This window comes from Ruegeria arenilitoris, from assembly GCF_013035425.1.
GTDB classification, from domain to species: domain Bacteria; phylum Pseudomonadota; class Alphaproteobacteria; order Rhodobacterales; family Rhodobacteraceae; genus Ruegeria; species Ruegeria arenilitoris_A.
Genome location: NZ_WQHX01000001.1, coordinates 229,082 through 286,752, shown reverse-complemented (window position 1 = coordinate 286,752; position 57,671 = coordinate 229,082). Strand labels below are relative to the sequence as shown.

The window sequence follows — 57,671 nt, the reverse complement described above, 5'->3', positions numbered from 1 at the left end:
AAACAATGAAAGGCACAGCGTTTTGTCCTCGAAAAGGATGTTGTGCAAAATTCTGCGAAGGCCCAAATAAATATCAAAAAACACTTTAGTTTTGGATCGTTTGGGCGGCATTCGGCTGTTACACAACCCAAGCTGTTAACTACCCTTGCCGATAAAAAAGAGAGTTATTGCTAACCAAGGTGGGTAACTGGGCCAACGTTTGCGTATCTTGATAAGTTAGGGTGTTTTTTGTCGAACCATCACTTCGCCCGTAGTTTGATACATTCGGCTGTGACTAATTTCGAGAGGGTACAGTCGAGTTTTGCAAAAAATTCTGTTATTCTCCATACCGGAGGTGCGACATGGAGCGAAGGATTGCAGCTATTCTCGCCGCCGATATGGTTGGTTATTCGCGCCTAATGGAGGCCGACGAGACTGGTACGCTTGAACGGCAAAAGCGACACCGGATTGAACTAATCGATCCCAAAATTGACGCACACCACGGCCATATCATCAAACTGACAGGCGATGGGATGATCGCCGAATTCCCTAGTGTAGTGGAAGCGGTGCATTGTGCGGTTTCTATCCAGGAAGCTATGGAAGCACGCGAGGAAGATGTCTCCGATGATCGAAAGATCCGATATCGGGTTGCGGTCAACCTCGGCGACGTGATCTTTGACGAAGGCGATATTTACGGGGATGGAGTTAACATCGCCGCACGACTGGAAGAACTTGCGCCTGCGGGTGGTGTGGTCGTGTCTGGCACTGCCTATGATCACCTGAAAGCAAACGTGGAAGTTGGTTATGAGGATCTGGGCGAAAAGAGAGTAAAAAACATCTCAACCCCCGTCAGGGTCTATCGAGTAGTTCCGGGTGGGCAGCCTATGGTTTCCAGCGCCAGAACGTTTCCGTTTAAAGCCGGGATATCGGTAGCGGCGATTGTTCTGTTGGCGGCATTATTGATTTGGCGACCATGGGAACCCGAGTTTGCTCCTGCCTCGGTAGATCAAATGTCCCATCCTTTGCCCGACAAGCCATCACTCGTTGTTCTACCATTCGAGGATTTTAGCCACAATCCTGAACATGCCTTCTTTGCTGATGGCATCACCGAAGATCTGATTACGGATTTAAGCAAGTTGTCGGGCATATTCGTGATTTCACGAAACTCCAGCTGGACATACAAAGACAGAGCCGTCAAATCTCAGGAGGTCGCCGAAGAACTGGGTGTGCAATACATCCTCGAAGGAAGTCTGCGTCGGGCAGGTGATCAGGTTCGCGTGAATGCTCAGTTGATAGACGCTCTAAGCGGTCACCACATTTGGGCCGACCGCTATGATAGTAGCGTTCAGCAGGTCTTTGAACTTCAAGATCAAGTTTTGCAGGAAATAACGTCCGCTCTTGCGGTTCAACTAACGGCTAAAGAAAGGCAAGGGCTTGGCGCGACAGAAACCGAACATCCTGAAGCTTATGACGCGGTATTGTACGGCCTCGAACTCTTGCGCAGCGGCAACTCGGATGACACTTTGATTGCTATCTCCAAGTTTGAAGACGCAATCGCAATCGACCCGGATTATCACAGGGCTTATGCGGCCTTGGCTGCCGCACATTGGCGAATTGTGCAAAGTGTATGGTTTCTTGCGATGGGTGGTGGATTTGAACGGTCGTGGAAAGAGGTGGAAAGAAGCCTGGAAAAGGCGATGGAGGCGCCTTCAGCTCTGGCATATTCGGTTCAAGCTGAAATACTTGTAGAACAGGGTCGCCACGCCGAGGCGTACAATGAAATCGACAAGGCGCTCGCTTTATCGCCTAATGACCCAGACATTCACCTCGTAAAAGCCAAGGTTCTGAACGCGACAGGACGCGCGCACGAGGCGGAAGCTGCGGTCAGGTATGCGTTACGTTATGACCCGCTTGAACCAACGCGCTATTTGCGCGAATTGGGCGTGTCTCAGCTTCATCAAAAGAATTACCAAGACGCTGTGAGTACGATGCGCAGGGTGCTCAAGCGCAACTCTGATATCGTAGCAGATATAACGACTTTGACGTCCGCACTTGGCCACCTTGGTCAACTTGACGATGTGCCCGAGCTGATTGAACAGTACGACGCACTTGCAGTTCCGTCGTATTATGATCCCTTTACTGCCGAAGAAAGTCTTATCTGGTGGTATGGTGATATGTACGGATATGATCCGGATTATCGCCGACACCTATATGATGGCGTTGTGAAGGCGGGCGTGCCGGCCAGTGCCGGAAGTGATCTTGATTACGATGAAGTTGCTGACCTGATCAAACGGGACGAAGGCTTATATTACCCTGAGAGTATCCCACGGATTAATACAGAAGAAGCACACGCACTTTGGGAAAAAGGTGAGGCACAGTTTGTAGATGTGCGCGCATTGCTGGATTTTAATGCGGGGCACATACCCAATTCTGTCAATTACTCTCTTATGGTCGAGCTGTCACGAGAAGCCCTGCTGGAAATCGCAAACCTTGATGACACACTGGTATTCAGCTGTCATGGGCCACATTGCCCATATTCAGCATATGCAGCAGTCAAGGCGCAACTTTGGGGGTTCCGGGACGCGCGATATTATTCGGGTGGCTTTCCCGATTGGGTCGAGCAAGGTCTTCCGACGGCCACGATCGAACAGAATTAATCCGGTTTTGCTGGAAACTGCGCTAAAATCGTAGTCGCCGACTCTCTCAACCTAGGCTTAGTCGCTACTCGCAAGTTCTTTTTTGATTTCCTCGTCGAGGTTGGGAACCTCGTCGTCCGATGAGTCACTGACTTCACTGTCGTCATCATCTGCTTCGTCGTCGACGGAATACTCTTGATCCTCTGCCGAGTTGTCGAGCGCTGCTTTAACCGCCTCGTCGTCAGGATTGGAGGTTCGTACGGCGTCAAGGACGTGGTCTTGCTGTTCCGCTGCGACCAAGTCGTCGTCAGAGAAATCGCCTTTATAATGATCTAAAAGGTTTGCTTCTGTTTCGTGCACTGCCTCGGCAGCTGCCAATTGCTCCTCTGTCGGACGATCAATCGTGTTCCCTTCGTCATCTGTAGTGAGGTCATAGGCTTCTTTGACAGATTGCGCGGTCGCCCATTCTGCTGATTCCGTCAATTCAGGATCGGCCAAAATATCCTCTGCTTCTTCCAGAGTCATTGGGGGCGCATCCAAAAGATCAAATGCCGCGGCAATGTCCTTAACGTCTTCAGCGCTCAACGAGTTTTCTTCACCCATGAGGTGATTGAAATTGGCGTCTGCCACAGCAAGGGCTGCTGCAAGGCTTACGGGCCCTTTACCTTTCGCATATTGATCGTTCGCAATATGCGCGAGCTTTGCATTTATGCTGGAGTTGATTGCGCCATTAAGTTTGCCGAGGTTGCTTGGGTGAAGTGTGAAATCGTCGACAAGACTTGCTTTTCTGCTTGGCGGTTTCACAGACTGTTTGACAGAGGTGCTTTTTGTACGAGTTGCGGTAACCTGCGATTTGCTACCTTTGAAAAGACCCTTGATGCCGTTTTTTTGCAGGTTGCGGCCCAAAGTTTGAAAATCTTCTTTGACAGCACGCCCAATTCTGCCTTCTTTTTTGGGCTTACCGCCTCTGCTCGCCGATTTCGTATTTTTTCCATTCAGCTTTTTGTCTGAACCCCAGCCTTTGTTTGCACCTGATTTCCCGGCGTTGTCGCCTTTCCCACCGTTGTTGTTTCCGCCATTTCCACCTTTGCCTCCGCTGTTGCCGTTACCATTTTTCGCGTAGGCGTAATCGGCAGTCAAAACCGTTGCGACAGGGACGGTCACGAAAGCAGACAGAGCAAGCGCGGACACACTTATTTTTAGAAAGTTCAACACGGTAGAAATCCTTTCTACTTCGGGGGTCTCGGGTCATCGCGAATTGAAATATACCGTCATTTATTGTGATGCCTGAATAAGGTCAGATTACGGCAGCTTTCGGGCCATGCGGTGCGCTTGTCTTCCAAAAATTGCTCTCAACCAAACCCGGTCAGTTTGAAAGAAACCAATCAGTCAAGACTTGGTGAGCTTCTGTTTAGAGGCTTTATCCTCGGCTCATAGTGCTTTTTGAAAAAGGCTGTATTGAAACGATTGTTCTAGATCCCAGGGCGTAAGGTGGAGATGAAAACGATGTGTAACTAGTGTGAATCTTTCACCCAAAACTTCGTTCAGGCTTTCGGGGCTATATCTTACGACATCGAGTCCGCTGCACTTTGTTGGTCCATCAGGCGCGAAAGTCGCTATTACGGCATGCCCATCCAGGGCCAAACTGTCGGAGAGCCGATCTATGTAAGCAGCCCTGTCCGCTGGATTGACAAGGAAGTGGAACACTGCGCGATCATGCCAGATGTCAAAGACCCGTGTGGTCTTCCACGTCGTTACATCAGCCACAATCCAATTAACTTTCTTACCACGGTCGCCTAGCCGGCGACGTGCCGACTTGATTGCGCAATCGGAAAGGTCAAGAACCGAGATATCGCAAAGCCCAAGCTCAAGAAGACGATCCACGACACGTGATGTTCCCGCGCCGATGTCGACGACTGCAGACTTTGATGTCAGACCTGCTTGCAACATCAATTCCAGCGAAACAGTCGGATCATCCTGATGCCAGCTCAGGTCTGCTTCGACCTTCGCGCCATATATTCTGTCCCAGTGATCTTTTTTGCTCATGCCAGTTCCCTGAGTATCGCTTTGAAGCATACAAGGAAAAGGAGTTTTTTGCAGCGGCCCAAATTGTCGAATTTGGAGCAACTTAAGCCATTGCTCCAAAGCCGACGAAATCCGGCCGACAACCTAATTTGAGCTTCAGATACCTATGTATTTTTCGGTAATCTCATGTGTCAAACTAGTCATTTTGCCGGACCAAACTGTTCTACCGCGTTCGAGTATTATTGCTCTTTCCGAAATGGCGGAAAGTTCTTTTAGCGACTTGTCGATTAACAAAATTGCGACGCTGGTTTCCTGTTTTAGTTGCCGAATGGCGGCCCAGATCTCTTGCCTGATAATTGGCGCCAGACCTTCTGTCGCCTCATCCAAAATCAGCAGGCGGGGGTTTGTCATCAATGCTCGGCCAATGGCAAGCATTTGTTGTTCGCCCCCGGAAAGTGATCCCGCTCGCTGGCCTTTTCGTTCGTCTAACCTTGGGAACAGTTTGGTTACTTCGTTAAGATCCCATTCTCCGGGACGAGCTGTCGCTATCAGGTTTTCACGCACCGTCAGATCGGAAAAGCAGCGTCTTCCCTCAGGAACAAGGCCGACTCCCTCGCGGGACACCTTGTAGCTGGGAAGATTCTGCAGGTTTAACCCATCCAAAGTGATAGTGCCTTTTGAGCGGATCATTTGGCAAATTGACTTTACGGTGGTCGACTTTCCCATTCCGTTCCGTCCCAGCAACGCGGTAACTTCGCCTTTTGCTACGGTCAAATCAACGCCGAACAAGGCTTGGCTAACTCCGTATGAAGCCGTGAGGTTCCGGACCGTCAGAAAACTCATACAGCATCCCCCAGATAGGCTTCCCGCACTTCCTTTCTGTTTCTTATTTCGTTTGGTGTCCCGGTTGCGATGACTTTGCCGTAGACCATTACGCTGATCCTGTCTGCCAGCGCAAAGACAGCATCCATGTCGTGTTCCACCAACAAAATAGGAGCTTCTTTCCGTAGCCCATCAAGGAAACTTGTCATTTGCTTTGAACCCTCTACGCCTAACCCGGCCATTGGTTCATCCATAATGAATGCGCGGGGCGAAAGTGTAAGCGCAACGGCGACTTCCAATTGGCGACGCTGTCCATGGCTGAGATTGGCACAACGCGTGTAACGCTCTTCGATCAATCCAACGCGCTCTAAAGCTCGCTCTGCCCGTTCGCACAGATCCCTTGTTTTCAAAGCGCTTTTCCAAAAACGCCATACAGCGCCTTCGGCACCCAAACTCCCTAACACAACATTTTCCACTACGGTGTCTTCCCTGCAAAGATCAGACACCTGAAATGTTCGGCCGAGGCCAGCTCGGGCCCGCGCAAATGTGGACAATTTCGAAACATCTTGTCCGTCGAGCGTTACGCGTCCGCTATCCGGTTGCATTTCACCGCAAATCTGTTTGATAAGCGTTGATTTCCCTGCGCCGTTCGGCCCAATGATCGCATGGATTTCTTTGCTATTAAGATCTATTGACACATCTCGTGTTGCGTTCAGCGCTCCAAAACTTTTGGTAAGACCATGGGTCGCGAGTATCGGCCTATACATGCGCGCCCTCCTTGCCGGTGATAAGACCGATAAGACCACCACGTCCGAACAAAACTATACAAAGCAGGATTATTCCAAGAGAAACATGCCAGAAATCAGTTATTTCGCCAAGAAAATGCTCGAGCGCCACGAATACGCATGCCCCAATAACTGGTCCCATCAATCGACCCACACCACCGATGATAATCAGCACGATCAATTCACCAGACAATTGCCAGCTAAACATTGTTGGAGAGACAAAGCGGTTCAAATCTGCAAACAACGCTCCTGCTAACCCGGTAACAGCGCCAGACAAGACAAATGCCAGCAGTTTCACACGAGTGGGGTTAAGGCCGACGGCCGCCACCCTTGATTTACTCTGACGGGCCGCATTCAACGCCAATCCGAACGGCGAAGATTGAAGGCGGGCGAATAGAACGAGAGTTACGCAAAGAAGAACAAAACAGATGCCGAAGAACTCGATCGGAACAAGCGTGTTTAGGCCCGGAAATCCGTTGCGCACGTAGATCGATAGCCCGTCTTCGCCCCCATACTGCGCCCACGAAATTGCGAAATAATAGAACATTTGGCCGAAAGCGAGCGTTATCATGATGAAGTAAACGCCAGACGTTCGTAACGATAGCAGACCAATGACAAAAGCAACGGCGCCCGAAAGAAGCATTGCAACCAGCCAGATGACCGGCATGGAATTTGTCCCGCCTGTCTCAAACAAACCAAGACTCAATGTCGTATAGGTCTGAGCGTGATAAGCAAGTATACCCATAGCGTAGCCACCGATCCCAAAGAAGACGGCGTGACCAAAGCTGACCATCCCCCCAATGCCCAGCGCGAGGTTCAGCCCAACTGCGGCCAAAGCAAGGATCACCGCCCGCGTCGCCAGGGTGATCGTAAAAGGCTCATCCATCGCTTGCGCCCAAATCGGTAGCAAAAGAAGCCCGACCAAAACGAAAAGGTTGAGATAGCGTTCCTCAAACTTCATGCGCGAGCTCCGAACAACCCAGTTGGACGCCAGATCAAAACAAGTCCCATCAGGATGTAAATTCCCATCGATGCGATAGCCGATCCGCTCTTTTGCGCGGCGCCTGAATCCATAAACAGCTTGAACAGTTCGGGTAGAAACACGCCGCCCAGCGTGTCGGTCAGACCAACCAAAAGTGCCCCGATGAAAGCCCCACGGATCGACCCGATACCACCAATGACGATAACGACAAACGCCAGAATAAGGACCGGTTCACCCATACCGACCTGAACCGATTGAATTGCGCCCACAAGCGCACCAGCGAGACCAGCAAGCGCCGCCCCCAAAGCGAAGACCAGTGTGTAAAGTTTAGAGATATCAACGCCTAACGCGGCGATCATCTCTCGATCATTTTCCCCGGCGCGTATCTGAATTCCGATGCGGGTGCGTTCGATTAGCAACCAAAGCCCACCCGCGATCGCTATTCCCATCAAAATAAGGAACAAGCGATAAAGAGGATATTCGATCCCACCTGGCAAGCTCACCGGGCCGGACAGCCCTTGCGGAATGTTAAGAAAAAGTGGGAAAGAACCGAATACCCACCTTGTGCCCTCTGAAAAGATCAGGATCAGGGCAAAGGTGGCCAAGACCTGATCTAAGTGCGGGGCGTCATAAAGCCTCCGTATTATACCGATTTCGATAATCGCGCCTGCCAACGCCGCAGCTGCAAGCGCGGCCACGAGCCCCGCAAAGAATGAGCCCGTTGCCCCCGCGACGGCAGCTGCGGCAAACGCACCGACCATGTACAGCGAGCCGTGGGCGAGGTTGATCAACCCCATCACGCCGAAAATCAGCGTCAGCCCAGCAGCCATCAAAAAGAGCATGACGCCGAATTGCAGCCCGTTAAGGATCTGCTCGAAAATTAAGATCGAAGACATGAAAACTCCGAATGCCTGCCTGCCTAAATTTGAAGGCAGGCAGGATTTGATCACATTTTGCAGTCGGCAGCGTAAGCGTCGGAGTGATTTTCCAGAGCTGGACCGATGATCTTGTTTGTGAATACATCACCTTCTTTGACCACTTCACGAGCGTAGATCGTTTGCACCGGATGGTGGTTCTGCCCGAAAGCAAATTCTCCACGCGTGCTGTCAAAATCAGCCGCACGCAGGGCTTCACGGAATGCATCTGCATCAGATGGATCAGCCTTCTCAAGTGCTGACAGAAGCAGGTTCGCCGTATCGAACCCCTGGCTTGCATAAAGCGACGGCAAGCGGCCGTATTCGGCTTGGAAGCTTTCGACAAAAGCTGCGTTAGTCGGATTGTCGATATCCTTGTTCCACTGCGAAGTGTTCACGACGCCCAGCGCGGCATCGCCAACTGCCTGAAGGATGCCTTGATCAAAGCTGAACGCTGGACCGACAACCGGAAGATCTATACCGCTGTCCGCATATTGCTTTAGGAAAGAAATCCCCATCCCACCAGGAAGGAAGAAAAAAACGCTGTCGGCATCACTTGCCCTGATCTGGGCGATCTCGGCTGCATAATCTGTTTGACCAAGCTCTGTATAGACCTCACCAGCCAAATCACCGCTAAAGAAGCGTTTGTAGCCAGTTAGCGCGTCAGTGCCCGCTGGATAGTTCGGGGCCATTATGAAGGTATTCTTATAGCCGGCGTTATTAGCATAAGCCCCCGCCGCCTCATGCAAGTTGTCGTTCTGCCAGGCAACATTGAAGTAATTTTGGTGACAACCCTGACCCGCAAGCGCAGAAGGTCCAGCGTTTGGTGACAGATAGAAAACATTTTGGTTTACCGCTGCAGGCACGACAGCCATTGCCAGATTTGACCAGATAATGCCCGTCATTACATCAACACGCTCGGACTGAATCATCTTGTCGGAAAGCTGCACAGCGATGTCCGGCTTTCGTTGATCATCCTCAATCACAACCTCAATGTTGTCTCGACCGGATTGCGCGATTGCAAGCATAAATCCATCGCGCACATCAATTCCCAAGCCCGCTCCGCCGCCTGAAAGCGTTGTTATCATCCCTACTTTGACTTCAGCCAAAGCACCCGTTGCGAAAAGCGCCGCTGCTGTCGCAGCCAAAAAACACTTCTTCATTTACTTCTCCCTTATGGTCATTCTTTGTTCATACAAAATTCGAACCCTATGAACACCTAGGTCAGAAAATTTCTTTTTGTTTCAACAGAACCTGTCGATCGCGTGAATCCCAGGCGCAAGTTGCAGTAAAGGAAACTGCTGAACCGTTTATAGACAGGCTGTTGTTGCGCACCTAAGGCTTTAAGCTACTGAACGGTTGTTACTTCTAAAAAGTTCTGATTTCTCAGGGTTCTTCGATCAACATTTCCTCGACTGGCGTACCTGAAAGTTGCGTTCTGTTTTGACATTGGCCTTTTTGTAGATGGATGTGTTCTGCGACTTGATCGCGTCCCCGTTGGTTATTCTCAACTCAGCGAATTCGCCAACAGAAAGCGGCACAGGATGCTGTACTCCACGTTTCGCGAAGGTTTCTCAGTAGGTCGATCCGGAGGAGTTTAGACTAAAGTTGTTTGGATGCATGAACGAAAATCCTCTCTGCGGTAACAACTCCCCTCATACTCGCCCCAGAGTGGCCACTGGTCAGGTGTTTATTTTGCTTCGCAGCCAAAGATCGAAGAAGGATCCTCTGGTATGATCCAGTTTCTTGATCTCAGGAATGAGCTACCACATTTCCGGATATCGGTGTCGAGCGCTTTTCGAAGCAAAATCCCTGCGTCTGGTGCAGGTGAAATGATCGTAATGCCGTCTTACTTGATCCATTTGGTCCATCCGAACCACGGCAAAGACAGCCGGGCTATTGTTGGAACCAGCGCGAGCTTTGGCTGGCCAAGGTCATATCAGGCCGATTAGCCTCTCGGTTTCGGCCTTTAGCGCACCTAATTCTGTCGAAATGTGGCGAATCGGAAAAGACCTAAATGGTTTGCAAGGCAGGTGCTGACATCCTGCAGCACACAAAATCACCCGCAGTTCAGGTTTGGGATTCGACTCGTGATGTATTGCGGCAACAGGTCAAGTTCCAAAGAGCTTGGGCGTGCCACTCGTGGGAAACCTGAACGGTATTCTGGGCGAATATGTGCCGTCGCGAGGCAAGTTTCCGCTGCGTAAATGCGCATGCTCTTTGCGACCTGCCAGAGTTCCTCTATCTCGAGCGGAAAGTTCTGCTAAGGGGCGATGCGAGCAAATGAAACTATCTGCACTGGAGGTCTGCTGTATACTCCTTGCGGCTGCGGTAGCGGCGGCTGGGTTTGTAGGGGCTGCAAGCACATTGCTTTCGGTCATTTGAGGCTGATAATTCAAATTTTGCCAGGTTATTTCCATCCAACCACACTAGGTGCGGATCGAATTTTTCTATTCTATTCAAAACAGTGCCGGGATTCCTGATGTCTCGATTGGGACAAAGGTGTGAGTTGACGGTGTTTGACAACTTTTAGCACCCATACGGTAGCGTGTTGCAATCAGTGAGCGATTAAAAGCTCATGCTGCACGCACATTGCATTCGCCTTAGTATTGCCATGTTTTGGCTTAAGCTGACCATGCGTAAGGCATTTTCAGCTACTACAGTGAGCAACACCAAGATGGGCCCAAACGTCGAGCAGATACCTGTACCCCAGAACCTTGTCGGTACAAATGCGGCAGTTTTTTTCTTGTTGAACAAGATTGAGCAACAAAGAGCGCAAAGTAGGAGTGTCACTCTAAGTTCGAATTCCCGAGTGAAACCTGAAGTTCCGGTAGAACAAAAGGTGGCAAGCACTCAGCCTTTGATCCTCACGGATGAGTTTTTGTTCACATAAAATGATTTCGGTTGGCATTCAGTGACTGTCGCGAACATCGCGTCTCACGAAATGCTATTTCAACGAAATTGAGACCACCTTCTGTTCCCTCGGTAGTTCTCTGGCTCGGTAGACTGCCAAAATCGATCCACTCCAATTATCTTTGAGGCCTCGGTCAACATTGCTGATTGCTTGAAGGCGCTCGAATTAATGACAGCTTTAAGTAATCGAAAGGCTAGTTGGCGATAGAAGGATCATCTCTGAACGAGATTCACTGTCCCAAACCTCAACTAACCCCATCACGGTGGGGTTTTCTTTTGCAGTAAGCAAAACCGACCTCCCGATCAGACTCGCGGCCAGCACTGGAAGGCGGGATATCAAATAAGCCATGATTAAGAAGATAAGTGAACTTGGAAGTCATATCTTTGCCCAAAAGTACCTATTGGCAAAACACAGATGGCTATACCTGCAGGCGCCAAGATGAGGTTGTCAGGCGCCCAGACAGCAAAGGCATCATTGGAGCAGGAAGTCAGAAGTTACCCCTTCACAGTGACATCGCAGGTGTATTTTAACCCGCCAGGTACGTGCGAAACCAAGCGATCATACGCTCTTCCGCCAGTTTTGCCGCCGCTTGGTCGTATCGAGGTGTCGTGTCGTTGTGAAATCCGTGATTCACGCCGGGATAGATGTAAACTTGGTAGCGCTTGTCATTTTCGACAAGTGCTTTTTGAAACTCCGGCCACATCGCATTTATCCGTTGATCCAGCGCAGCAAGCTGTATCATCAGGGGGGCTTCGATAAGACCGACCTTGGCGTTGTCTGGCGCGGCTCCGTAAAATGGAACACCAGCTGCCATTTCTGGGTAGGCCACTGCCAATTTGTTCACGACGCCTCCGCCGTAACAAAATCCGGTTGCTCCCACTTTTCCATTCGTACCGTCCAACGCTTGAAGAAACTCAAAACCTGCAAAAAAGTCGTTTAGGAGAAGTTCGCGATCTAGGCTTCGCTGCATTTCGCGACCTTCATCGTCATTTCCCGGATACCCACCAAGCGATGAAAGCCCGTCTGGACCCATCGCGACAAAACCAGCCTTGGCAACGCGACGCACAACGTCTCGAATGTAAGGATTGAGGCCGCGGTTTTCATGTACAACCAGAACTGCCGCAGGCGGTCGATCGGGGTCAATCTGGGTTGGACGCACGAGATAGGCCGACACATCACCGGTTCCGTCCGGGCTACTATAGGTGATTTCTTCGGCCTGAATCTCCGGGTCGTCTTCTGCGACCTGTTGAGCCAATGCGTAATTGGGTGAAAGGGTGCTTAGTATTGCCGCTGCGGTTAATCCACCTACAGCCCATTTTCCAGCGCGATCGAGGAATTCCCGCTTTGAAATCCTCCCATGCGCATAGTAATCGTACAAATCGAGAAGTTCTTGGTCGAAATCTGCTGCGGTGAGACGTTGGGTTCGGGTTTGATCGTTCATTGAGAGTCCTCCATAGTCTCGATGGAATTATCTGTAGCACAACCTTGCCAGCAGCCTGACTGTCCATTTCGTTTCAGAAAAGCTTTTTCGCCCAGATTGCGGTGACAAGTGGGGCAGAACTGTGCGCTGTGCCTAAGGTTTAGACGACTGGTTTGGTGCAAGACATGAAATCAATCCATCCATTTGCCGTGGCTCAGCCCAGTTTAAGTGCAGAACTCAGGTCATCGATCTCGCTAGCGATCACTATCTTTTTAGGTAAGACAAGCCGCGACAATGGCCTTTGTCTCGTCGGGATTTAAGTCGTAAAAACCCGAGGGATGATAGCCTTCTAGTTAAAGGCACGCAGCTTTTCACTTTGGCCAGCCGCCCAAGCACAACTAAAAGTAAACTATTAGCGGGTCATGTAAAAACCGGACGACCACTAGCGTAAACACAAATAACTTAGGAAATATCAAAGGAAAAAATTATTGCACCTTTCAGCAAAGATCCTGAAATAAATCCGTCTAAAGAAGGAGTTTTATTTCTATTTATACAACAAAAACTAAAACACTTAAATTTATTAGCACTTTAAAAGTGAACAACCTAAAATTGCTTTAAATAATTGCAAACATCTTTATATTGTGTTATTGAGTTGAGATTGCCAAGCTTATTTGATCAGGAGTTTCCCATGGACAAACTTAGTGTGCTCGGCGTTCTCAAAGACAACCTTGCTCCAAATTTGCTAAGAGAAATCGAAGCTTCCCTGCCGGACGACTTCGCCCTATCAGACAATCAGAACCAGAACCAAGGCAGCCTTGAGGAGATTTCGCGCATGAAGCCCGAGATCCTTCGCGAAGTCGGTATTGGGTCGGTGGGCGGTGGCGAAGAAGTCATGGACAACCAAAATCAAAACCAGGGAAAAATGGAAGAATTGTTGGCCATGAAGCCGGCTGCGCTTCAAAACCTGAAGACGGTTCTTATGGGTGGCGGCGAAGAGGTAATGGACAATCAAAATCAGAATCAGGGATCTTCGGACATGCTTGCCGAAGGGTCTTCCAAGCCTCGTCGATTGCGAAAGTAGGCCATTTAGTTCGAATGTTTGCGATCTAAAGGTCGCGAGCATTTGACGAGTGGTCGAATTCACGTTTGGTTTTCTGACTGCCGTCTCTCTGCGGGGAATAAGATTATGGAAAATTTAGATATTCATCTCATTTTTCCACCGCAATGGTCGCCGTTTCAGCCGTTCCTCAGCACGCCAGCGCTCAAAGCCTTTTTGGTAGAAAGGGGGTTCGCAGTAAAGCAATCTGATTGGAATGTGGAGTTTTACGACTACTTCATTTCGCGGCAGCGTTTGCGAGTGGCCATTGACAGGTTGGACCGTTATGTAAAAGACCTTGGTCCAGAACATGACAGCTATCGTAACCAAGCTTTGCTGGCATTGGGTATACTCAGCGATTTTGATCGTAAGTCTCAACAAGCTAAAGGCTTGAAAAGCGAACGCTGCCTGCGGACGATTGACGAATTTTATACTGCTGTGACAGCGTTCAAGCGTTTACTTTTTGCTTTCTCTACCGCTGAACCAGTTGTCGAGGTCGGTACTTCAAGCTTGTCGACTTCAGATGTTCTATCTTCTATTCCCAGCATTGACGAGTTTTGTTCGAACCCTGAGATAAATCCTTTCCTATCCTTCTTTCGAGAAAAGGTCAGGGCGGTCAAAAGTGAGCCACGTTACTTTGGCTTGTCGGTGATTGGTCAGGAACAGATCTTGGCGGGTTTGACACTTTCGCGAGTATTGAAGGAGGTCTTTCCGGATGTACCAATCGTAATAGGTGGCAGTGTCTTCTCGCGTCTTGTCGACAAGACTAATATGATTTCTCATTTTTTCAAAAAATACTTCGATTTCGTTTTAAGGTACGAGGGTGAATCACCGTTGGTTGAGTTGCTCGAATGTTCAGATCCGTTTGCAACTCCAAGCAGTAACCTTTGCCTGTTGAAAAACGGGAAGCTCGTTAAGACCAAACTGGCGCCTCAGGTCACGTTGGAACAGATACCGGTGCCGGATTTTAGCGATTTGGATCTTAACAGCTATTACTCGCCCGAAACAGTTCTTCCAATGCTGACAACACGCGGCTGCTATTGGGACAAGTGTGCGTTCTGCTACCACGGGATGATCTATGGGGATCGATATAGAATGTTGCAGCCCCAAACTTTCGCGGAAACTATTGAGGAATTGAGCGAGAAATACGGTGTGAAACACTTCGCTCTAAATGACGAAGCCATTCCGCCGAAACTATTTACGCATCTTCCAAAAACCGTTGCGCCTTGAAAGTTCTATTTCACCGGGCTTTATAAATTTGAAAAGTACTTTAAGCCTGAACACTACAGGGGCATGTACGACATTGGCTTTCGCTCTTTGTATATCGGCTTGGAGTCGGCAAATGAGCGTATTCAGCGGCACATGAAGAAGGACAATACTCAGGACGTAATGCTGGCGAACCTGCAAGATGCGCATGACGCTGGAATTTGGAACCACACATTCAACTTTTTTGGTTTCCCTACCGAAACGCGCAAAGAAGCCATGGAAACTGCCCAGTTTCTAGTTGATCACGCGGATATCATCCATTCTGAGGGAACTGGAGTATTCAGCTACGAGCATAATGCACCAATCTCCAAGGACCCAAAGAGCTATGGCGTCTCTGAAGTGGTGCAAAAACCTGGGAATGTACTTGAACTGTATTACGACTACGAAGTGACCGATGGGCTATCTCAGGAAGAAGCGGCGGATTTGGTCGACGAATTTGGCCAGATGAAAAAGTCTGCGGGGGTCTATTCGTATGGCGGATGGATTCCACGCGAACATCTGCTTTTGTTGTTGTCTCGCTATAGTCGCGAGGTGTTGCTTCGAAAATTGGAAGTTTTGGACCGAGGTGTACATGAAGGGGTGAGTTGGGCCGAAAATGTGAATTGGTTCACTCTTAACGCATCTGGCCATCAGCCTCGGCATTTCGTCGTCAACACTCAGGCTGGCAAGGTTCTTGAAACGAACCGAGATGCAGTAGTTGTCTTGGAGTTTTTGCCTAAGGACATTCCAACCGAGACTGTTGTGCAACATTTCCCGGTGCTGGAACAAGTGATGGCGAACTGAAGGGATTTGTTAAAATCCTATGTTGAAAGTGTTGATCGACGAAAACTTCGCAGATTAAATGCCGCGTTTTCTGGCGATCAAGATTGAACGCAAACTCATAGGACTGGGGTGATTGGTCCTTTTCTCGCGCAGAATACCTTACTTGGCGTCGGTGCTCCTCTTACGGCCATAAAATTCGGCTTTTAGTTAATTCCGGTCATTTTTTAGTTGCCGAAACCGGTTTCGGAGCGACTAAATGAAAGAATGATGACGAATCCCACTGCGCAAAAAGGCGAATCCCAGCTTCGTGCGGCGTCCGCAACAGGGCGGGTGAAGCTTGATGAGCTGGCTTATCACTTAGGGCTTTCGAAAAGCACCGTGTCGCGCGCGCTGAACGGTTATTCGGATATTTCGGACGCGACGCGAAAAAGGGTTGAGGTCACAGCGCGCAAGATGGGTTATCGCCCGCTCAGCCACGCGCAGGCTATCCGGACAGGTAAGGTCCGGGCAATTGCGATGGTTATTAATGGCGAAGAACCCGACAGGCACAATCCGTTTTTGCAGGATTTTCTTTCCGGAGCTTGTGAAGCAGCCAGTTCGTTTGACTGGACCATGACTATTTCCACGGCGAAGTCAGAAAAGGACATGCTCAAGGTCCTGGGCAGGCTTGTTGAAGAACGCAAGGCCGACGGGTTTATTCTGCCGCGAACGGAAGTTGAAGATGCCCGAGTTGAATACCTAAGGGAGCTGAAGGTACCGTTTATCCTTTATGGGCGGACTGGATACGGTCAAGCCGCAGCAATGGAAAATACCTCTTGGTTCGATATTTCCGGCGAAACGGCGATCAGAAACGCGGTCATTCGTTTGGCCGAATTCGGACACAGCAGCATTGGTTACGTCGGTAGTGATCCGAAGTTCAATTACAGTCACCTGCGCCGCGACGGATATGTTGACGGTCTGAAAGCCGCGGGCTTGGAATTTGATCCTGAATTAATCCGGGATGGCGCGCGCACGCGCGAAGAAGGAGCTTTGGAAGCGCGGGCTTTGATGAACCTGAAAAACCCGCCGACGGCTATCGTTTTTGCGACCGACTTGGCTGCTTTAGGCTGTTATTCTGTTTGTAGGGATTTGGATCTGGAAATCGGACGCGATGTTTCCGTCATTGGGTACGACGGCATCCCGGAGTGCCAATATGTCAGTCCGGGGCTCACGACGTTCAGTGTGGACTCGCATCGGGCAGGGGAGCGGCTTGCAACATTGCTGATCCGCCAGACGCGGGGCGAGCAACCTAAAGACTTACGCGAACTCAGCGAAGCTGTTCTTATAGAACGACAATCCGATGGGCCGCCGCGGCTGAAGTCCGAGGATCTGGCGCTAAAAATTGTAAATCTCAATGATCATAACCGGGGAGGAGACCGACTATGAAACTTACACCCAAGGCATCCAGGCTGATGCTTGGATCATCGCTTGCGTTGATACTGGCAGCGGTATCTGCGCACGCGGACACGATCCGTTTTTGGACGACGGAAGAGCAACCCGAACGGTTGGCAAAGCAGCAGGAAATGGCTGATCAATTCAAGGCTGAAACCGGAACTACTGTCGAAGTCATCCCGGTGACCGAAACCGATCTGGGAACACGTGCCACAGCCGCATTTGCAGCAGGCGATCTGCCGGACGTTGTTTATCATCCGTTGCAGTATGCTCTGCCTTGGGCTGAAGCGGGTATTCTGGACACGGAAGCGGCAACAGAAGTGGTTGAGGAGCTAGGCGCAGATACTTTCGCTCCGGGAGCTCTTGCAATGGCTGCGTTCAACGGCGAAACGGCATCCGTGCCGGTCGACGGCTGGACCCAAATGGTTGTGTACCGCAAAGATTTGTTTGACGAAAAAGGGTTAGACGCGCCGAGTTCTTATGCTGCGGTCGAGGCTGCCTTGGAAGCTCTGCATAGTCCGCCGGACATGTATGGATTCGTTGCAGCCACCAAGGTGGACGAAAACTTCATGAGCCAAGTGTTGGAACATGTTTTCCTGGCAAACGGAGTTAGCCCAGTTGGTCCGGACGGTTTCCAGCCGTTGGACGAGGCCAAAACAACAGAGGTACTGGACTTTTACAAAGCCATTTCCAAAGCTTCGCCTCCGGGGGAACTGTATTGGAAGCAGTCGCGCGAACTTTACTTTGATGGCAAGGCGGCAATGATCATCTGGTCGCCGTTTATTCTGGACGAATTGGCCGGCCTTCGCGACAGCGCTCCGCCCACCATCAACGATGATCCGACCTCTCGCGATTTGGCCAGCAAGACTGGAATTGTCACCAACTTTTCGGGCCCGTCCAATCCGGACGGAGCTGCATGGGGCGATGTTCGGTATTTCGGCATCACCAATGATGCGGATACCGATGCCGCCATGGAATTTGTGAAATACGCAATGGATCAGGGCTATACCCAGACATTGGCTATTGCGCCCGAAGGTAAATTCCCCGTCCGACGTGGAAATGCTGACAACCCAACAGCGTTCTCAGAAGCGTGGGCAGAGTTACCGGTCGGCGTAGATCGCAAGGCACCTTTGGGTGAACTTTACGACCAGGCCATGATCGATGAAATTGTCGGAGGTTTGGATGTCGCTCAGCGTTGGGGAGTCACCGAAGGTCAGCTCTCGCTGGCATCGAAAATGATTAACAGCCAGGCGATCAACCGTATTGTCCGTCAGTATATCGACGATGAGCTCGATGCTGCGGCCGCTGTTGCCGCTATGAACGAAGAACTCGCTAAAGTTCAATAAGTTCCGCTTGTTAATACCGCAGCGACGTTCGCGTCGCTGCACATAACCCATCGAGGTATCCCATGTCTTCGGCTGTCCCTCCGACCGGCACGGGAGCGCTTGCGAAACGCGAGGCGCGTTTGGCATGGGCGCTTCTGGCCCCGACACTGATCAGCGTCTCACTGGTTGTGATCTTGCCTCTGCTGGCCATTATCTGGATCAGTTTCAAACCTTTCACCCTATCTGACCTTCGCCCACCTGCGCCAGTGGTGCGCGAGAGTCTGCGCGGTTCCGGTGAGGACCTGCGGATCGAGTACCGTCTACGCAATTCCAGCCAGGAGATTGCAGTCGCGGGAGTGACGATCAGTGACACTCTCCCTGAGGGCATGACTCCGACATCAGAGATCACTGCTCCATGCCAATTAGAAGGGCGCGATCTATTCTGTGATTTTGGCACACTCGAGGGCGGTCAGCGCGAGCGTATCCGAATTCCGGTCGCAATTGATGGCGAAGCGGAATCTTTCGAAAATTTGGTGGAAGGATCTGTACCAATTTTGACCGGAAGCGGCCCGAATATTCTGACCAATTTTGAGTTCAGCCTTGAAAACTTTGCCAGGGTCTTTGACGGTTCAGAATTTTGGGGCGTTTTGTGGGTGACCCTTTTTTATACTGTTTTCGGTACCATCGGCGCCTTGGTTATGGGCCTTTTCGCGGCCCTTTTGCTGAACAAAAGTTTTCGGGGTCAGGGCTTTATCCGGGGCCTTTACTTGTTCCCTTATGTCGCGCCAGTCATCGCCGTCGCATTTACCTGGGTCACTTTGTTCGACCCATTTTCAGGCTCGGCCAATGCGTTGTTGGTGCAGATGGGCCTTAGTGAGGATCCGATCAACTTTTTTGGTGAACGTCCGCTCGCTTTGATCATGGTTACGGTGTTCGAGATCTGGCGTTATTTCCCTTTGTCTTTCCTGTTCATTCTAGCCCGGATGCAGTCAATCGACTCCAGCATGTACGAGGCCGCAGATATGGATGGTGCCTCTCCGTTTCAGAAGTTTTGGTTGCTGAGTATCCCTCAATTATTGGGCATTCTATCGGTGCTGTTCCTTTTGCGGTTCATTTGGACATTCAACAAGTTCGACGACATCTTTTTGTTGACCGGTGGCAATGCAGGTACGCGCACCCTGACCGTGAATGTCTACGAGCAGGCTTTTGCGATCTCTAACATTGGGGCTGGCGCTGCAGTCGCGGTTGTAATCCTGATGTGTTTACTTGCGTTCAGCTTTGTCTTCTTCCGATTTATCAGCCGAGAGGAGGGCTTGTGATGCGCAATGGATTTGTAACCGGCCCTCTCCTTGGCGCACTTTGGTTGGTCGTTATTGCGACAACCGTAGCGGTGACCATGTCCTTTGCCACTGGTGCTGCATTTCGTCCGCAGGTTCTGTTCAGCGTGATTTGGGGCGCGGTTGCCGGGTTGATCTATGTCCGCTTTCCGGTCCGGCATGCGACTGCACGTTTGGGAGTCGCGTTGTTTTTGGGTTTGTCTTGCCTGACAGGGATCGGACCTGTTCTGATTGGGTCTGGAACCACACTTTTGGCGTTGTTGATCACCGTGGGGTCAATCGCCTTGGTGATGCATTTGTCGATGGCAGAAATCCTAAAGGAACTGCCATTTGGAGAGCTAACTCGTCATGAATACGAAGATGCGGTGATCCGCTTTTGTACCGGTTTCGGATATATATTCTTCACGGCAATCGTTGTCATACCCTTCTACGTGATGGTTATGACGAGTTTGAAGTCGCAACAGGCGCTACTTCAGAACCCCTTGGATTTTTCACTGGATCTTAGTCAAGGTACCGCGCTGTTCCGCAGCTATACCGAACTGTTCCGCGACTTCAATTTCGGTACCTATCTTTGGACGTCATTCTATGTCTCGGTGCTGACGGTGTTCATCACTTTGTTGTTCAGCGTACCAGGTGCCTATGCGGTGGCGCGGTTTCGGTTCAAAGGACAAAAGGCTTTCTCGCGCTCGATCTTGTTGATTTACATGGTGCCGATGATCGTTCTGGCGTTGCCGATCTATATCGCCTTCTCACTAACAGGTCTGCGCAATTCGATACTTGGCATCGTTATGATTTATCCGGTTACAACGATCCCGGTCGCACTTTATATGCTGCAGGGTTATTTCCGCGGCTTACCGACAGAAGTTGAAGAGGCGGGTCTAATGGATGGGCTTTCGCGCATTTCGGTAATCTGGAAAATTACACTTCCGCTTAGCTTACCTGCGCTGGCTTCGGTGTCTCTATACGTCTTTATGATTGCTTGGAACGAATTCCTGTTGGCTTTCATGCTTTTGGATGACCCGTCCAAATTCACACTTACCCGAGGGGTCACAATGTTGAATTCCTCAGAAATTCCACGACAGCACCTGATGGCCGGTGCGGTGATTGCCACCGTTCCGATTATGGCGCTGTTTTTAGGACTCGAACGTTTCATGACCAAGGGCCTGACTGCGGGGTCCGTCAAAGGATGACACTGATGAATCAACATACTAACCCTGATCGCGAGGCGCGAAACATCCTGATTTCAAATGACCGCGGTGGGTACACGATCCCGACCGAGGGTCTCTATCCATATCAATGGAATTGGGACAGCGCGATTGCCGCGCTGGGCTTTGCCCAGTTTGATATTGACCGAGCCTGGATCGAAATCGAGACGTTGTTCACAGGCCAATGGACCGACGGAATGGTTCCTCATATCTTGTTTCATCAACAAGATGACGGATACTTCCCCGGTCCTGATGTGTGGGGGTGCGACGGACCGATACCTTCCTCTGGAATCATTCAACCACCCCTCGCAGCAACGATGGCCCGGAAAATCTGGGAACAAGACGCCGACGCCGGAGAAACGCGCATTCGCGAGCTTTTCCCCAAAATGCTGGCTTGGCATCGGTGGATTATGAAGTGGCGCCTGGATGATCATGGCGCTGTTTGCACGACCCATCCCTGGGAAGCCGGACGTGACAATGCACCCGACTGGGACAAAGCGATGGCGCGCATAGATGCCTCGGATGTCGGTGAATACCAGCGTCGTGACACGAGTCATGTAAACAGCGAGGATCGACCCACCAAATTCGACTATGACCGTTACATAAAACTGGTTCAAATCGGTCGTCAGGCTGGATGGGACCAGCAAGCCCTGTTAACGCAAAATCCGTTTCGTGTTGCAGATCCGACAATGACATTCACGACATTGCGGGCGGCGAGGGACTTGTTGGCCATTAGTGAACAACTGGGATTGGACGCCGAAGGTCTGGGCGCGGATATCGCTGACTTGGAAGTAGGTGCAAGCTCACTTTGGAACGAAGATCTGGGCGTTTTTGACTCGCGTGATGCAAGGACCAAAGAATGGTCAGGCAGCATTTCGAACGCTTCGTACCTTTGTTGGTACGCAGGGATTGAATCAGAAAAAATGTTGGATCGATTGAAGGCGGTATTGGCGTCGGTACCTTTTCCCGTTCCAAGCTATGATACGTCCATGCCGAACTTTGATGCGCGACGATATTGGCGCGGTCCGACATGGGCGTTCATGAACATGATGATCGGGTTCGGTTTGGCGGAAATGGGTCATGAACAACGGGCGGAAGAACTGCGTGTAAAGACTAAAGAATTAATCTCTACATATGGGTTTGCAGAGTATTTCGACCCGATTTCTGGCAGCCCGGCGGGCGGCAATGCGTTCACGTGGACAGCAGCTGTTTGGCTTCACTGGGCAGGGAGGGACTAATGGGTAGCATCGAACTAAAGTCGGTCGAAAAATGGTTTGGTTCCGCGCAGGTTATCAAAGGTGTTGACCTGAAAATCGAAGAAGGGGAATTCATCGTCTTCGTTGGTCCATCTGGCTGTGGCAAGTCGACTTTGCTTCGCATGATAGGTGGGCTCGAAGATATTTCGCGGGGGTCACTATTAATAGATGATAGCGACGTAACAGACCACCCCCCGTCCAAGCGTGGCCTGACAATGGTCTTTCAATCTTATGCTCTGTATCCGCATCTGACAGTTGCAGAAAACATGGGTTTCTCCCTCAAGGTTGCTGGTGTCCAGAAAGCAGAAATAGATAGGCAGGTTAGCAAAGCGGCCGACGTTCTAAAACTTGGTCCATTTCTGGAAAGACGCCCCAAAGACCTTTCCGGAGGGCAGCGACAGCGGGTTGCAATTGGCCGATCCATTGTGCGTGATCCCACAGCATTTTTGTTTGATGAACCACTTTCGAACCTTGATGCGGCTTTGCGGGTCGAAATGCGTTATGAGATCGCCAAACTTCATCAAAATCTCAAACGCACAATGATTTATGTGACGCACGATCAGGTCGAGGCGATGACTCTGGCCGATCGGATTGTCGTTCTAGAATACGGTACAATTGCTCAGGTGGGTTCACCACGCGAACTTTACGAACGTCCGGCAAATCTGTTTGTGGCTCAGTTCATCGGCAGCCCAAAGATGAATATTCTACCATGCAAGACGCGGAACGGTCGTTACGAACTGGAGCAAGGCGGAAGTGGTGAATTCACGCTGTCCGGCGAGGCCATTAAGCTGGGTATCCGACCCGAACACATAAGTGTGGTCGCACCAGGTGATGGGCAAAGTGACGGGGTCATTGAGGTAATTGAATATCTTGGTGCGGACACATTTTTAATTATCGATTGCGGGGCGGAAGAAAAAGTGACTGTTCGGTTAAACGGGGATACAGACCTGAAACCCGGAACGAAGGTTGGCCTGCATTTTCCGCAGGAAAGCCTGCATTTCTTTGATGAAAGCGGTCAGGCTTTGGGAGCAAAATAGCAGAAGTTACTTTGGGCAAGGTGAAAACAGATCAAGGTTATGGTGACCTGCTCCAGAATGTCTCTGGCCAATGCTTTTGACGCTTGGTTGCAATACCTGGTAAGGTAATCGGCCCAATTTGAAGAATCAAAACCCGGTTAGCGCAAAGCTGCCTTAATACATTCAGAAGACGTTTCACCTGATCTGATAGAAAAAAGACAGCTTTCGACTGACGCCCCCTGGTGGCCGTGGAAAAGGTGCTGCGCTGCGCACTTGTTCTTTTGCCGCGCGTTCGACATCAGGCGCACCCGAGCTGTCGACAACGTCTACCCATGCCAAGGTACCGTCAGGGTTAATCTCAAAAAAAACCTGAGCAAACCCGCGGGTTGCAACATAAACGAGCGGTGCGCGGTTCAGATGCACCAACACCTGGCCGGCATAGTTTGTTCTGTCCGAATTCCCAGGACCAAGACCGCCTGATCGGTTTCCGCCGCGATCTTGTCTGAATGTGTCAAGTCCTTCACGGCGATACACGGTGAGAGGCGAGTCAATGGTTTGGTCCGGAAAGCGCAAGTTGTCAAAATTCCTTGATGGGTCCAAAGCGCTTGGTGATGTCTGACGAGGTCTGCGGTCTGGAAGGCGCGGCCTTAATGAAGATACAACTGCCTGCTCGGACTCTGCATCTTCTTCGGATCCTTCGGTGTCTTCGGGTGTTATTGGGGCGATGGGCACGTCCGGTGTTTCAGTAACGACCGTCTGGTTTTCAACAGGAACTGTAAGAGGTTGCGGCGGGGGCAGGGCCGCAAATTCTTCTGGCTCTTTTGCAGTTGGTAACTCAGCAACGGGCTCGGCAACCGGTGCTGCTGCTTCGGTAGCTTCAACCGGCGCTTCTGCTGAAGTATCGGGAGTGACGGGCGCGGACGCGACGGGTTCGGCAGTTTCTGCCTCGTTGTCATCTGCCTGACCCTGCGTATCGGTAACGGGCGATTGGGGAGCCTCCGGTTGAATGATTGTCGAAGTCCCTGTGTCGGGGGACGAGACATCTTGCGGTTCTGGCGAGGCGACAAGTACGTCACTTGTTGGAACTTCGGCTGGTTCTGGTTCTGCTGTGGAGTCAACCGACGGTTCCGGCACCTCCGCCTGTTCTGGTTGAACCTGCTCTGGTGGAGCATCGACGAATTCTTCAAACGCAGTGCTCAATTCAAGGCTATTAGCCCGGCTTTCAATGACTTTTTTTTCTGTAAGTCTAGGCGCGGTTAGGCTCAAACCCAACAGGTGTAACATTAGCGAAAGCGTAATCGCCATTGCAGCGACGAAAACGGAGGTTCTGATCATTCCAGAGCCTGACGTGTTACAAGAAACACAGAAGGTGCGCCCAACCGACGAAGTGCTCCGGTAACTTCGATCAGACGTTGCCCAGACACGTTCTTGTCGGGAACAATTCGGACCGGTCCCGCGCTATTCCGCGACAGATAAGACTCGGGGTCAGTCGGTAGCCCACGAAAACTCAGAGACCCGTCCGAATGCAGGATTATAGCATCAGGTGGATCGCGCCCCTCGAGCTCGGCCGTGTCTATCAGTTCAAGATCGGGGTCCAACGGCGGGGCCAGCGTACCAGCCAATAGGAAATAGATCAGCATCAGGAAAACGACATTGATCAGCGGAATTGTTGAGTCGCGTTTGATGCGTGGGCGTGTTGCACGGATCATGGTTTTATTCCAGTACCGTAACGGTAAGCCCATCTTGTCCGCGCAATCGAACAAGAAGATCTACCAGTCGTTGGGCCGATGTATCGGTGTCCAAACTGACCAGCACTTGCCCGGTTCCGATCTGACTGGCCACTTCATCCAATGTCGTGACAGTGCCGTTCAGAATCAGTCGTTGTGAACCCAGTTGCAGAAAGACCCTGTCGGCGGGTTCGGGCACGTCTGCAACACCTGCTGTCGCGTTGATCAATTCGATCTCGGCGAAGCGGGAAAACGTTGAAGACAACATGAAAAACAGTAAAAGCAAGAAAATAACGTCGATGAGCGGTGTCATCGACATTCGTCGCCGAACAAATGGGGCGGTCCTACGCATGTTCCGGAGCTGCTATCGGCGCGCTCGCCCCGTCCACTGGCTGTATCGACTGACCCGGCACCAATATTGTGCGAAGGGCTTTGTCTGCAAACACTCTTTCTCGCGCTGTACGGCTCTCAAACCATGAAAGTACCATTGAGGTGGGCATTGCTACTGCAAGCCCAACTGCAGTGGTGACCAGCGCAACCCAAATTCCACCCGCCAACAGTGACGGATCGACGGCTGAGCCAGCGCTCTGAAGGCTCTGGAACGCGTTGATCATGCCAAGCACCGTGCCAAAAAGCCCAAGCAGCGGTGCAAGCTGCGCTACAGTATCCAGCAGTCGGAACCCGCGTTCCAGGCGGGCAAGCGCCAACCCTGCTTCGGCGTCAAGTCGATCTTCGATACCGGGCACGTTCCGTGCATCCATCGCTGCACTAACAATGGGTGCCAGGTAACTACTGCTTTCATTCAATCGAGATCGCGCAGCGCCTGGATCCCCTGCATCCCACGCCTGAAGCGCCTTGGACAAAACCCGGTGCCGCCCAACTCCGCAAGCCGCGAACTGCCAGAGTTTGTAAATCGTCACAGCCAGCGTCAGAACAGACATTACAAGCAGGATCGCTACGACTGGGCCGCCCAGGTTAAGGATTTCACGCAAAGCTGCTACCGGGCTCATCCCAAAAGCTCCATTTTAACACGGCTGTTCAGCTTCAGCGCGTTTCGACATATGTCACTTTCCGATCCGCCGACAACACAAGTATTGGCACCATTTATCAGCACTTGCCCCACTGAACTGCAGGCTCTTGTGGGCAGATCGAATTGACGCACTCTGGGTCTATCGGCTGGCAGTTCGCGGAAATCGAACAGAGAAAGGCTGACAACCTGCCCATTTGTGTCAAAAATAACCGTTTCAAATACTGCTTTTTCTATAACGGACTCGGTTTCATTCATTATCAAAAAAGTCAGTCTGCAGGCGTCGGTAACGTCCTGAACGGCATTCAGCTCAACCAGCAACCCTGATTGGGACTTTTCCTTGGGCTGTGCGACGGCGCTGAAAGTAAATGCAGCGGTGAACAGAGCCACGAACGCAAGGCATCGAAACAACATGGACGGGCTCCGAATTGTTTTTTTTTGAACGTGAAGATATGTAGTGCTCTTCGCGTATGATGCCACTCTATCCGAGACGGATATTTGGCGAAAGAGCGACCTGACGCAGCTGTCAGTACGATCCATCAAAACTTTGCAGAATCTTTTTTCGTGCATTTGCTGCGCGACGAATTGGATGGAATTCAAAGGTACTTTCTCGACAGCTAAAAACGGGATTACGCCCTTTATTGGCTTTGTATAGACCGAAACGACAACTTCGGACTTCATCGCCTTGGGGCCGGCGTATCTCGCAATTATCCACAAGTGGCATTTCTAGCTTATCTGTCTCTTTTCAATCCGGAAACGAGGATGTAAGAGTCGCCAGAGCTAAGATGACTGCTCCTTTATGGCGGCACTTTCAAGGCGCGGGCGTGATGGAATGGTAGACATATCGGACTTAAAATCCGAAGGCCTTAGTGCCGTGTGGGTTCGAGTCCCACCGCCCGCACCACAAAGTATCATTAATTGATTGTAAAATAACAATAAAAATTGCTCTTACCCAAGCAAGCCCCCAATCTTCGTTGGCCAAGCCGCCTTTGCTTCGATTGGATTCTCGCGTTTCTATACGAATATTTTGCGCACGTGATTACCCATCATGACTTAAACTCGCAAAGTTTAGACAGTATACGCAGCGAGAAATGGCGGGTAACTCTCAGGTTTACCCGCCGCGCTGTCACGTCATTTGTGGATACGCAGTGACCTTGGTTTACTGCGACTTAGTCATTGCTGTTCGCAACAGCTCCGGACGGTCGGATTGGGACGGCAGGAAAACAGCCTGTGATCCTGCATCCAGTGCGGAAAGGCTCGCATCATACCACTGCATCGCAAGATCACGGCGTTCTTGCACACCGAAACCTTCGCGAAGGTGGTGCCCAATCAGTTCGCCATAAGCAGGCTCGCCCATTGCGACCAGCATCAGCGCAGATCCAATTGCGCTGTCCATGTTGTCCTGGCGGTAACCGATCGCAAGGCAGACCTTGCTTGTTGCCACCAGATCCTCGGGATCAAGCCCCGTATCCAAAGCAAACGTGCGCATCTGAGATTCTGCTTCGGCTTTTGAACTTAAAGAAAGTGCAACGACTTGCGGCTCCAAAGTTTCCCCGAAAGCGCTGCACTGCGCGGCCACTTGGTCAGGCGTCAGCCCTTGGACGTCTTCCATAAGCTCTTCACCGGTCGCCATTGCGTAGCTTCGGGCGAGGCAAAACTGTTCGCTCAATGCGAAATTTGGGTCGGACATATTCGACAGGGTCGTGTAGCCACCATTTGTCGACGTTTGCAGCATAACCGCGCTGCAGCGGTTGGCGAGCGACGGCCCCCCTGTGCCGCCCGAGAATAGGCTTGGTAGGCTCGAATTCGTTTCTTCAGAACTGTCGGTCGCTGAAGCGTCTTCTTGGGGTGCAACAGCTGGTGTAGCCTGTGCTGCGGCCTGAGGGGCGACCGCCAGAGCAGTTTCGCTTTGCAACTGTTGGCGATACGCCATCAGAAGTGGCTGGCCCGAAAGTTGAGTGGCGGCTTGTCCGCCGCTTGTCCCCCAGTAGTATGCCTGCATCAAAAAGTCATACTGATACGGTTGGAAGTCATAGCCATTGACAGGATAGCCCATTGAAGCTTGATAGCGTTCTATGGCTGCCCGGGTTCCACTGCCGACCTGTCCATCAACCCTACCGGCATTGTAGCCGAAATAGTTGAGCGCCGTCTGGGTTTGCGCACCCTGTGTAGTTGATGGAATTCCTGACCGATAGGTCCGAGTTGTTGTCTGAGCCTTTTTCTTTTGCTGGTCCTTACCAATCGCGTAACCCAAAACCCCGCCTACGACAGCGCCGCCAATAAAGTCGCCCGCGTCGGCCCGCGCAATCTGAGGAGCAGCCATCGCGAATGAGAGCGCGATGCCGAGCGTTGATATCAATCGAATAATCATGACTTACCTCCACAACAAAGCGTCTATTTGAAACCAGTATAGCACAACCGGTACCTACCGTGGGTATAGATGCGATCTCGATGCAGAATTCTTGCGCGTATAACGGCCGATAAGCAAAGTTTTCCCGGACTGAGCTTTTATCGCAGGCGGGTTTTTACGCACAATGCGTTAGCGTTGCGCTTTTTTGAAACGGCTAGTTTCCAACTCGAAACAGGCGCAACAATCCAACGGGGATCGTTCAAAGGTCGTTTTTGTATATCGCACCGTTAAGCATGATCAGGTCAATGGTTTCGATCGGCTTCCATTCTTCGGGCGCATCAAACCACTGTTCCTGACCGCCAATTGCCCGGATGTCTTCCAGTGGGTTGCCGTCCACCAGCAGGAGGTCGGCGTACGCGCCTGGCTCGATCACGCCCAGTTTACCTTCTTTGTAAGGGTTGCGTTCGCCGGACATTGCCAGAACCTCTCCAGCGACAGAAGTCATCTGTTTAAGGACCTCAAAGTTAGAGTCGAACGTCTGAGTGCGCCACCAGATTTCGTAACGGCGCGCTCTTTCAGCGTCAGCGTTCACACCGACATAGTCAGAAGCGAATACGACTTTCACCCCATTTTTTACTAGGTTGCGTCCAAAATCAGCGTATTCCTTTCCCAATTCCTGAACCAAAGGAATTTTCGCCGGAGGCATCAAAGGATTCTTGGCAAGATCGGGGGAGATCCCCCACATTTGCGGAACCACATACGCGCCTTCGGCTGCTATCCTCTGCATGGTTTCTTCTGAGATGAAAAAGGTGTGTTCGAACGTTCTGACACCGCAGTCTAGTAATCGATTGACGGCGCGATCAGTGAATACATGAGCCGCAACATAGGTTCCCCAGTCCTTTGTCGTTTCGACAATCGCGCAAGTTTCTTCCTTGGAAAACTGGGTTGTATCGATCGGATCAAATCGCGAAGAGCCGCCGCCGCCCGCCATGATTTTGATTTGAGTGGCACCATTTCGAAGGTTTAATCGAGTAGCTTTTAATGCTTCTGGGACACCATCCGCTACGGTGCCGATCCCCATACGCTCAAAATTCGATAAATCTCCTGCGTCTGCGTAACTAAAGCCAGGGTCGGCCCTGTCGCGGAAGTCGCCGTGGCCCGACGTCTGAGAAATAAATGCGCCCGATGGGTACAATCGCGGCCCGATCAGGAGACCGCTGTTTACTGCCCTGGCCAAACCAAAAGCAGGCCCCCCCATATCACGAACAGAGGTGAAACCGTCCATCAAGAACCGCTCCATAACAATAACGGCGTTGTAAGACAGGTCAGTGATGTCACTATCGCGTTCGATGACACCATAATCATTGTTGATCATAACATGAGCGTGGCCATCGATCAGGCCGGGCATCAGAGTCCGACCATCCCCGTCAATTACAATGGCATTTGGAGCATCAATTTCATCTGTAGACACTTCTTTGATTAGTTTGCCTTCGACAAGAACGCTGGCACCCTGCATCAGCGTCTCGTTGACCCCGTCAAAGATGTTTACGTTGTTTATCAGGGTTTGTTCCGGTTTTTCTGTATGTAGTCGCATGGCGCCTAGCTCACCGGGGGAGTATATGCTTGAGAAGTCTTGATTTTGACCGAGCGCCGGAACTGCAGTTGAGCACGCGAAAGCTAAAGCTACAGGCAAAGAACGAAAACTTTTGATCATGAATTACTCCTCCCGTCGAGTAATCACGATATCTCATTTGTTCAAATATCCAAATGATGGAATATTCAAGTTTGGACTTAAGAAGGAGAGTTGCGGACGACGGTGCCATTCGACGAAATCGATGTTTACGTGTGCGGCGTCTGGCTACTTTCCGCTGCGGGATCCGCCGCGTCCTCTGGTTGAATTTGGCTCAACCCATCTGCCGCTTCGAATTGCTCGCAGGGAATTAAAGTAGCGTAAGCGACGGTCTGACTGACCTAGCAGAATTCCAAACCGTCGGTTTTCTTCTTTCCCCTATACGCGACCGCAAGTGCATGAAGCTGGCGCATGTTCTGATCCGCGATACCAAGTTCATCAAGATGTCGCACCAGAGAGTCCAGGTATTCGAAATTTGGTCCATGCCCGCCTTCGGCGAAAGCAATCATTCTGGCCGCTTCGTCTTCCGGAAGGTTTGGCATGTATCGCCTGTTGCTACGGTCCATCACAAATGTCAGTGCTTCCACCGAACCCTGAGGGGTCGCAATGTCGAAGAATACTGGGCGATAGGATCCCGAAAACATTTCCCGCCGCCACATGAATTGGGTTTCCCTGTCAACTAGTTCCGCCGGTATGCGAAAAACAACCCCATTGCATTGACCGCCTTCATCGAGCGCAGCCATCAATCCCGGCTGATCATGGGTACCGCGCCCGCCTTCGAGCCGCATGCAAAAGCTTCGATGCCAACCCATCAAGTTCCCGTAACGGTATTCTTCCACGTGGACTGCAGGGTCCCAAATTAGCGAGCCATAAGCGAAAACCCACAAGCCGCGATCCAACCGTTCGGAAAGCACGGCGTTTCGGTTGGCTTCTCGCGCGTCGTGCTCCATCCGCCAACCGGGTGGCCATCCTTCAACCTTGGCTTGTGCGTCTAACTCATCGAAGCGATCCAACCCAAACCGCATTTCGGAGACATCCGGCGGTGTGATCCGGTCTCGAAGCGCTGGGGTGTGGCGGAAAACATCGTCAGGAAAAGGCATAGTGTGATCTAAACCATATCCTCAAACATGCGCCAGCAAATAAAAGCGTTTCAGACACTTAAAGCCGCCTTATCCAATGAATTTTCGATGGATGGTCGTTGGTTTTCGTGTGCGCTCGTCCAAACGAAGTCTGGGTTTACTATTTCATCAGATATGATCATGCGCTTGAAAAGTGATTCTCTCAAACGATCGCCGCACACGCTTATCAGTTACCGCAAGAGATGTAATTGGTTGACGGCCTTGGGGTAAACTATCCCGCCCACGCGGGGATTTAGACACCAAAAAGACAGAAAACGTGGGCATGCAGGCATAGCCGGAAGAGCCGACTGTCTGGATGAATTCAAGGACTCATGTGTGGTCATCGCGAGACTTCCTTGGAACGGAGTTTGTGTAGTCATCGCGCTTCGTCGAATGCCCGTACTGAAAAAAACCGAAATCACTTGATCACTGCGGTATCACCTTAGAACGGTAAACAATCACAACGCAGCGAGTATCATTGTGCCGATATTCGTTCAAAATTTTTGGCAAAAGCACTGAAATTTGGGCGATAGCATCCAGTTTAAACGCGAAGTGATAAAATCACCCGGTAGTATGTTGTGAGTCGAAAATGGTTAAACAAAGTAAAAAAGATCTCCTTCCGCCATTGGTTGGCGCTGAAGAAATCAGAAGTACTCCGAATGAAAATGGCTCTGTAAATGCCCTAATGGAAGTTATTAAATTAATTACACCAATCTTTGTTTTTCTACTGGCTTACAGCATTGTAATAGCGTCTGCCGCCAGTTTTGTCTCGGTCCAGATGTGATAATTGTGGGCGGGATGAGCAGGTAGAGCCTACAACTTTTATTGAAACGATCAGTGCTTTCCCAAGGCGCCAAAATCGCTGATTGCTCAAGTCCTGTAAATTACGATCGATTGCGTGAGCCAAGGAAGCAGCTGTTCACAAACTCCATATTGGGCGTTTCTAACACACAAAAACCCGCTTTTAGCCGTACTTTGCACAAACTATCGGGCGAGCTTGACGAAAAGGACATTGCGGCGCGGCTCGCCAAGCTTGAGGCGCTCAAAGTACACCCAAGAGATGAGCAAGAGAACGTCGCTGTCAAAGCTCGATTGGAGCGATGTTATGTGATGGCCTTGGGCGAAGATCGCGCCGAAATATCTTACCTTTTGGCCGAGTTTGAATCGGCCCTGACCAAACAGGATCAGAGTTTTATTGCAATCGTAAGGGCGCGAGTAACGACCATACTGGATGATTTCGAGGCCAACTATGTCCGTTTCTGAGGCTGGTTGGCCCTTTGATGTCTTGGGGCTGCCAGATGGAGTTACTGACAAAAAGACCATACGCCGGGGGTACGCCCGTGTCTTAAAGAGCATCGATCAAGAGAGGGACGCCGAGGCATTTCAGGAGCTGCGCCACGCTTATGAGGCAGCGCTGCAAATGGCCGAGGAATTGAGGTTTCATTTCAATGAGGCGCTTGAACACAACGTCCGATTTGAAGACAACACCACACCAGAAGAAAATGATCTTGCCGCTGCACCGCGCGGCGGTGAGGGCGACACTGGGCAGGCAAACCCGCCGACCAATATCCAAGCTGAGGTATCGGCAACTCTGCCAGAAGACACTGCAGTACAAGAAGAGAATGATCTCCTCCATAAGTCATACAGTGATGCGGACGTCGTGGCGCAGACAAATCCTCCGCACAATATTGAGCCGGAAGTTTTAGAAAAACCGCCTGAAAAATTCGGCCATGAAATTTTTGTTTTCGACACCGATTGGGATCACGTTTCAACATTGTGTGCCGAGATACTCAAACCGGAAATGGGCGAGGCGTCAGAAACGCGATTGCGTCGGCTTTGGGAAGACCCTGTGTTTCTGGACCCGGAAGCAGCCGAGTATTTCGAAGATCAGCTTTATTCGCGCATCCGTGGGAAGCTTACATACAACTCCGGTCTTCCTACGCTCCCTGATGAAGTGTCTATTGAATACCTTGCCTTTCTGGACGAAGCTTTTCACTGGTTTTCAGATAGCGTGCGTTTTCAATCGCGTTTCAGCGGCGCTCATGAGATCGTGCTTGCTGCAAGTCGGCTGGCCGAAGGGCAGGGGGTGTTTGAAACCCCGCCAAGCCCCAAAAGCTGGCGAGATTTCACCCGACAAGGTGGTCTCTCACTTCGGAGTCCTTCAAACATTATTTTGACAATCGCGATTGTAGCACTCGTCGCCTATTTTTATTCTCGCCAACCTGATGCGAACCCGGAATTGGTCGGTTTCATTGCATTATACGGCTTCGTGGCGGTACATCCTCTTCAAATTCCGTTCCTGGCGCTGAGCTATTGGCTTCCCGTCGAAAAGGTCGCGCAGGCGCTAACAATTGTTGGAGAGTACACGTTTACAATGCGCGCATGGTTTATGTGGCTGGCGTGTGCAGTGGCTGTCTATTTCGCGTCCCCCCACATTCCGCCAATCTTGAGCCATATCTTGGTCTACCCAGTGGCAGCTTTTCCACTCGTATCCATTGGAACAGCGATACTGACGATTTCTCTCGCGTTACTTTTGGGTATCGGAAGCTTTTTCCTTTCGCTTAAGCTTGCCATCGACTGTTATGTTCATGGCCTGAGCATTTGGATTATGAGGAAGATATTGCGATACAAACGCAAGTCTGGCTGATTGGCATTCTTCTAGCCCGGCGTATTCATTTCCCGATTCCGCGATTGCATTCAGTGGTCCTCTGCAGGCGCCATGTTACGGCATTGCTCAGTGCTGACGCCTCGCTACGGGATTTCTCCGTCTGTGTGTTTACAGCAATATCAGTCGGTGAGCAGCACAGTCACCAATCATCTCATCTTAGACCAAATAGCGCCTCAATTGCGTCACAAACAGGAAAGAGTACACGCAGAAATTCGGTGAAAAGAAAGACTGGAGATCAACTTTTGCGTGTATCACTAAATTGCGCGGCGATTGTCTCAACCTTGTTGCTCACGGCTTGCACGGCTCCTTCGCTGCCAGTCTCAGGGCCTCCGGTAACGGCAACCCTTTTGAAGGATTCAAATACTACCCCCAATGGCGGCTCCAGCGACCTTCTCGTTCGGACCTTTGTGGGAAACAACGGAACAATGACTGAAGTTGCCGGTGCACGGTGTAAAGTTCAATCAAAACAGTTGCGTGCAACAGTTGTAACGCCGCAGATTGTACGTGTTCCCAAATTTAAACAAACTGGCAGTTTGCCTAATCGTGGCCGACCTGAAAACTTGTTGATTTCATGTAATCTTGATAACAAAAAAGGTAGCACGGATGTGTTTGCATCGCGCCATCCATCCGAAGCCTATGCCATGTATGCAGGTGAATCTAGCAGTGATGCCGACACAGCCGGGCCGAACGGGGGCGTCGCAGTCGAGATTGGCACATTTATTGGAAACGCGATCAATAGACAGCTGTTTTTGGCTTTCGCATGGACCTATCTTTATTCCGGCGGCGACGTAGCCTTGGAGTAGTGGCAGCGTGCTTTTCGTTCAGCAAACCTATTCGGGAACTTTGAAATTCAAGAGGAATTCACTCCTACTCAATCTCCAAAAGAAACTCATCGTACAGCTTTTGGTTGTTAGACTTGTACAGGGTATTAGGTGCATTGTTATGGCGGCTTGTCTATGTCTCTGCGCTTCCGCCGTTGCAAAGGACATTCAACCAAAAAGCGGACTTTGGAAGTATTCATACGAATTGTTGTCTCAAGACGGCTGCCCAGCCGAATACGTGGAATATATATCCATGGGAGGCGAAGTATCACTTTCGTTCACTTTACCTTTCAATGCCAAAGACCGCTTAGAGAATGAATACATAGCGGAACGAGTTGGTGAAAATGAATGGTGGGGGTTCGCTTACGAAATACGTGAAGACGAAACTGGCATTGCCACTCTTTATTCCGATGTTTTCCTGAATGTAGTGTCCGAAACCGAGATCCATGAGCGTGTTACATTCCGAGCAACCGCAACCGGATCACGCAAGCGCGAGATTGGGATAACTGGTGGCGTTTGCGTGGGGCAATGGGAAGTGAGATTGCAAAGGGTCGGTGACTGAAACGCTGAAGTTTACCTTCAAGTGCCGTTGCCAGCGTTTTGCCGCTTACAAAAGTGAATAGATTTGGGTTTTGGTGTTTAAAGCAGATTGCTTGCACCAACAGCAAATTTGGGAAGCAAAGCAATTAGGGCGATCACTCTTCGCGTAGAAATCCCGTTGCGATTGCCGCTGCTGCGACCATCGCAGTCGCGGTACCCAGCATTAACGGCAAACCACCCAACTGGTAAGTCAGCCCAGAAAGCAGTGTTCCCATCAATCGTCCCCCGGCATTGGCCATGTAGTAGAAGCCGACATCCATTGTCACGCGCTCAGCTTGAGTAAAAGCCAGGATAAGATAGGAATGCAGCGCCGAATTGATCGCGAAAATTGCTCCGAACACAAATAACCCTGAGATTAGGATTATCGTTAGCCAGATTTGTGGTTCTTCCGAAACCAAAGCAGCAGCGGTAAGGGCCGCAGGTACCACGGTAAGCAACCAAGCCCATTTCCGAGCAGCCTTGATAAGATCACTTTCGGGTCGCTTCGCCGCGTGCAACAAGCGAGGCGCAGAGGCTTGAACAAATCCGTAAAGGATGATCCATACAGCCATAAAACTGCCGATCATGAAAAAAGCAGCTCTGTTTCCGGCTTCACTTCCATCTGACAGAACGGCATAAAAATAAATTGGAATTCCCACAACAAACCAGACGTCTCGTGCGCCAAACAGAAAAACTCGCGCCACAGAGAGCCAGTTGATGTTGGCCGATTTGGAGAAAACCTCGGAGAATTTCGCTCCTTTCCGGCCTTTGGGTAATCCTGGCGGCATTGCGATTAGGACGGCAACAAGGATTACAGCCAGGATCGCGGCCATACCCAACACAGCTGACGAAAAACCAAATGTTGCCAACAAAGCCGCGCCCAAAAGAAAACCGAACCCCTTTACCGCATTCTTTGATCCTGTAAGCAAAGCCACCCAGCGGAACAGGCCGTTGCCCTCGGACGGAGCGAGCAGTTTGACCGCAGATTTTGAGGACATTTTTGCAAGGTCTTTTGCGATCCCGCTCGCCCCTTGCACTATCATTACATAGACCACGGACAATCCGATCGCCCAATTCGTATCAAGTTGAGCGAGCGCTATAAGCGCCAGAATTTGAATACCAAAGCCTGCATACAGGGTAGATGTAAGTCCAAACCGCGCCGCAATCCAACCGGCGCATAAGTTTGTCACCATTCCTGCGACTTCGTACAGCACGAACAGATAGGCCAATTGAACCGGCGTGAAGCCGAGGGTATGGAAATGCAGCAGCACGAGCATTCGCAATGCGCCATCAGTGAGCATGAATGCCCAATAAGCCGCTGTAACGGCAACATAGGCCGACAACCCCTCGGGCCGCGCAGAGGCATTTGTCACGCCGAGCCTCCGACCATAAATGCCACATCTACCAAGCGGTGGGCATAGCCCATTTCGTTGTCATACCAGGCGTAGATTTTAACTTGGGTGCCGTTGACCACCATCGTCGACAATGCATCCACGATACTGGAACGTTGATCGTTGGTGTAATCGGTTGAAACAAGCGGGCGCTCTTCGTAGCCCAGAATGCCCTTTAGTTCGCTTTGCGATGCGGCTTTGAAAAGCGAGTTGACTTCTTCAACCGTTGTTTCACGCTCAACTTCGAATACGCAGTCCGTGAGCGAGGCATTGAGCAAGGGCACGCGAACGGCATGACCGTTCAATCGTCCTTTGAGTTCAGGGTAGATCAAGGTGATTGCTGTTGCGCTTCCGGTTGTTGTCGGGATCAGCGAGTTCAGGGCCGAACGTGCGCGACGCAGGTCTTTGGCCGGTCGGTCCACTATGGTTTGTGTATTCGTAACATCATGAATTGTTGTCATCGAGCCATGTTTTATGCCTAGATTTTCGTGAATGACTTTCACCACCGGCGCCAGGCAATTTGTAGTACAACTAGCGGCGGTCACAATTCGGTGGCGGTCAGCTTCGAATATTTTGTGGTTTACGCCGTAAACAATATTGGCTGCATCGCCATCCTTAACCGGAGCCGAAACAACCACTTTCTTTACTCCTGCCTCAAAGTACGGTTCGATTTTGGCTTCGGTTTTGAAAACACCTGTGCAGTCAATCACGACGTCGACCTCACCTAAAGGCAAGTCAGCGATATCTGTAACCCCCACAAAAGGCAGGCGCGTGCCATCGATTGTTATGGCATCGGCATCATGCAAAATCTCAGCGTCCCAACGACCGTGCACTGTATCGAATTCCAGCAGATGAGCGTGCATTTGCGGGTCTCCGACTGCGTCGTTGATCCAGGCGATTTTTGCGCCTCGCTCAAGCAGGGGTTTCAGGGCCAGTTTTCCGATCCGTCCAAGACCGTTCAATGCATAGGTAGTCACGCAGAAGCTCCCTCATTCGTCTTTGCTACGTCGTCAACAGCCCTCTGCAGTGCGACGCGATCCGGGCGTCGCCTGCAGAGCAGTCGAAACAGAGCCAATCTTTGTGGATGGTCCAGAGTGGCGAGTCGATCAGTGTTTATTATTTCCATAATTCCGGAAGTATTGAATTAAATACGAAAGTGCAAAGGAAAAGTCTGCCATGTACTATTTATCACTTGGTATTTCCTGCCCACTGGTCCTGTAGTGCCGGAATTCCACCCTTCATTTAGGCGGGCGAGACCGAAAATATGCCGAACTATGAATTCAACGCATCTGATATTTGAAAAAACTGGGCGGGTTTCCCTGATTGCCTTCGACACTTCAGTAAAACGTTCAATTTATGCTATATATGGCATTTATTGTGTAATGATTGGTTGCCTTGCATGTTTTTTGATTTCAGCCGTTTGGTCAAGGTTCTGGGTCTTTCTTTCTTTTGTCTTGCGGCAACGGATACTTTTGCCAGCGAAAAACGAATGGCACTCGTCATTGGAAATTCGGATTATTCTCATGTTTCGGTATTGCCCAACGCGACCAACGACGCGAATGACTTGGCCGACGCTTTAACGCGCATAGGATTCGATGTCACAAATGCAGCCAATCTAAGTTATCGGGAAATGCGTTTGGCAATCCGCGATTTTGCCGATGTTGCATCTGATGCGAACGTGGTGTTGGTGTATTTCGCAGGTCACGGCATAGAAATTGACAATACCAACTACCTAATTCCGGTGAACGCAGCACTTCAAAGCGATCGCGACATAGAGTTCGAGGCGATCCGACTGGATGCGATCGTGAACGCGGTTTCCGTGGCAAATGGGTTAAAAGTGGTTTTAGTCGATGCCTGTCGAAATAATCCGTTTTTGACGAACATGGCGCGGACTTCTGCGACCCGATCCATTGGTCGCGGTCTTGGGCGGGTGGATCCGGGCGGTGTTCTGGTAGGCTATGCGGCGCGTGCGGGGACGCTTGCGTTGGATGGAGATGGCCGGAACAGCCCATACGCCCAAGCCTTGCTGACTCACATAGAAGAACCGGGCCTCGAAATAGGACGGTTGTTTCGCAAAGTCCGAGCCTCGGTTCTTGAATTAACCGGCGGATACCAAGAGCCTTTTACGTACGGTTCATTGCCCGACAGGGAAATCTATTTGGTTCCAGCAGCATTAACAGCCCAGCCTAAAGAAACAGCGGTCTCGGTGCCAACGGAAGTTGACAGCCCGTTGGTCCTGGCATGTGATCGGCTTGCGTCAGATCCTGATGACACGACTAAGCCAGTGCAATACACGGGTGTAAGCGATGATGAGATTGATCTAAACGCAGCATTGCCTGCCTGCACAATCGCCGTTGCTGGCCACCCAAATCATGCGCGCAGTTTGTACAACCTCGCACGGGCAGAAAAGCTTTCGGATGAGATTAATGCCAGTCTGGTCCATTACAGAAAAGCATCGGATCTTGGCCATGCTTTGGCTAAAACAAAGCTTGGTGAACTCCTCCTCCAAAGTGGGAAAGACTCGCTCGTTTCGGAAGGCATTGAGTTGTTTGATGCTGAGGCGCAAGGGGGTAATTCGGTATTTGCCAAAATACTTGGTGACCATTTCAGCGGCACCACGGGTTCTTCTCGACAGAACCTTGAAAAGGCATTGCTGTATTACGAAATCGCCGCCAACGCCGGTGATCCTGATGCGATGTTTCAGGTCGGTCATCGACTGTATTCAAACTCTCAATCTACCAAAGATCAAAAGGCGCAGGGTTTGGAGTTTCTGGAGCGTTCCGCTCAGGCAGGGTACGTCCCCGCCCAAATCCGATTGGCTACTGAGTATCTTGCTGAAAATAGGTCTGAACTTCGGGCTCCAGCGCTTCAACTTTTGGAAGCCGCGGCGACTTCGGGCGACACATATGCACAACGCCGTCTAGTGGAAATATATTATGGGAAAGACGGGTTTGAAAAGGACACCCAACGCTATGCTTTCTGGGTTTTGGCGCTCGCGGATAGCGGCGAAAAAGGTTTCAATGTCGAAGCGGGGTGGAATTACGAGGTTGGCCGAGGCGTCGATAGAAATGCGGAACTTGCAGCAAAGTATTATTATGCCGCGCTCAGCACAGGAGAAGAGCTTCCACTTGAACGCGCCACCAGAGATTGGGACAGCAACACAGCAAAGGAAATGCAAAAACTGCTGAGCTTCTATTGGGAAGCGCGTTATGCCGGGCCGATAGACGGTGTGATCGGAAGAGATACTTTGAAAGCCATGCAGCGGGCATGCGGCTGCAGTCCACAGTCGCGATCGGTAGTCTTTTCAAATCTGTTTGCGCAATAAATGCAGTCACGACTAAAATTTAGCCGTCCTATCAAGTGGACAGATGCGTCGTTCAAACCTTAGCGTGGATGAATATCGATTTCGCGTGCTTGCTCTGCGTCGGGAACCACGACTGACGCCTTTATCAAGTCTAAAGTAACTACTGAAGTTTCTTAGACTGGGAAGTCGAGCCGTCTGATCAGATTCCATATGTCGCGGTTGGCTGCTGACAGCCTATCGACCACTTCCTCGATTTCTTTCATGGCCTGATCATCTACAGTGTCCTCGCGACCCATTTTAATGTCTGTCTTACGATCAGAGATGCGCATCAGAATTGTCTTGGGGTTTCCGCTTTCCGGATCAAACGAATAGATACAGTGGTTGAATTTGTTGCGTATTGACGAAAGGCGCAGCAGGCGTTGGGTGTGCTCTAAAATCGGGTCTCTAACTTCCGGTGCGCGACCGTCCATTTTTGCAAGACGCTCGACCAGATCGATGCGCGCCCGTGTTGTATTGAGGGTCAGGAAAATGATTACCGCCACGTCTTTGCTGGTATCGCTTAACCCCGCGATCAGATGTATCAGCAGGCTTTCAGTGTTGGTCCACATGTAGTTGAGACGCCCGACCAGAAGGATCAAGCGGTCGAACCTGGTTTCAAACTGTTCGGTCAATACGTATGGCGCACGTCCTTGGGTGCGACCTCAAAATAGAAATGTGCAGCGGCTGTTCGGTTGCTGACCCCGATTTTTCCCGACATATTGTGCATATGTAATTTGACAGTGTGTTCGGTAATACCAAGGCTCGCAGCGATAGTTTTGTTGCTTTTCCCTTGGGCTACAAGACGCAAAACTTCCTTCTCGCGCTTCGTTAACTTGGCATACAACGGCATTTTCCCAGACTGCCCGGACGGGGTCGCTGTTTCTTGATGTGCATCCTGAACAACACCAGCGCGTGCCAGGGGCACGCAATCGGCCACGAAACTAGGCAGATGTAGTTCTTCGTGCATAAGAAGCCGCAGGATTGCGCGCCATGCATCCGGAGCTACGTTCATTGGAAGATACCCAATATCTCCATACTTGGCCCGGTCCCAATGTTCGAAAAGAAATCGGGCCGAGCTTTCCTTGCGATAAGCAAAGGCCAGACAACCGACATCCGCAGCTTTAACATAATCGAATGGGCGGGTCAGAAGGTCGTCAAGCAACATCTGATCGACTACAACTATGTGCCCTGCAGGATTTGCGCTTACTGCGCTATCAAGAAAGTGGTTCAGGTTATCATAACGCATCGCCTGAACACCAAATTCGTTATGCACACTTCTTAGTGTTTGGTTTGAAAAAAAAAGTTCTTTTCCAATGAAGATTATTGATAATTCATTTGGATAATTTGTTTCTTCTTGGACATCGCCATTCAATGAGAAGCTCACTGACCTACCCTCACCCACACCTACGCCACCAGTCAAAACGTGATTTAAATTAGTGCTAAATTTGGCAGCGCAATACGATAACAGACTATTTCAAAACTACACCGAAGATAGCTTAAAGTTCATATTTCAGCAACAGACCGTTACTGGCTTAATGGCGCGGTCTAGAACTTTCGATCAGGTTTAAAGACGCTACTTTTCGTTAAAATATTGAAAAGTGGGTGTAAAAAAATCTACTGCCTATTTTTCCACTGAACATCCTAAAAGAGCGCTCAATTGGGCGGCTCCAAAAAAAACTCGTTTCTTCTCATGTCTTTGCCGGAACTAATGCTTTCGGGCAGCTATTCTTCTCAGTCCGCCACTGCGACCATGATCCTGCTTTAATAGTCAAAGCAACCTTGATCCAGACGTGCCACGTCCAGCGCAATTTCGCGAATCTCTGGTGGTTACGTTGTCGGCTTGGCCGAGAAAGGGGGTGTCGGACTGAACAAAACATAACCGCATCGCGCAGGCGGTTGTTTCGCCGTTTGTCGTGAAAAATTCTTGTTTAATCGCACTGATCACCGCTTTGTAGATGAATGGCGGTTGGGTGCTTCAGTATAAGTGGATACTTGTAATGGTAGAACGTAGAATAGCTCCGATTGCTCCCGGTGATGATGGTCCTATTGATGATCTGGACCCTGTTGTAGACGAACCACAATCCGAAGAATTGGTTCTTGATGTTGAAGATTTAAACGCCCAGCAGCAGCAACAGCAGCAAGGCGACGACAGCAACACCAATGGTGGCGACGACAGCAACACCAATGGTGGCGACGACAGCAACACCAATGGTGGCAACGACAGCAACACCAACGGTGGTAACGACAGCAACACCAACGGTGGCGATGATAGCAACTCGCAAAGACAAACTAATGGTGGCAGCGACGACAACACCAACACAAACACGGCCACAGTTGACATCGACTTTGGTGGCGGTGAGTGGATTCCACGCGATGACGACAACGTCGACGTAGATATCACGGATATCGAAGGCGATGTCGGAGATGTCATCACTGCCGGTAATAATCTGGATTACGATCCCGGCGATGACCTGAACCTGGACATTTCGTTGGATGGCGAAGGTAATGACTTCTCGGCGATCAACCACCAGATGGCGAGCCTGGAAGACAACGACACGCTGGAAAACGCATCTGTAACTAATGAAGGTGAATTCTCGCAAAGTGGCGACGCCATGGGTGGCGAAGCGACTGCCGAGGATGGCATCGACGTAAGCTCTGATGGTGGCGATTCTGGAGAAGGCGGCGAAGCCATCGGCGGCAATGCCGACGGCGACACAAGTGGAAGCGCCTCGTTTGCGTTGGGTGGCCACTCCGGTAATGCCGACGCAGCGGCAACGGGTGGCAGTGGCGCATCGTCCGGTAGTGCCAGCAATGGCAGCCTTGGCCTTGGCTTATCCGGTGCGAGCGCTGACGGCGACAGCACTGGTGGAGACGGTGGAGACGCCGACAATGACTCTGGTGCGGTCAACCTTGGTGTAGCGGGTGCAAGCGCTGAGTCGACCGGTGGTGAAGGCGGGAACGCTGGATCAATCGGGTTGGGTCTCGGAGTGGGCTTGTCAGGTTCGAGTGCCGACGGTGACGCAGACGGTGGTGACAATACTTCCGGAGCGCTTGCTGCTGGTCTGGGGCTGGCTGGAAATGATTCCTCGAATGGGGACTCCGACGGTGGCGACGGTAGTGCGGATACCAGCGGTGATGCGGACAACACTAGCGAAGGCACCAACGAAGCAAATGAGTCTTCTAGCGGTGGAAACATCGGCCTAGGTCTTGCAGGTGCAGGCGCGCTAGGTGCGACTGACGGATCCGGTGGCGACGGTAGCGGCGGCCAAGGCGACGGCGGCCAAGGCGATGGCGGTGACGGTTCCGGTGGTTCCGGCGACGGCGGCCAAAGCGACGCCGGTGACGGATCTGGTGGTGACGGCACGGGTGGAAACACCGGCGTGATTGAAGAAGAAACCGTTCCGTTCTTTGCGGTTTCCCCGCTGGTGGTAGAAGAGCCCGATGAAGAAGAGGAAGAAGAGGACGAAGAGGAAGCGGCGGTCGCAGGAATCTCCACAGGTGATGCGAATGGCGTCGGTGGACAAGGCGATGGCGGCGATGGATTCGGCGGCGCTGGCGACGGTGGCGACGGACCTGGCGGTGCCGGCGATGGCGGCGATGGATCCGGTGGTTCTGGTGATGGCGGCGAAGGCAGCGGCACTGCTGAGGCAGACGCCGACGCAAGCGGTGTTGGCGACCAAACTGCCGAAGGCCCAGAAATCGATCAGAGCCCTGGCGATATCGATGGATCATCGACCAATACGCAGACTCCAGACGGATCTGGTGGTGCCGGTGGAACCAGCACGACCAATGGTTCAGCTGACGCCAGCGGTGATGGCGAAGCAACTGCTGAAGGTGCAGGTGGTGCAGGTGGAACTGCCAATCCGACATCTGAGTCAGATGCAAGCGGTGAAGGCGCCGTGGATGCGACTAATGAAGCCGGAAACGGCGGCGCCGCAGACTCATGGGCCGATGCTGCCAATGACGGTTACGCCGAAAGTCTGGCCGAGGCGATTGCCGGATATGGTGGAGACGCCACGTCCGACAACGATGCCACCTCAACAGGCGCTGGCAGCGCGACAGGCACCGCGTATTCAGGTGCAGGCGGAGCAGGTGCAGCCGGAACGGCAACCGGCGGAACCAGCGGCGCAGTTACCGGCTCTTCGACCGGTGGTGAAACCAACGGTTCGATGAACACCGGTGGTGAAGCGTCTGGTGCCTACTCCGGTGCTGGCGGTGCTGGTGGTGACGGCGGTACCTGGGGTTCGGACAACGGTGGCGACGGCATCGTCAACGGCGAGTCCTACGCCTCGGCAGCAGCCGTGGTAGACACGTCTGCCTTCAACCAGTCGATCGTCATGGGCGCCAACGTGCTCGGCAACACGGTCGACACGACCATGGTCGGTGGTTCTATGACTTCGACTTATACGAGCGACGACACCGACGTTTAATATGAGTTTTCGGGGGCCGTATATCGGCCCCCGTTTTAACGAAATTGCCGTGGCCACACGGTGTGGCCACGGCCGATAAGCCAAACCGGAAATTTGTATCGGTGAGGTAGTTAAGGATCATTGACATGTCTTTCGACAGTGTTACCGAAAAGATCGCACACTTTATTGGAACCTTTGACCTTACAATTGAGCAAGCCCGACTAAGGGATCAATATGAAGAGTTCACGGCGTTGCGGCGCAAGTTTGAACTGGAAGAATTGGAAGATCCCACAATCATCACAATTAGGGCCGAACTGAGCCCGGAAGAGGGTGCTTACAAACCCCTTCCTTACAAGTTTTTCACACCCCCTATTGACCCAACGCCGTCTACATACTCTGGCGCTCCATTTGAGGAAACCGTGATCAATGTAGGCCAGCCCTTTGTGGCGGGGCCGCTATTTTCCGAAAATTTGCCGATCGGCTCTACGGAAGTTAAATTCAATGTGGTCCCCGTGCAGCCCGAAATCGAGGCCGAACAACCGATAGGTTCGGCAGTCACCTATACTTTCCAAAGCCTAGTGCTAAGCGACAACGATACGATCGGCGAGGGTGATTTCCGCGATGCCGATGAATTGATTGCTGAGGCAGAAGAAGCGACGCAGGTGGCGACATCGTTGCACGCTGTGTCCGCGCCGTCTTATTCGATTGCCGATTACCTTTCGATAGACTACGTCAAAGCCTTGGCGCAGGAAATGCTGTCGCCGTCAATTTCGAACCTCGAAGGAGTGACGGTACACCAATTCCACGGTGCAGACGCTTTGGGCATCATAGTCAACGGTGAGTATGTTGATGAAGCCCCGGAATGGGACGAACTTCTGCCTTCATTCCACAAGAAAGAGCAAGTTGACGAAGAAACCTCGCCCGATCCGTTTCCTGCGGAGTGGGATCGTGATGACGAAGACGAGTTCAATGATGGACACTCGGTCGTCACTGGCGGAAATCTGGCCATCAATGAGGTATCGGCGACAGTGGCGTGGATCGACGCGCCTTATATTGCCGTTGGCGGCCAGTCGGTTAGTTTGACCATGATTAGTCAGGTGGCTGTTGTCTCTGACATGGATGTTGGAGCACCCGCAAACAAATCCGGCACCAATGTTGTCCAAACTTCGCATATCAGCGTTGAAGAAAACCCGGCCTACTGGATAGATGACAGCGCGGAAAACGAAGGTCAGCCAGAGTGGATCACGATTGACTGGATTAACGGCGACCTAATCGTATCGAATTTCGTTAAACAAGAAACTGACGCAACTGACATTGACCATATCGGGACGGAAATCTCGGCGTCGACCACCCTTTATGCGTTGGGCGACAATGAGATGGTTAATGTAAGTAACATCATACAATTGGGGTCCTACTACGACTTGGTGATGGTCGGCGGAGATATGATCTCAATCGACATACTGATGCAGACGCTGGTCCTGATGGACGACGATGTGGTTTCTGGCGGTATGGCGGGTGTCGAGGATGGCGCCGATGAGAACCTGCTGATGAATATGGCTTCGGTCAACACGACTGGCAGGGATGTTCATGAAGAACTTAACGACGACCTGAGCGCCGCGATGGATTTGACCGAGTCAGACATTGATGCACTACATGATGCATTGTTGAATGACCCAACCTTTGCCGGGATGGAGCAGCTGCGCGTTCTTAACATCGAGGGTAATCTGTTACAGGTTAACGTCTTCGAACAGGTGACCGTGCTTGCAGATCAGGACGATGTGCACTTGCATGGTCCAAATGCACACGCAACAGAAGTCGTTGCAGGTAGCAATGCGATGCTCAACGCAGCAAATATTGTCAAATCTGGTGTTGACTCGACTGTGATGGCCGCCGAGGGTGAATACTCAGACTTGCTATTACATCAGGCAAGCCTGATTGACGTTCCGTCGCACGAAGAGGTCGAGGAAATCGCGAACGAAGCGATTGCGCTGATCATGGACGAAATGAATGTCCCGGGCGATGAAACTGGGATCGGGCCGAAAGGAAATGATCTTACGCCGGGTGAAATGGCCGAAACTACCGATGGCCTTCAGACCTTGCTGGCTTGACTTTTCTGTAAGTTACGAGTGACTAAAAGGTTTATTTATGTCGATCGTTTTTTCGTCGCGTCGCACCCGTTACGCCAGCCCATTGGACCGGCACGGAGGTGGTGCGCCTTTGACCCTGAAACCCAGTGACCGGGTCTTGGGGTCAAAACCGGTTGATCCGGCAGGCTTTGTCTCTCAGCTCCTCCTGACCAAGGACATGCGTGTGGCAGACGTCCAAGCCGGTTCTGCAGTTGCTGGCCCGACAGGGTCTCAGACACCAACTAATGGGCCGCCGCAAGTCGGGCCTGACGAGTCCGACGCCAGCGTCTCAAATCTGAAATTTGTCAATCAACCGGAAGAACAGGCACAGAAAGAGCCTGAGAATTCGCGCGCCGATACTCCCCATCGTCGTGCACAGTCGCAGCCTGAGAAACAGAAAGACCCTGTGGGTTGCGACAATGGGGTGGCCGATTCCAAAAGCCCCGATCGTGAAAAAGCGCGACCCGATAATGCGCGCATGACCCCCTCTGCGCCAACGGGTGACAAAGAGCGCATAGGCACGACGATTGAAGCTAAGGCAAATGAGCCGCTCGTCCGCTCCACTTCAACTGGCGGAGGAGACGGCAAAGGGCCACCCCAAACCTTTCACAAAAGAACCCCGCCCGAAGACTTTCAGAAAACGCTTCGAACTTCGCTGAGAGCGATCTGGCGCAATTTGTCTTTCGTGCTTTTGCTAACTTGCGCGACAAACGTTCTTATTCTTGCTATACCAATCTACTTGTTTCAAATCAGCGATCGCGTTCTGACCAGCCGTTCGATTGACACGTTGATAATGCTTACAGCTATTGTTGCCGGGGCTGTGATATTTCAATCGGCTTTCGACGCAGTCAGGCGATTCATGCTGATGCGAACCGCTGTCGAAGTGGCCGCAAGGCTTGGTGCACCGGTTCTAAGTGCGGCGGCACACGCCTCGTTACATGGTAACGGGCGAGAATATCAAACCTTAGGAGATTTACAGCAAGTGCGTGGATTTCTGGTTTCTGGGACGCTGATCTCATTTCTCGATGTACCCTTCGCACCGCTTTTCATATTGATGATTTTCTTGGTTCATCCGCAACTGGGTATGATCGTGGTCGTGACCGCGCTGCTGTTGATGACGATTGCGCTGATCAACCAGAAAATGACGGCCAAACCCTTTGCAAAGGCCAATCAGGCACAGTCTCTGGCCAACCAGCACCTGGACTCGATGGCGCGAAACAGCCAGATCATCAATGCTCTTGCAATGATCCCAGAGGCAGTGCGCATTTGGGGTCGCGATACAGCCCAGTCATTAACATGGCAGGTGCGAGCGCAGGACCGAAACGTGATATTTGCTGCGATATCGCGCGCGGTTCGCCTGTTGACCCAAATCGGAATTCTAGGCTGGGGCGCTTTCCTTGCGCTGCAGGGCGAAATCACCGGAGGTATGGTTATCGCTGCGTCGATAATCGCTGGTCGTGCTTTTGCGCCGATCGAAGGTTCAATCGAAGGTTGGAATACCTTCCTGCTTACCCGCGGTTCGTTTGGGCGGATCAAGGCGCTCTTGTCAAATTCTGCTTTGCAGTTTGAGAAACTCCGTCTGCCACGTCCAGAAGGACGCGTGGATGTGGAGCGCCTGCTGTACGTGCCTGGTGGCACCAAGCGCGTTGTCCTAAATGGAATCTCTTTCTCGCTGAACCCGGGTGAAACGCTGGCCATCATTGGCAATTCGGGCGCTGGTAAAACCACGCTTGGTAAAACACTTGTCGGGTCGATCCTGCCGACATCGGGCAGCGTCCGACTGGACCTGATGGATATTCGCAACTGGGATCCGCGACAGTTTGGCGAAAGCATTGGCTACCTTCCGCAGGACGTACAGCTTTTCCCCGGAACAATTAAGGATAACATTGGCCGCATGCGCGCGGATGCGACAGACGAACAGATCCACGACGCCGCAGTGCTGGCCGACGTGCACAATATGATTGCGACCCTCCCGCAGGGCTATGAGACAGTTGTTGCGGCAGACGGTTCACCCCTGTCCGGTGGACAGAAACAGCGTATTGCACTCGCGCGCGCATTTTTTGGAAATCCGCGCATGGTTGTATTGGACGAGCCGAACTCTAATCTGGATGTGGCAGGGGATAAAGCACTGGCGCGGGCAATAGGACAAGCCAAGGAAAGCAAGATCACCGTTGTGGTAATCACGCAGAAACCCACACTTTTGAACGTTGTAGACAAAATTATGCTTTTGACAGATGGGCGCGTCGCTTTGTTCGGTCAGCGCGAGCAAGTGCTGGAACAACTTAACGGATCACGTCCAAAACCCGAGTTGCAGGGCAAGGGGGGATAATCGATGAGCGATTTGGTTAAAGTCGAAGAGCCAGCCTATTGGTATTCCGAAGTTCCGCGTTCGATCAACAAACAGATCGTGCTTGGATTGATTATGTTGGTGGTGTGCTTTGGCGGTTTTGGTATTTGGTCGTTTCGGGCGCCTCTTGCAGCAGCTGTAATCGCACAAGGCAGTTTCGTTGCAACGGGACGAAACAAAATCGTTCAGCACCTAGAAGGTGGCATTATCGAAGATATTCTTGTGTCCGAAGGCGAGGCAGTCGAAGCGGGGCAAATCCTGATGACCCTTGACCAGACTTCTGCCGAGGCAAACGAACGTGAATTGTTCATTCGCAAAATCCGACTTCAGGCAATGACCGAAAGGCTATTGGCCGAGCACAGTGAAAGAGAACGCTTAGTCTTTTCCGCCAACCTGATTGAAGCTTCCGATGATGTGGAAGTGATGACCATCCTCGACAGTCAAAAGCTGAGCTTTGATGTTTCGCGCAAGACACTCATGAATGACATTGCATTGCTTGAACGTAATATGGAGGCATTGCGCATCCGGGCTACGGGGTTTGAGGCCCAATTGAGCAGTCTTCAGCGCCGCTCTGATATCCTGAAGGAAGAGTATGATACGAAAGCGTCATTGTTCGAAAAAGGATTGGTGCGCAAGGGTGATCTGAACACGATCCGACGTGTCCAAGCCGAGGCCGAAGGGCAACTGGCCAGGCTTAACGCCGAAACAGCAGAAGTTAACCAGATGCTGCTGAAATACGAAGAGCAGATCTTGAGAACCCGATCAGCATATCGTGAAGCGGCTTTGGACGAACTCGGCGTGATCGAAGCAGACCTTGAAAGCGTTCGGGAAAAAGCAAGGCAGGCACGCAGCATACTGGACCGCGCTGTCGTACGGGCCCCGGTTACGGGAACCGTTGTGCGGCTCCATCACCATACCCCTGGCGGCGTCATTGAAACCGGTGAACCAATTGCCGAAATTCTACCCGCCGATGCGCCACTGATCATCGAGGCCCAGATACCGCGAACCGAGATCGACAGCGTGGCAACCGGCCAGATAGCTTCGGTGCGCCTTGTGGCCCTGAACCAGAGGACGACGCCTGTTTTGTACGGCGAGGTCTTCTATGTCTCGGCTGACTCGTTGCTTGAAGACGCGGCAGGCATCCCGCAAGAAGTTTACCTTGCACGGATTTCACTGACCCCTGACGAAATGGGTCGAGTAAATGGTTTCGTGCCCACTCCGGGTATGCCAGCCGAAATTATGATCCAAACCGAAGAGCGGACATTCGCGGCCTACATTGCCAAACCGGTGACAGATAGTATGTCCCGGGCATTTCGGGAGCATTAAAGTTATGGCTTGCGCGCTGCGCTGGCTACTTCTTCTGAAAATTGCATGCTAGCATCCAGTGGAATTTGCACAGGAGACTTGTACATGCCATTGACGGTCAAAGCCATGATGGAGGCCGCAAATGCCGTGGTCGAGAGGATCGACGCACAGCGCGCCAAAGACTTGATTGAGCAGGGGGCTTTGCTGCTCGACATCAGAGATGCGCCTGAGTTGGAACGGACTGGTCGCGCCGCAGGATCGCATCATATTTCGCGAGGCATGCTGGAATTTCGCGCCGACCCGGATATGCCTTCGCACGATCCGGAATTACAGCTGGATCGACCGATTGTGCTGCACTGCGCGTCAGGTGGCCGCGCGGCCTTGGCGGGCAAGCTGCTAAAGGACATGGGTTACGAACAAGTCTATAACCTGGGCGGGTTCTCAGATTGGGTAAACGGCGGCGGCGCGGTTGCAGACCAAAAATAGTCAGGCGTTCAAAAAGGTTCTGACGGCGGCCTCGAACTCACGGGGCCTGTCGGCATGAAGCCAGTGACCTGCGCCGGGTATTTTCGCAAAACGGACTTTTGGAAATAATGCCCGTATTCCAGAGCGATACTCTGGTAGCACATAATCGGATGCCGCGCCGGTTAAGAACAGAGCGGATCCGCCCCATGAGCTGTCTGTTTTGGGAAAGCTCATGATTTTTGACATTTCGGCACCTAGAACATCCAGATTCAATCGCCAGCGTTTCTGTTCGAGGTCCAGCGACTGCGTAAAAAAACTCTGTAGGGATTTTTCAACCCCAAGTTCTGCCAGTTGCGTTTCAGCGTCTGAACGGCGGGTGATACCCGCCAAATCGATGGCGCGCATCGCCTCGATAAACTGAATCTGGCTGTGGGAATACGTGACCGGCGCGATGTCGGCAACAACCAGTTTGCGAACCAAAGCGCCGTGTTCCAGTGCCAAAACCATCGATGCCTTGCCACCCATGGAGTGTCCAAGCACGTCTGCACGCCCACCAACCGAGTCGATAACTTCGGCTAAATCTTGCGCCAAACTGGGATAGTCATGATGTTCATCCCAAAAACTGTAGGCATGATTGCGCATATCCACCGCCACAACTTGTCTTTCATCTGATAGCCTGCGGGCGATAACGCCCCAGTTTCGCGCTGAACCATAAAGGCCATGGGCAATCAGCAGCGGTGGTTGGTCTGATGGGGCACCGTGGAGGATCGTGTTAAGCATAAAGTCGTGATACCCGCCACTGCGGGGAACAACCACCCCCATTGTCGCTGGTTTCGAGGGGCGTTACATTACTGCGCAGGAGGAACCGATGTCGCATGAAGCAAACATTCAGTCTCAGATCGCTGAAACGGTTCTGTTGCTGCAAAAAAAACTAGGTTTGCGCGACAAGACTTTGTCTGAGTCTGTAAAGCGCGCCAAGCGGCGGTTGCCGCGTCGGGTTTACAAACAGGCGTTAGTTTTGGCGAATGCTGAAAAATTGGCCGAACACCCAAGGTTGAGGTTGATCCTAGACACACCCGCGCTTGAAAAAGCGTCGGAGGAGGTTCAGGAGCATCTGAATGCGATCAATTTGGCTGATCGCCGCTGGGGTTGGTTTCTTAGCTACCTAGGTTCTGTTGCTTTGGGTTTCTTAGTACTGTCAGTTGCAGTTTTGGTGGTTCTCAACTGGCGTGGGTTTATTTAACCGTTTCGGAGTTGCCGTGAGACCCAAAAAAACGGCGCCAACTTAAGGCGCCGTTTCCCTGTAAAGCCTTACTTACAGGTTGGGATAGATCGGGAAGCGGGCGCAAAGTTCAGTAACTTCTGCTTTGACTTTTGATTCGATCTCACCATTTCCATCCTCGCCGTTGGCGGCCAAACCATCGACCACCTCGATGATCCAGTCCGCTATTTGGCGGAACTCAGTTTCGCCAAAACCACGCGTCGTTCCCGCGGGTGAGCCCAAACGGATGCCACTGGTAATAGTCGGTTTTTCCGGATCAAATGGCACACCGTTTTTGTTACAGGTGATATGTGCCCGACCCAAAGCGTTCTCGGTGGCGTTGCCTTTGACACCTTTGGGGCGCAGGTCGACTAACACAACATGTGTGTCGGTACCGTGAGTGACAGTATCCAAACCGCCCTTGATTAGTTGATCCGAAAGCGCCTGTGCGTTCACCACAACCTGCCTGATATAGTCTTTGAAAGCTGGCTGAAGGGCCTCGCCTAAGGCAACGGCTTTACCTGCAATCACGTGCATAAGCGGGCCGCCTTGAATACCGGGAAAGATCGCGGAATTCACTTTCTTGGCGATTTCTTCGTCATTGGTCAGGATCATGCCGCCACGCGGACCACGCAGTGTCTTGTGCGTTGTTGTTGTGGCCACGTGGGCGTGAGGAAACGGCGAGGGGTGTTCGCCCGCCGCCACCAGACCAGCGAAATGCGCCATGTCTACATGCAGATAGGCGCCGACCATATCGGCGATTTCGCGCATGCGGGCAAAGTCGATTTGGCGTGGAATCGCAGATCCTCCTGCGATGATCAACTTCGGCTGGTGCTCCTTCGCCAACGCTTCTACCTGGTCATAGTCCAACATGTTGTCTTGCTTGCGTACACCGTATTGCACGGCATTGAACCATTTGCCGGATTGGTTCGGGCGGGCACCATGGGTTAAGTGGCCGCCAGCATCCAGACTCATTCCTAAGATAGTGTCGCCAGGTTTGATCAAAGCCTGAAAAACACCTTGGTTCGCCTGTGAACCAGAGTTCGGCTGAACGTTTGCGAATTGACATCCAAACAACTGCTTGGCGCGGTCTATTGCCAGGTTTTCAGCAATGTCGACGAATTGGCATCCGCCGTAATACCGGCGTCCAGGATACCCTTCGGCATATTTGTTGGTCATGACCGAACCCTGCGCCTCCATCACAGCTGCAGAGACGATGTTTTCGCTGGCGATCAGCTCGATCTCGTCGCGCTGACGGCCCAACTCGGATTTGATCGAACCGAACAGCTCTGGGTCGCGGTCGGCGAGGGACTGGGTGAAAAAACCGGTGTCACGAAGATTGGCGTTCATGGAGGCTCCACATGGCTGGGGGAAACTTGCGGATTTCCTATCGGAAACACTCCTCGTGCAAAAGACATAAAGCGACGATTCAGCCCGCTGCGGCGTCAAGTCTGGTCTATCTTGGAAAGGTATGTTTGTTTCGGAACCAAATGTGCAATACCGGAAACCGGATCAGATGACTAAAAGAATCGCCTTTCTCGCCAGCGACGTCGATGTTGCCCAGTCCGCTAGGGAAGCATTGGTGGCTCGTTATGGCAATGTGTCCCCCCGCGACGCAGACGTCGTGGTCGCGCTGGGCGGCGACGGATTTATGTTACGGACCCTCCACAGCACCCAGCACTTGGACAAGCCGGTCTATGGCATGAATCGCGGGACCATCGGATTTCTGATGAACGAATATGGCGAAACCGATCTTTTGTCCCGGCTGTCTGAAGCTGAGGAAGAAGTCATCAATCCGCTTTTTATGAAGGCTATGGACCAGTCCGGCGCAATGCATGAGGCGCTGGCAATAAACGAGGTGTCCCTATTGCGTGCGGGCCCCCAGGCGGCGCGTCTAAAGATTAGTGTAGATGGCCGTGAGCGTTTGGAAGAACTTGTTTGTGACGGGGCTCTATTGTCCACGCCAGCCGGCTCGACAGCTTACAACTACTCAGCCCATGGACCGATTCTTCCTATCGGAGCGGACGTTTTGGCTCTTACAGCAATTGCTGCGTTTCGGCCAAGGCGATGGCGTGGGGCGTTATTACCGAAGACCGCTCAGGTTCGGTTTGATGTAATCGAAGCGGACAAACGGCCTGTCATGGCCGATGCAGATTCTATCTCAATCTCCGACATCGACTGGGTCGAGATTCGATCAGAACCGAAAGTGCAGCACCGAATATTATTCGATCCCGGTCACGGCTTAGAAGAGCGCTTGATTTCCGAACAGTTCACCTGAATCAGACCGTGTGAAGGTATTTCCAGCGGCTTGTGTGAACCAGTTCACAGGAAAGCTATTAACCCTCTGGTAATCTGATTCTGCTCGGAGAACACGCTAGGATGGAAGTGAGTGGCCATCCAACGGTGTTTTCGAATGATAGCGCAGTTTTCGCGCTGGCGTGGGTAGGTGGTGCTACGCTCGTCATCAGTATTCCGGGCATATTTTAGCACGAGGACCCCGGGCATATTGACCCGGGGTCTATTTTTTGTGGCACACAAGCCTTGCTTTCAGACAGAGGTTTCCAGTTTGTCCCAAAGGATGGGGGCCATTGGGCCGACCCGTGCTTCGATTGCGGCGGCAGCGTCCACAGCCAGATCTTCGCGCCAGCGTCTGGCGGCGATTTGCACGTTGATCGGTTGCGGTCCGTTGGGCAAATCAGCCAGACGGGCTGGTACGCAAGCCGCTGGAAGACCCAAAAAGTTCATTGCATAGGAATAAACCGCACATCCAAGAACTTCATGCACGCCTTCAGCACCTTCGGTATCCCGGTTAGGTTTGAAAAACGGCTGGGGCAAAAAAGGTGACAGGACCAAATGGTAGTCCTGTAAAAACAGCGACCATTCTCGGGCGTAGTATGTCCGTTTGGCCAGCATTCTTACCAACTCAGTTTCAACGATCGGCGGGAATTCCTGAAAGTAGACGCCAAAGATGTCTTTGATTGTCTGAGAACCCGCAGCTGTAATATCGCCCTGCAGAAGAGTCATAACTTCGCCCATAAGCGCCCGATATCCGGCGCGACCACATTCGAAGACGTCAGGTGGGTCTACTTCTTTGATATCGTAACCGGCGTCAGTCAGTGCGTCGCGAGCGATATCGAGAGCCTTTTCAACTTCTGGGTGCAATGCATAACCAAAAGTGTTCTTTGTTAAGGCGACTTTGATCGTGCCTTCGGGATCTGAACCGCGCCATTGCATTGGCACGTGAAACGGGTCTCTGGGGTCTGTTTCGATTAAGCTGGGCATAGCCAGATGGAGATCAGCGGCCGAGCGTGTAATCAGCCCTTGCACTGACATAGACTGGGCAAGAAGACCGCGTTCAGCGGTTTGGCTGGGGTTCCACGCTGGGACACGACCAAGGCCCGGTTTTACCGTCACCGCACCATTGGCTGCCGCAGGAAAACGCAGGCTGCCGCCAATATCGTTGCCGTGTGCCAAGGCACCAATTCCGGCCATGACCGCTGCTCCCGCGCCGCCCGACGATCCTCCGGGAGAGATATGCCGCCCCCACGGGTTATGCGTCCGACCGTAAAGTTGGTTGTCCGTATCGGCACGGAACGAAAACTCTGGTGTGTTCGTTCTGCCGATCACAACCGCTCCGGCGTTTTGCAAGTTGGTCACGACTGGCGCATCATCCGGCGCAATTAAATTCTTAAGCGCAACGACGCCATTTGTCGTTGCGTGGCCTTTCTGATCTACATTCACCTTGATGGTGACGGGCACCCCATGCAACGGTCCCGGCGCGATACCTTTCGAACGGGCGTGGTCAAGGCTTCTGGCACGCTCCAGCGCTTCGGCGCTTAGATCCTCAACTACCGCGTTCAGATCAGGGTTCGCCTGATGCATTCTTTCGATAGCGCTTCGAACAGAATCTTCGGCGCTTACGTCCCCGGATCGCGTCAGCGCGGTCAGGTCGGTGGCGTTCAGCCGCCAGAGTTCAGAGTTTGTCATATGCCCTCACTGTCTTGGATTGACAGTAAAAGGCCCGCGGTAGGTTGCAAGAAAAACAGATCATATGGGCGGCAGTAGGACAGCCCGAAAAAGATTTACTTTGCGTAGCCGATAGTTTTCAACGCGGACGTGATCTCGTCCAATATGACAGGATCGTCTATTGTAGCGGGCATCTTGTATTCTTTGCCATCTGCTATCGACACCATTGTACCACGCAAAATCTTGCCCGAGCGTGTCTTGGGCAACCGATCAACTACAACCGCTGTTTTAAAGGCAGCAACCGGGCCAATCTTTTCGCGAACCATGTTAACGACATCCTGTACAACGTCGTCGTGATTTCGATCCGAGCCTGCATTCAAGCACAAAAAGCCAACTGGCATCTGTCCTTTCAGTTGATCGGATACACCTATCACCGCGCACTCCGCCACATCCGGGTGGGCGGCCAAAACCTCTTCCATGCCGCCAGTCGACAATCTGTGACCAGCCACGTTGATGACATCGTCAGTGCGCGCCATGATATAGAGGTATCCATCCTCGTCGATCATACCCGCATCACCCGTTTCGTAGTAGCCGGGAAAATGTTCCAGGTATGATTTTCTGAACCGTGCTTCGGCATTCCAAAGAGTAGGCAGTGTTCCCGGTGGCAAGGGTAGTTTTACTGCAATTGCACCCAGTTCTCCGGGTTTTACAGGATGACCACCTTCGTCAAGAATCTGAACGTCATAGCCGGGCATCGGTTTGGCTGGGGAACCAAGTTTTGTCGGCAGTTCCTCGATTCCCAAAGGGTTGCCGGCAATCGTCCACCCGGTTTCGGTTTGCCACCAATGGTCGATCACTGGCACTTTCAATGCATTTTGCGCCCAGATAATTGTGTCGGGGTCCGCCCGTTCGCCCGCCAGAAACAGCGCACCCAAACTCGACAGATCATACTGAGCCATCAATTCGGCCTTTGGGTCCTCGCGTTTGACAGCCCGGATCGCGGTCGGCGCGGTAAAGAAACTCTTGACCTTATGTTCCGAAATCACCCGCCAGAAAGTACCGGCATCTGGCGTGCCCACAGGCTTTCCCTCGAATACGATGGTCGTGTTCCCATGTATGAGAGGCGCATAGCAAATATAGGAATGCCCCACGACCCAGCCCACGTCAGAGGCAGCCCAGAACACGTCTCCGGGGTCGACATTGTATATGTTTTTCATCGACCAGTTCAGCGCCACAAGGTGCCCAGCGGTGGGACGAACGACGCCCTTGGGTGAACCGGTCGTACCAGAGGTATAGAGGATATAAGCGGGATCATTTCCATCGACTGGCACACATTCGGCAGGTTCAACGCCATATTGAAACCCGTGCCAATTGAAATCGCGGCCCTCGATCAGATTCGCAACCTCTTGTTCGCGCTGGAAGATTACGCAAAAATCAGGTTTGTGGGTGGCCAAGTCAATTGCGCCGTCCAACAAAGGTTTGTAGTGAACGACACGGCCAGGCTCCATCCCGCAGGACGCCGCAATTATCGCCTTGGGTTTAGCATCGTCTATTCGCACGGCCAGTTCGTTGCTGGCAAAGCCGCCGAAAACAACTGAGTGTATCGCTCCAAGGCGCGCGCAGGCCAACATAGCTTCCAGCGCTTCAGGGATCATCGGCATGTAGATGATGACCCGATCGCCTTTTTCGATGCCCTTGGCCCGCAAAGCACCGGCTAGTGTTGCTACGCGATTACGCAGTTCCACATAAGAAATCTCTCGTTTTGCGTGCGCAATCGGGCTGTCGTAAATAATGGCTGTTTGTTCGCCACGGCCATTTTCGACATGTCGGTCTACTGCGTTCCAGCAGGTATTGACCTGAGCATCGCTGAACCACTCATACAGAGGCGCATTGTCGTCAAACAAGGCTTTGCTTGGCGTACGCACCCAGTCGATGCCTTTTGCGGCCTCCATCCAGAATGCCTCGGG

Annotated in this window: 47 protein-coding genes, 1 tRNA gene and 2 pseudogenes (1 of these 50 cut by a window edge); 26 read left to right on the top strand and 24 right to left on the bottom strand. The window is 51.7% G+C overall.

All coding sequences use genetic code 11. The features are described 5' to 3' along the window. Nucleotides 1-341 precede the first annotated feature (341 nt). On the top strand, nt 342-2,636 hold the full coding sequence (locus GOV45_RS01360) for a rhodanese-like domain-containing protein (protein ID WP_170473195.1): 2,295 nt from the start codon (nt 342-344) through the stop codon (nt 2,634-2,636). Between the two features lie 57 nt (nt 2,637-2,693). On the opposite strand, the gene GOV45_RS01355 is transcribed toward GOV45_RS01360, so the two are convergent. The 7 genes from GOV45_RS01355 to GOV45_RS01325 all read right to left on the bottom strand — a co-directional run bounded on the left by GOV45_RS01355 (nt 2,694) and on the right by GOV45_RS01325 (nt 9,306). Beyond that, the gene (locus GOV45_RS01355; protein WP_170473193.1) at nt 2,694-3,830 is read right to left on the bottom strand and encodes a hypothetical protein; all 1,137 of its coding nucleotides are present in this window, start codon (nt 3,828-3,830) and stop codon (nt 2,694-2,696) included. A gap of 216 nt (nt 3,831-4,046) precedes the next feature. After that, nucleotides 4,047-4,661: a class I SAM-dependent methyltransferase gene (locus GOV45_RS01350; RefSeq protein ID WP_170473190.1), complete on the bottom strand. Its 615-nt coding sequence runs from the start codon at nt 4,659-4,661 to the stop codon at nt 4,047-4,049. Between the two features lie 135 nt (nt 4,662-4,796). Next, complete coding sequence (locus tag GOV45_RS01345) at nt 4,797-5,483, bottom strand: ABC transporter ATP-binding protein (RefSeq protein ID WP_170473188.1); 687 nt, start codon at nt 5,481-5,483, stop codon at nt 4,797-4,799. Then, nucleotides 5,480-6,229 (bottom strand): ABC transporter ATP-binding protein, encoded by a 750-nt coding sequence (locus tag GOV45_RS01340; RefSeq protein WP_170473186.1) that lies wholly within the window; start codon nt 6,227-6,229, stop codon nt 5,480-5,482. The genes GOV45_RS01345 and GOV45_RS01340 overlap by 4 nt, the downstream gene beginning before the upstream one ends. Then, nucleotides 6,222-7,208 (bottom strand): branched-chain amino acid ABC transporter permease, encoded by a 987-nt coding sequence (locus tag GOV45_RS01335; protein WP_170473183.1) that lies wholly within the window; start codon nt 7,206-7,208, stop codon nt 6,222-6,224. The genes GOV45_RS01340 and GOV45_RS01335 overlap by 8 nt, the downstream gene beginning before the upstream one ends. Next, the gene (locus tag GOV45_RS01330; protein ID WP_170473181.1) at nt 7,205-8,125 is read right to left on the bottom strand and encodes a branched-chain amino acid ABC transporter permease; all 921 of its coding nucleotides are present in this window, start codon (nt 8,123-8,125) and stop codon (nt 7,205-7,207) included. Before GOV45_RS01330 ends, GOV45_RS01335 begins: the two co-directional genes overlap by 4 nt. 50 nt (nt 8,126-8,175) lie before the next feature. Then, the gene (locus tag GOV45_RS01325; RefSeq protein ID WP_170473179.1) at nt 8,176-9,306 is read right to left on the bottom strand and encodes an ABC transporter substrate-binding protein; all 1,131 of its coding nucleotides are present in this window, start codon (nt 9,304-9,306) and stop codon (nt 8,176-8,178) included. Between the two features lie 519 nt (nt 9,307-9,825). On the opposite strand from GOV45_RS01325, the pseudogene GOV45_RS01320 reads away from it, so the two are divergent. Further along, nucleotides 9,826-10,095, top strand: a pseudogene (locus GOV45_RS01320) (hypothetical protein); the annotation flags it as partial. 662 nt (nt 10,096-10,757) lie between these two features. Beyond that, nucleotides 10,758-11,036: a hypothetical protein gene (locus tag GOV45_RS01315; protein ID WP_170473177.1), complete on the top strand. Its 279-nt coding sequence runs from the start codon at nt 10,758-10,760 to the stop codon at nt 11,034-11,036. Between the two features lie 547 nt (nt 11,037-11,583). On the opposite strand, the gene yghX is transcribed toward GOV45_RS01315, so the two are convergent. Beyond that, nucleotides 11,584-12,498: a YghX family hydrolase gene (yghX, locus tag GOV45_RS01310; protein ID WP_170473176.1), complete on the bottom strand. Its 915-nt coding sequence runs from the start codon at nt 12,496-12,498 to the stop codon at nt 11,584-11,586. Nucleotides 12,499-13,165: 667 nt separating this feature from the next. On the opposite strand from yghX, the gene GOV45_RS01305 reads away from it, so the two are divergent. The 9 genes and pseudogenes from GOV45_RS01305 to GOV45_RS01265 all read left to right on the top strand — a co-directional run bounded on the left by GOV45_RS01305 (nt 13,166) and on the right by GOV45_RS01265 (nt 23,192). Next, nucleotides 13,166-13,558 (top strand): hypothetical protein, encoded by a 393-nt coding sequence (locus GOV45_RS01305; protein ID WP_170473174.1) that lies wholly within the window; start codon nt 13,166-13,168, stop codon nt 13,556-13,558. A 105-nt stretch (nt 13,559-13,663) separates the two neighbouring features. Beyond that, nucleotides 13,664-14,803 (top strand): B12-binding domain-containing radical SAM protein, encoded by a 1,140-nt coding sequence (locus GOV45_RS01300; RefSeq protein WP_170473172.1) that lies wholly within the window; start codon nt 13,664-13,666, stop codon nt 14,801-14,803. Nucleotides 14,804-14,860: 57 nt separating this feature from the next. Next, nucleotides 14,861-15,622: pseudogene (locus tag GOV45_RS01295) on the top strand (radical SAM protein); the annotation flags it as partial. A gap of 243 nt (nt 15,623-15,865) precedes the next feature. Next, a complete protein-coding gene (locus GOV45_RS01290; RefSeq protein WP_254447877.1) occupies nt 15,866-17,026 on the top strand; it encodes a LacI family DNA-binding transcriptional regulator in 1,161 nt (386 codons plus the stop codon). Next, a complete protein-coding gene (locus GOV45_RS01285; RefSeq protein ID WP_170473169.1) occupies nt 17,023-18,378 on the top strand; it encodes an ABC transporter substrate-binding protein in 1,356 nt (451 codons plus the stop codon). Before GOV45_RS01290 ends, GOV45_RS01285 begins: the two co-directional genes overlap by 4 nt. A 62-nt stretch (nt 18,379-18,440) precedes the next feature. Next, on the top strand, nt 18,441-19,676 hold the full coding sequence (locus tag GOV45_RS01280) for a carbohydrate ABC transporter permease (protein ID WP_170473168.1): 1,236 nt from the start codon (nt 18,441-18,443) through the stop codon (nt 19,674-19,676). Beyond that, a complete protein-coding gene (locus GOV45_RS01275; RefSeq protein WP_170473166.1) occupies nt 19,676-20,884 on the top strand; it encodes a carbohydrate ABC transporter permease in 1,209 nt (402 codons plus the stop codon). The genes GOV45_RS01280 and GOV45_RS01275 overlap by 1 nt, the downstream gene beginning before the upstream one ends. 5 nt (nt 20,885-20,889) lie before the next feature. Beyond that, on the top strand, nt 20,890-22,137 hold the full coding sequence (locus GOV45_RS01270) for an MGH1-like glycoside hydrolase domain-containing protein (RefSeq protein ID WP_367648644.1): 1,248 nt from the start codon (nt 20,890-20,892) through the stop codon (nt 22,135-22,137). Next, nucleotides 22,137-23,192: an ABC transporter ATP-binding protein gene (locus GOV45_RS01265; RefSeq protein ID WP_170473160.1), complete on the top strand. Its 1,056-nt coding sequence runs from the start codon at nt 22,137-22,139 to the stop codon at nt 23,190-23,192. Before GOV45_RS01270 ends, GOV45_RS01265 begins: the two co-directional genes overlap by 1 nt. Before the next feature lie 174 nt (nt 23,193-23,366). On the opposite strand, the gene GOV45_RS01260 is transcribed toward GOV45_RS01265, so the two are convergent. The 5 genes from GOV45_RS01260 to GOV45_RS01240 are packed head-to-tail and all read right to left on the bottom strand — an operon-like array spanning nt 23,367 to nt 26,339. Further along, nucleotides 23,367-24,506 carry an energy transducer TonB family protein gene (locus tag GOV45_RS01260; protein ID WP_170473157.1) on the bottom strand — a complete coding sequence of 380 codons (1,140 nt, stop codon included), beginning with the start codon at nt 24,504-24,506 and terminating at the stop codon, nt 23,367-23,369. Next, nucleotides 24,503-24,880 (bottom strand): ExbD/TolR family protein, encoded by a 378-nt coding sequence (locus GOV45_RS01255; RefSeq protein ID WP_170473152.1) that lies wholly within the window; start codon nt 24,878-24,880, stop codon nt 24,503-24,505. The genes GOV45_RS01260 and GOV45_RS01255 overlap by 4 nt, the downstream gene beginning before the upstream one ends. 4 nt (nt 24,881-24,884) lie before the next feature. Beyond that, the gene (locus tag GOV45_RS01250) at nt 24,885-25,250 is read right to left on the bottom strand and encodes an ExbD/TolR family protein (protein ID WP_254447876.1); all 366 of its coding nucleotides are present in this window, start codon (nt 25,248-25,250) and stop codon (nt 24,885-24,887) included. After that, nucleotides 25,243-25,908 (bottom strand): MotA/TolQ/ExbB proton channel family protein, encoded by a 666-nt coding sequence (locus GOV45_RS01245; RefSeq protein ID WP_170473150.1) that lies wholly within the window; start codon nt 25,906-25,908, stop codon nt 25,243-25,245. The genes GOV45_RS01250 and GOV45_RS01245 overlap by 8 nt, the downstream gene beginning before the upstream one ends. Beyond that, nucleotides 25,905-26,339: a hypothetical protein gene (locus GOV45_RS01240; RefSeq protein ID WP_254442491.1), complete on the bottom strand. Its 435-nt coding sequence runs from the start codon at nt 26,337-26,339 to the stop codon at nt 25,905-25,907. The genes GOV45_RS01245 and GOV45_RS01240 overlap by 4 nt, the downstream gene beginning before the upstream one ends. Before the next feature lie 404 nt (nt 26,340-26,743). Here GOV45_RS01240 and GOV45_RS01235 point away from each other — a divergent pair. Continuing rightward, nucleotides 26,744-26,829, top strand: a tRNA-Leu gene (locus GOV45_RS01235). 255 nt (nt 26,830-27,084) lie between these two features. Here the strand turns inward: GOV45_RS01235 and GOV45_RS01230 are convergent. The 3 genes from GOV45_RS01230 to GOV45_RS01220 all read right to left on the bottom strand — a co-directional run bounded on the left by GOV45_RS01230 (nt 27,085) and on the right by GOV45_RS01220 (nt 31,005). Then, the gene (locus GOV45_RS01230) at nt 27,085-28,296 is read right to left on the bottom strand and encodes a peptidoglycan-binding domain-containing protein (protein ID WP_170473148.1); all 1,212 of its coding nucleotides are present in this window, start codon (nt 28,294-28,296) and stop codon (nt 27,085-27,087) included. Between the two features lie 238 nt (nt 28,297-28,534). Then, complete coding sequence (locus GOV45_RS01225; protein WP_170473145.1) at nt 28,535-29,869, bottom strand: metal-dependent hydrolase family protein; 1,335 nt, start codon at nt 29,867-29,869, stop codon at nt 28,535-28,537. 377 nt (nt 29,870-30,246) lie between these two features. Further along, nucleotides 30,247-31,005: a gamma-glutamylcyclotransferase gene (locus tag GOV45_RS01220; RefSeq protein WP_170473142.1), complete on the bottom strand. Its 759-nt coding sequence runs from the start codon at nt 31,003-31,005 to the stop codon at nt 30,247-30,249. 607 nt (nt 31,006-31,612) lie between these two features. Here GOV45_RS01220 and GOV45_RS01215 point away from each other — a divergent pair. The 5 genes from GOV45_RS01215 (at nt 31,613) to GOV45_RS01195 (ending at nt 35,074) form a co-directional block, all read left to right on the top strand. Next, complete coding sequence (locus tag GOV45_RS01215; RefSeq protein WP_170473139.1) at nt 31,613-31,807, top strand: hypothetical protein; 195 nt, start codon at nt 31,613-31,615, stop codon at nt 31,805-31,807. A gap of 191 nt (nt 31,808-31,998) precedes the next feature. After that, entirely contained in the window at nt 31,999-32,286 is a 288-nt protein-coding gene (locus GOV45_RS01210) for a hypothetical protein (protein WP_170473137.1), read from the top strand. After that, the gene (locus tag GOV45_RS01205; RefSeq protein WP_170473135.1) at nt 32,273-33,670 is read left to right on the top strand and encodes a hypothetical protein; all 1,398 of its coding nucleotides are present in this window, start codon (nt 32,273-32,275) and stop codon (nt 33,668-33,670) included. Before GOV45_RS01210 ends, GOV45_RS01205 begins: the two co-directional genes overlap by 14 nt. A 446-nt stretch (nt 33,671-34,116) precedes the next feature. Beyond that, complete coding sequence (locus GOV45_RS01200; protein ID WP_170473132.1) at nt 34,117-34,494, top strand: hypothetical protein; 378 nt, start codon at nt 34,117-34,119, stop codon at nt 34,492-34,494. A gap of 139 nt (nt 34,495-34,633) precedes the next feature. Beyond that, complete coding sequence (locus GOV45_RS01195) at nt 34,634-35,074, top strand: hypothetical protein (RefSeq protein ID WP_170473130.1); 441 nt, start codon at nt 34,634-34,636, stop codon at nt 35,072-35,074. A gap of 133 nt (nt 35,075-35,207) precedes the next feature. Here GOV45_RS01195 and arsJ read toward each other — a convergent pair whose 3' ends face one another. Both arsJ and GOV45_RS01185 read right to left on the bottom strand, forming a co-directional pair. Next, nucleotides 35,208-36,464 carry an organoarsenical effux MFS transporter ArsJ gene (arsJ, locus tag GOV45_RS01190; protein ID WP_170473127.1) on the bottom strand — a complete coding sequence of 419 codons (1,257 nt, stop codon included), beginning with the start codon at nt 36,462-36,464 and terminating at the stop codon, nt 35,208-35,210. After that, a complete protein-coding gene (locus GOV45_RS01185; RefSeq protein WP_170473124.1) occupies nt 36,461-37,459 on the bottom strand; it encodes an ArsJ-associated glyceraldehyde-3-phosphate dehydrogenase in 999 nt (332 codons plus the stop codon). The genes arsJ and GOV45_RS01185 overlap by 4 nt, the downstream gene beginning before the upstream one ends. 512 nt (nt 37,460-37,971) lie before the next feature. Here GOV45_RS01185 and GOV45_RS01180 point away from each other — a divergent pair. Then, on the top strand, nt 37,972-39,807 hold the full coding sequence (locus GOV45_RS01180) for a caspase family protein (RefSeq protein WP_254447875.1): 1,836 nt from the start codon (nt 37,972-37,974) through the stop codon (nt 39,805-39,807). Between the two features lie 152 nt (nt 39,808-39,959). Here GOV45_RS01180 and GOV45_RS01175 read toward each other — a convergent pair whose 3' ends face one another. Together GOV45_RS01175 and GOV45_RS01170 are read right to left on the bottom strand one after the other, a co-directional pair. Then, the gene (locus tag GOV45_RS01175; protein ID WP_170473115.1) at nt 39,960-40,457 is read right to left on the bottom strand and encodes a hypothetical protein; all 498 of its coding nucleotides are present in this window, start codon (nt 40,455-40,457) and stop codon (nt 39,960-39,962) included. Then, nucleotides 40,454-41,098: a helix-turn-helix transcriptional regulator gene (locus GOV45_RS01170; protein WP_170473111.1), complete on the bottom strand. Its 645-nt coding sequence runs from the start codon at nt 41,096-41,098 to the stop codon at nt 40,454-40,456. The genes GOV45_RS01175 and GOV45_RS01170 overlap by 4 nt, the downstream gene beginning before the upstream one ends. Before the next feature lie 724 nt (nt 41,099-41,822). Here GOV45_RS01170 and GOV45_RS01165 point away from each other — a divergent pair. The 5 genes from GOV45_RS01165 to GOV45_RS01145 all read left to right on the top strand — a co-directional run bounded on the left by GOV45_RS01165 (nt 41,823) and on the right by GOV45_RS01145 (nt 50,498). Beyond that, on the top strand, nt 41,823-44,255 hold the full coding sequence (locus tag GOV45_RS01165) for a beta strand repeat-containing protein (RefSeq protein WP_170473109.1): 2,433 nt from the start codon (nt 41,823-41,825) through the stop codon (nt 44,253-44,255). Between the two features lie 125 nt (nt 44,256-44,380). Further along, nucleotides 44,381-46,342, top strand: a complete 1,962-nt coding sequence (locus tag GOV45_RS01160; protein WP_170473106.1) for a type I secretion protein — start codon at nt 44,381-44,383, stop codon at nt 46,340-46,342. A gap of 37 nt (nt 46,343-46,379) precedes the next feature. Continuing rightward, nucleotides 46,380-48,689 carry a type I secretion system permease/ATPase gene (locus tag GOV45_RS01155; RefSeq protein WP_170473103.1) on the top strand — a complete coding sequence of 770 codons (2,310 nt, stop codon included), beginning with the start codon at nt 46,380-46,382 and terminating at the stop codon, nt 48,687-48,689. A gap of 3 nt (nt 48,690-48,692) precedes the next feature. Then, nucleotides 48,693-50,033 carry an HlyD family type I secretion periplasmic adaptor subunit gene (locus GOV45_RS01150; protein WP_170473100.1) on the top strand — a complete coding sequence of 447 codons (1,341 nt, stop codon included), beginning with the start codon at nt 48,693-48,695 and terminating at the stop codon, nt 50,031-50,033. An 84-nt stretch (nt 50,034-50,117) separates the two neighbouring features. Next, nucleotides 50,118-50,498, top strand: coding sequence for a rhodanese-like domain-containing protein (locus tag GOV45_RS01145; RefSeq protein ID WP_170473097.1), 381 nt, complete (start codon nt 50,118-50,120; stop codon nt 50,496-50,498). Here the strand turns inward: GOV45_RS01145 and GOV45_RS01140 are convergent, their stop codons facing one another. After that, nucleotides 50,499-51,299, bottom strand: coding sequence for an alpha/beta fold hydrolase (locus tag GOV45_RS01140; protein ID WP_437436503.1), 801 nt, complete (start codon nt 51,297-51,299; stop codon nt 50,499-50,501). A 46-nt stretch (nt 51,300-51,345) separates the two neighbouring features. Here GOV45_RS01140 and GOV45_RS01135 point away from each other — a divergent pair, with 46 nt between their 5' ends. Then, nucleotides 51,346-51,720: a hypothetical protein gene (locus tag GOV45_RS01135; protein WP_170473094.1), complete on the top strand. Its 375-nt coding sequence runs from the start codon at nt 51,346-51,348 to the stop codon at nt 51,718-51,720. Between the two features lie 72 nt (nt 51,721-51,792). Here the strand turns inward: GOV45_RS01135 and glyA are convergent, their stop codons facing one another. Beyond that, nucleotides 51,793-53,088: a serine hydroxymethyltransferase gene (gene glyA, locus GOV45_RS01130; RefSeq protein WP_170473091.1), complete on the bottom strand. Its 1,296-nt coding sequence runs from the start codon at nt 53,086-53,088 to the stop codon at nt 51,793-51,795. Between the two features lie 166 nt (nt 53,089-53,254). Between glyA and GOV45_RS01125 the strand changes: the two genes are divergently transcribed. Then, nucleotides 53,255-54,016: an NAD kinase gene (locus tag GOV45_RS01125; protein WP_170473088.1), complete on the top strand. Its 762-nt coding sequence runs from the start codon at nt 53,255-53,257 to the stop codon at nt 54,014-54,016. A gap of 269 nt (nt 54,017-54,285) precedes the next feature. On the opposite strand, the gene GOV45_RS01120 is transcribed toward GOV45_RS01125, so the two are convergent. Both GOV45_RS01120 and prpE read right to left on the bottom strand, forming a co-directional pair. Then, the gene (locus GOV45_RS01120; RefSeq protein WP_170473085.1) at nt 54,286-55,725 is read right to left on the bottom strand and encodes an amidase family protein; all 1,440 of its coding nucleotides are present in this window, start codon (nt 55,723-55,725) and stop codon (nt 54,286-54,288) included. Nucleotides 55,726-55,820: 95 nt separating this feature from the next. Continuing rightward, nucleotides 55,821-57,671, bottom strand: the 3' portion of a protein-coding gene (prpE, locus tag GOV45_RS01115) for a propionate-CoA ligase PrpE (RefSeq protein WP_170473082.1). The gene runs 39 nt beyond the window's last position; only the last 1,851 of its 1,890 coding nucleotides appear in the window; its start codon lies beyond the right edge, outside the window; the stop codon is at nt 55,821-55,823.

Bases quoted from the DNA above. Each gene is read 5' to 3' on its own strand.
- GOV45_RS01360 (WP_170473195.1), top strand. From the start codon at position 342: ATGGAGCGAAGGATTGCAGCTATTCTCGCCGCCGATATGGTTGGTTAT.
- GOV45_RS01350 (WP_170473190.1), bottom strand. From the start codon at position 4,661: ATGAGCAAAAAAGATCACTGGGACAGAATATATGGCGCGAAGGTCGAA.
- GOV45_RS01345 (WP_170473188.1), bottom strand. From the start codon at position 5,483: ATGAGTTTTCTGACGGTCCGGAACCTCACGGCTTCATACGGAGTTAGC.
- GOV45_RS01340 (WP_170473186.1), bottom strand. From the start codon at position 6,229: ATGTATAGGCCGATACTCGCGACCCATGGTCTTACCAAAAGTTTTGGA.
- GOV45_RS01335 (WP_170473183.1), bottom strand. From the start codon at position 7,208: ATGAAGTTTGAGGAACGCTATCTCAACCTTTTCGTTTTGGTCGGGCTT.
- GOV45_RS01330 (WP_170473181.1), bottom strand. From the start codon at position 8,125: ATGTCTTCGATCTTAATTTTCGAGCAGATCCTTAACGGGCTGCAATTC.
- GOV45_RS01325 (WP_170473179.1), bottom strand. From the start codon at position 9,306: ATGAAGAAGTGTTTTTTGGCTGCGACAGCAGCGGCGCTTTTCGCAACG.
- GOV45_RS01315 (WP_170473177.1), top strand. From the start codon at position 10,758: ATGTTTTGGCTTAAGCTGACCATGCGTAAGGCATTTTCAGCTACTACA.
- yghX (WP_170473176.1), bottom strand. From the start codon at position 12,498: ATGAACGATCAAACCCGAACCCAACGTCTCACCGCAGCAGATTTCGAC.
- GOV45_RS01305 (WP_170473174.1), top strand. From the start codon at position 13,166: ATGGACAAACTTAGTGTGCTCGGCGTTCTCAAAGACAACCTTGCTCCA.
- GOV45_RS01300 (WP_170473172.1), top strand. From the start codon at position 13,664: ATGGAAAATTTAGATATTCATCTCATTTTTCCACCGCAATGGTCGCCG.
- GOV45_RS01290 (WP_254447877.1), top strand. From the start codon at position 15,866: ATGATGACGAATCCCACTGCGCAAAAAGGCGAATCCCAGCTTCGTGCG.
- GOV45_RS01285 (WP_170473169.1), top strand. From the start codon at position 17,023: ATGAAACTTACACCCAAGGCATCCAGGCTGATGCTTGGATCATCGCTT.
- GOV45_RS01280 (WP_170473168.1), top strand. From the start codon at position 18,441: ATGTCTTCGGCTGTCCCTCCGACCGGCACGGGAGCGCTTGCGAAACGC.
- GOV45_RS01275 (WP_170473166.1), top strand. From the start codon at position 19,676: ATGCGCAATGGATTTGTAACCGGCCCTCTCCTTGGCGCACTTTGGTTG.
- GOV45_RS01270 (WP_367648644.1), top strand. From the start codon at position 20,890: ATGAATCAACATACTAACCCTGATCGCGAGGCGCGAAACATCCTGATT.
- GOV45_RS01265 (WP_170473160.1), top strand. From the start codon at position 22,137: ATGGGTAGCATCGAACTAAAGTCGGTCGAAAAATGGTTTGGTTCCGCG.
- GOV45_RS01260 (WP_170473157.1), bottom strand. From the start codon at position 24,506: ATGATCAGAACCTCCGTTTTCGTCGCTGCAATGGCGATTACGCTTTCG.
- GOV45_RS01255 (WP_170473152.1), bottom strand. From the start codon at position 24,880: ATGATCCGTGCAACACGCCCACGCATCAAACGCGACTCAACAATTCCG.
- GOV45_RS01250 (WP_254447876.1), bottom strand. From the start codon at position 25,250: ATGCGTAGGACCGCCCCATTTGTTCGGCGACGAATGTCGATGACACCG.
- GOV45_RS01245 (WP_170473150.1), bottom strand. From the start codon at position 25,908: ATGAGCCCGGTAGCAGCTTTGCGTGAAATCCTTAACCTGGGCGGCCCA.
- GOV45_RS01240 (WP_254442491.1), bottom strand. From the start codon at position 26,339: ATGTTGTTTCGATGCCTTGCGTTCGTGGCTCTGTTCACCGCTGCATTT.
- GOV45_RS01230 (WP_170473148.1), bottom strand. From the start codon at position 28,296: ATGATTATTCGATTGATATCAACGCTCGGCATCGCGCTCTCATTCGCG.
- GOV45_RS01225 (WP_170473145.1), bottom strand. From the start codon at position 29,869: ATGCGACTACATACAGAAAAACCGGAACAAACCCTGATAAACAACGTA.
- GOV45_RS01220 (WP_170473142.1), bottom strand. From the start codon at position 31,005: ATGCCTTTTCCTGACGATGTTTTCCGCCACACCCCAGCGCTTCGAGAC.
- GOV45_RS01215 (WP_170473139.1), top strand. From the start codon at position 31,613: ATGGTTAAACAAAGTAAAAAAGATCTCCTTCCGCCATTGGTTGGCGCT.
- GOV45_RS01205 (WP_170473135.1), top strand. From the start codon at position 32,273: ATGTCCGTTTCTGAGGCTGGTTGGCCCTTTGATGTCTTGGGGCTGCCA.
- GOV45_RS01200 (WP_170473132.1), top strand. From the start codon at position 34,117: ATGACTGAAGTTGCCGGTGCACGGTGTAAAGTTCAATCAAAACAGTTG.
- GOV45_RS01195 (WP_170473130.1), top strand. From the start codon at position 34,634: ATGGCGGCTTGTCTATGTCTCTGCGCTTCCGCCGTTGCAAAGGACATT.
- GOV45_RS01180 (WP_254447875.1), top strand. From the start codon at position 37,972: ATGGCACTCGTCATTGGAAATTCGGATTATTCTCATGTTTCGGTATTG.
- GOV45_RS01165 (WP_170473109.1), top strand. From the start codon at position 41,823: ATGGTAGAACGTAGAATAGCTCCGATTGCTCCCGGTGATGATGGTCCT.
- GOV45_RS01160 (WP_170473106.1), top strand. From the start codon at position 44,381: ATGTCTTTCGACAGTGTTACCGAAAAGATCGCACACTTTATTGGAACC.
- GOV45_RS01155 (WP_170473103.1), top strand. From the start codon at position 46,380: ATGTCGATCGTTTTTTCGTCGCGTCGCACCCGTTACGCCAGCCCATTG.
- GOV45_RS01150 (WP_170473100.1), top strand. From the start codon at position 48,693: ATGAGCGATTTGGTTAAAGTCGAAGAGCCAGCCTATTGGTATTCCGAA.
- GOV45_RS01145 (WP_170473097.1), top strand. From the start codon at position 50,118: ATGCCATTGACGGTCAAAGCCATGATGGAGGCCGCAAATGCCGTGGTC.
- GOV45_RS01140 (WP_437436503.1), bottom strand. From the start codon at position 51,299: ATGGGGGTGGTTGTTCCCCGCAGTGGCGGGTATCACGACTTTATGCTT.
- GOV45_RS01135 (WP_170473094.1), top strand. From the start codon at position 51,346: ATGTCGCATGAAGCAAACATTCAGTCTCAGATCGCTGAAACGGTTCTG.
- glyA (WP_170473091.1), bottom strand. From the start codon at position 53,088: ATGAACGCCAATCTTCGTGACACCGGTTTTTTCACCCAGTCCCTCGCC.
- GOV45_RS01125 (WP_170473088.1), top strand. From the start codon at position 53,255: ATGACTAAAAGAATCGCCTTTCTCGCCAGCGACGTCGATGTTGCCCAG.
- GOV45_RS01120 (WP_170473085.1), bottom strand. From the start codon at position 55,725: ATGACAAACTCTGAACTCTGGCGGCTGAACGCCACCGACCTGACCGCG.